Annotated in this window: 52 protein-coding genes and 1 pseudogene (2 of these 53 cut by a window edge); 20 read left to right on the top strand and 33 right to left on the bottom strand. The window is 53.4% G+C overall.

Annotation, left to right across the window (positions count from 1 at the left end):
- Both DG177_RS15515 and DG177_RS15510 read right to left on the bottom strand, forming a co-directional pair.
- Positions 1–22, bottom strand: partial view of a metalloregulator ArsR/SmtB family transcription factor gene (locus DG177_RS15515; RefSeq protein WP_108812317.1) — the 5' portion only. 377 nt of this gene lie to the left of the window's left edge; 22 of the gene's 399 nt are visible here — the first part of the coding sequence; it begins with the start codon at positions 20–22; its stop codon lies off the left edge, out of view.
- A complete protein-coding gene (locus DG177_RS15510; RefSeq protein ID WP_108812316.1) occupies positions 19–651 on the bottom strand; it encodes a peroxiredoxin in 633 nt (210 codons plus the stop codon). The genes DG177_RS15515 and DG177_RS15510 overlap by 4 nt, the downstream gene beginning before the upstream one ends.
- 101 nt (positions 652–752) lie before the next feature.
- Between DG177_RS15510 and DG177_RS15505 the strand changes: the two genes are divergently transcribed.
- From DG177_RS15505 to DG177_RS15485, 5 genes are read left to right on the top strand one after another with little or no spacing between them, the layout of a single operon-like run.
- Positions 753–1,670, top strand: coding sequence for an MBL fold metallo-hydrolase (locus DG177_RS15505; protein WP_108812315.1), 918 nt, complete (start codon positions 753–755; stop codon positions 1,668–1,670).
- Positions 1,670–2,110 carry a YeeE/YedE thiosulfate transporter family protein gene (locus tag DG177_RS15500; RefSeq protein WP_108812314.1) on the top strand — a complete coding sequence of 147 codons (441 nt, stop codon included), beginning with the start codon at positions 1,670–1,672 and terminating at the stop codon, positions 2,108–2,110. Before DG177_RS15505 ends, DG177_RS15500 begins: the two co-directional genes overlap by 1 nt.
- Positions 2,107–2,514 (top strand): DUF6691 family protein, encoded by a 408-nt coding sequence (locus DG177_RS15495; RefSeq protein WP_108812313.1) that lies wholly within the window; start codon positions 2,107–2,109, stop codon positions 2,512–2,514. The genes DG177_RS15500 and DG177_RS15495 overlap by 4 nt, the downstream gene beginning before the upstream one ends.
- Before the next feature lie 29 nt (positions 2,515–2,543).
- Positions 2,544–3,788, top strand: coding sequence for an FAD/NAD(P)-binding oxidoreductase (locus DG177_RS15490; RefSeq protein ID WP_108812312.1), 1,245 nt, complete (start codon positions 2,544–2,546; stop codon positions 3,786–3,788).
- 7 nt (positions 3,789–3,795) lie between these two features.
- A complete protein-coding gene (locus DG177_RS15485; RefSeq protein WP_108812311.1) occupies positions 3,796–5,565 on the top strand; it encodes a sulfate permease in 1,770 nt (589 codons plus the stop codon).
- A 32-nt stretch (positions 5,566–5,597) separates the two neighbouring features.
- On the opposite strand, the gene DG177_RS15480 is transcribed toward DG177_RS15485, so the two are convergent.
- From DG177_RS15480 to DG177_RS15470, 3 genes are read right to left on the bottom strand one after another with little or no spacing between them, the layout of a single operon-like run.
- Entirely contained in the window at positions 5,598–6,989 is a 1,392-nt protein-coding gene (locus DG177_RS15480) for an efflux transporter outer membrane subunit (RefSeq protein ID WP_108812310.1), read from the bottom strand.
- Entirely contained in the window at positions 6,986–8,140 is a 1,155-nt protein-coding gene (locus DG177_RS15475) for an efflux RND transporter periplasmic adaptor subunit (RefSeq protein ID WP_108812309.1), read from the bottom strand. The genes DG177_RS15480 and DG177_RS15475 overlap by 4 nt, the downstream gene beginning before the upstream one ends.
- On the bottom strand, positions 8,137–11,268 hold the full coding sequence (locus DG177_RS15470) for an efflux RND transporter permease subunit (RefSeq protein ID WP_108812308.1): 3,132 nt from the start codon (positions 11,266–11,268) through the stop codon (positions 8,137–8,139). Before DG177_RS15470 ends, DG177_RS15475 begins: the two co-directional genes overlap by 4 nt.
- Before the next feature lie 299 nt (positions 11,269–11,567).
- Between DG177_RS15470 and DG177_RS15465 the strand changes: the two genes are divergently transcribed.
- Entirely contained in the window at positions 11,568–12,305 is a 738-nt protein-coding gene (locus DG177_RS15465) for a methyltransferase domain-containing protein (protein ID WP_108812307.1), read from the top strand.
- 224 nt (positions 12,306–12,529) lie between these two features.
- Entirely contained in the window at positions 12,530–13,744 is a 1,215-nt protein-coding gene (locus tag DG177_RS15460; RefSeq protein ID WP_108812306.1) for a diguanylate cyclase, read from the top strand.
- Between the two features lie 73 nt (positions 13,745–13,817).
- Here the strand turns inward: DG177_RS15460 and DG177_RS15455 are convergent, their stop codons facing one another.
- The 3 genes from DG177_RS15455 to DG177_RS17890 all read right to left on the bottom strand — a co-directional run bounded on the left by DG177_RS15455 (position 13,818) and on the right by DG177_RS17890 (position 14,759).
- A complete protein-coding gene (locus DG177_RS15455; RefSeq protein ID WP_108812305.1) occupies positions 13,818–14,099 on the bottom strand; it encodes an antibiotic biosynthesis monooxygenase in 282 nt (93 codons plus the stop codon).
- Positions 14,100–14,128: 29 nt separating this feature from the next.
- Positions 14,129–14,485, bottom strand: a complete 357-nt coding sequence (locus DG177_RS15450; protein ID WP_108812304.1) for a GFA family protein — start codon at positions 14,483–14,485, stop codon at positions 14,129–14,131.
- A gap of 109 nt (positions 14,486–14,594) precedes the next feature.
- Entirely contained in the window at positions 14,595–14,759 is a 165-nt protein-coding gene (locus DG177_RS17890) for a hypothetical protein (protein ID WP_443216422.1), read from the bottom strand.
- Positions 14,760–15,116: 357 nt separating this feature from the next.
- Between DG177_RS17890 and DG177_RS15445 the strand changes: the two genes are divergently transcribed.
- Both DG177_RS15445 and DG177_RS15440 read left to right on the top strand, forming a co-directional pair.
- Positions 15,117–15,491 carry a DUF4345 family protein gene (locus DG177_RS15445; RefSeq protein ID WP_108812303.1) on the top strand — a complete coding sequence of 125 codons (375 nt, stop codon included), beginning with the start codon at positions 15,117–15,119 and terminating at the stop codon, positions 15,489–15,491.
- Between the two features lie 142 nt (positions 15,492–15,633).
- Positions 15,634–15,837, top strand: a complete 204-nt coding sequence (locus DG177_RS15440) for a dodecin domain-containing protein (RefSeq protein ID WP_108812302.1) — start codon at positions 15,634–15,636, stop codon at positions 15,835–15,837.
- A 28-nt stretch (positions 15,838–15,865) separates the two neighbouring features.
- Here the strand turns inward: DG177_RS15440 and DG177_RS15435 are convergent, their stop codons facing one another.
- The 3 genes from DG177_RS15435 to uvrA all read right to left on the bottom strand — a co-directional run bounded on the left by DG177_RS15435 (position 15,866) and on the right by uvrA (position 19,754).
- Positions 15,866–16,339, bottom strand: a complete 474-nt coding sequence (locus DG177_RS15435; RefSeq protein ID WP_108812301.1) for a D-Ala-D-Ala carboxypeptidase family metallohydrolase — start codon at positions 16,337–16,339, stop codon at positions 15,866–15,868.
- A gap of 81 nt (positions 16,340–16,420) precedes the next feature.
- A complete protein-coding gene (locus DG177_RS15430) occupies positions 16,421–16,780 on the bottom strand; it encodes a hypothetical protein (RefSeq protein WP_108812300.1) in 360 nt (119 codons plus the stop codon).
- Positions 16,781–16,859: 79 nt separating this feature from the next.
- A complete protein-coding gene (gene uvrA, locus DG177_RS15425; RefSeq protein WP_108812299.1) occupies positions 16,860–19,754 on the bottom strand; it encodes an excinuclease ABC subunit UvrA in 2,895 nt (964 codons plus the stop codon).
- A 200-nt stretch (positions 19,755–19,954) separates the two neighbouring features.
- Between uvrA and DG177_RS15420 the strand changes: the two genes are divergently transcribed.
- Complete coding sequence (locus DG177_RS15420; RefSeq protein WP_108812298.1) at positions 19,955–21,109, top strand: serine hydrolase; 1,155 nt, start codon at positions 19,955–19,957, stop codon at positions 21,107–21,109.
- A gap of 7 nt (positions 21,110–21,116) precedes the next feature.
- Here DG177_RS15420 and DG177_RS15415 read toward each other — a convergent pair whose 3' ends face one another.
- Together DG177_RS15415 and DG177_RS17790 are read right to left on the bottom strand one after the other, a co-directional pair.
- On the bottom strand, positions 21,117–22,697 hold the full coding sequence (locus DG177_RS15415; RefSeq protein ID WP_337658927.1) for a sulfatase-like hydrolase/transferase: 1,581 nt from the start codon (positions 22,695–22,697) through the stop codon (positions 21,117–21,119).
- An 84-nt stretch (positions 22,698–22,781) separates the two neighbouring features.
- Positions 22,782–22,955: a hypothetical protein gene (locus tag DG177_RS17790; RefSeq protein WP_337658926.1), complete on the bottom strand. Its 174-nt coding sequence runs from the start codon at positions 22,953–22,955 to the stop codon at positions 22,782–22,784.
- A gap of 179 nt (positions 22,956–23,134) precedes the next feature.
- Here DG177_RS17790 and DG177_RS15410 point away from each other — a divergent pair, with 179 nt between their 5' ends.
- Positions 23,135–23,677 (top strand): hypothetical protein, encoded by a 543-nt coding sequence (locus tag DG177_RS15410; protein ID WP_337658925.1) that lies wholly within the window; start codon positions 23,135–23,137, stop codon positions 23,675–23,677.
- A 7-nt stretch (positions 23,678–23,684) separates the two neighbouring features.
- On the opposite strand, the gene gmk is transcribed toward DG177_RS15410, so the two are convergent.
- On the bottom strand, positions 23,685–24,350 hold the full coding sequence (gmk, locus tag DG177_RS15405) for a guanylate kinase (protein ID WP_108812295.1): 666 nt from the start codon (positions 24,348–24,350) through the stop codon (positions 23,685–23,687).
- Positions 24,351–24,517: 167 nt separating this feature from the next.
- Here gmk and DG177_RS15400 point away from each other — a divergent pair, with 167 nt between their 5' ends.
- On the top strand, positions 24,518–25,636 hold the full coding sequence (locus DG177_RS15400) for an AI-2E family transporter (protein WP_108812294.1): 1,119 nt from the start codon (positions 24,518–24,520) through the stop codon (positions 25,634–25,636).
- Here the strand turns inward: DG177_RS15400 and DG177_RS15395 are convergent.
- From DG177_RS15395 to DG177_RS17780, 3 genes and pseudogenes are all read right to left on the bottom strand, one after another.
- On the bottom strand, positions 25,633–26,970 hold the full coding sequence (locus DG177_RS15395; protein WP_108812293.1) for an MFS transporter: 1,338 nt from the start codon (positions 26,968–26,970) through the stop codon (positions 25,633–25,635). The two genes, DG177_RS15400 and DG177_RS15395, sit on opposite strands and share 4 nt — an antisense overlap.
- 158 nt (positions 26,971–27,128) lie before the next feature.
- The gene (locus DG177_RS17785) at positions 27,129–30,380 is read right to left on the bottom strand and encodes a tandem-95 repeat protein (protein WP_443216442.1); all 3,252 of its coding nucleotides are present in this window, start codon (positions 30,378–30,380) and stop codon (positions 27,129–27,131) included.
- A pseudogene (locus DG177_RS17780) lies at positions 30,366–32,063 on the bottom strand (putative Ig domain-containing protein); the annotation flags it as partial. The pseudogene DG177_RS17780 and the gene DG177_RS17785, both read right to left, overlap by 15 nt.
- Positions 32,064–32,089: 26 nt before the next feature.
- Here DG177_RS17780 and DG177_RS15385 point away from each other — a divergent pair.
- Entirely contained in the window at positions 32,090–32,536 is a 447-nt protein-coding gene (locus DG177_RS15385) for a PcfJ domain-containing protein (protein ID WP_108812291.1), read from the top strand.
- A gap of 581 nt (positions 32,537–33,117) precedes the next feature.
- On the opposite strand, the gene DG177_RS15380 is transcribed toward DG177_RS15385, so the two are convergent.
- Together DG177_RS15380 and DG177_RS15375 are read right to left on the bottom strand one after the other, a co-directional pair.
- Entirely contained in the window at positions 33,118–33,390 is a 273-nt protein-coding gene (locus DG177_RS15380; protein ID WP_108812290.1) for a hypothetical protein, read from the bottom strand.
- Between the two features lie 200 nt (positions 33,391–33,590).
- Complete coding sequence (locus DG177_RS15375) at positions 33,591–35,369, bottom strand: helix-turn-helix domain-containing protein (RefSeq protein WP_337658924.1); 1,779 nt, start codon at positions 35,367–35,369, stop codon at positions 33,591–33,593.
- A gap of 519 nt (positions 35,370–35,888) precedes the next feature.
- Between DG177_RS15375 and DG177_RS15370 the strand changes: the two genes are divergently transcribed.
- A complete protein-coding gene (locus tag DG177_RS15370; protein ID WP_337658923.1) occupies positions 35,889–40,379 on the top strand; it encodes a beta strand repeat-containing protein in 4,491 nt (1,496 codons plus the stop codon).
- Between the two features lie 351 nt (positions 40,380–40,730).
- On the opposite strand, the gene DG177_RS15365 is transcribed toward DG177_RS15370, so the two are convergent.
- The 3 genes from DG177_RS15365 to DG177_RS15355 all read right to left on the bottom strand — a co-directional run bounded on the left by DG177_RS15365 (position 40,731) and on the right by DG177_RS15355 (position 42,440).
- A complete protein-coding gene (locus DG177_RS15365; protein ID WP_108812287.1) occupies positions 40,731–41,576 on the bottom strand; it encodes an SDR family NAD(P)-dependent oxidoreductase in 846 nt (281 codons plus the stop codon).
- A 197-nt stretch (positions 41,577–41,773) separates the two neighbouring features.
- Positions 41,774–42,166 (bottom strand): hypothetical protein, encoded by a 393-nt coding sequence (locus DG177_RS15360; protein WP_108812286.1) that lies wholly within the window; start codon positions 42,164–42,166, stop codon positions 41,774–41,776.
- Positions 42,135–42,440 (bottom strand): alpha/beta fold hydrolase, encoded by a 306-nt coding sequence (locus DG177_RS15355; protein WP_337658922.1) that lies wholly within the window; start codon positions 42,438–42,440, stop codon positions 42,135–42,137. The genes DG177_RS15360 and DG177_RS15355 overlap by 32 nt, the downstream gene beginning before the upstream one ends.
- 126 nt (positions 42,441–42,566) lie before the next feature.
- On the opposite strand from DG177_RS15355, the gene DG177_RS15350 reads away from it, so the two are divergent.
- Complete coding sequence (locus tag DG177_RS15350; RefSeq protein WP_337658921.1) at positions 42,567–43,415, top strand: DUF547 domain-containing protein; 849 nt, start codon at positions 42,567–42,569, stop codon at positions 43,413–43,415.
- On the opposite strand, the gene DG177_RS17775 is transcribed toward DG177_RS15350, so the two are convergent.
- The 5 genes from DG177_RS17775 to DG177_RS15325 form a co-directional block, all read right to left on the bottom strand.
- On the bottom strand, positions 43,412–45,433 hold the full coding sequence (locus tag DG177_RS17775; protein WP_337658920.1) for a glycosyltransferase: 2,022 nt from the start codon (positions 45,431–45,433) through the stop codon (positions 43,412–43,414). The two genes, DG177_RS15350 and DG177_RS17775, sit on opposite strands and share 4 nt — an antisense overlap.
- Positions 45,430–45,762, bottom strand: coding sequence for a hypothetical protein (locus DG177_RS15340; protein WP_108812283.1), 333 nt, complete (start codon positions 45,760–45,762; stop codon positions 45,430–45,432). The genes DG177_RS17775 and DG177_RS15340 overlap by 4 nt, the downstream gene beginning before the upstream one ends.
- A 301-nt stretch (positions 45,763–46,063) precedes the next feature.
- The gene (locus DG177_RS15335) at positions 46,064–46,627 is read right to left on the bottom strand and encodes a rhodanese-like domain-containing protein (RefSeq protein WP_108812282.1); all 564 of its coding nucleotides are present in this window, start codon (positions 46,625–46,627) and stop codon (positions 46,064–46,066) included.
- 9 nt (positions 46,628–46,636) lie between these two features.
- Entirely contained in the window at positions 46,637–47,578 is a 942-nt protein-coding gene (locus tag DG177_RS15330; RefSeq protein WP_108812281.1) for a sterol desaturase family protein, read from the bottom strand.
- Positions 47,579–47,814: 236 nt separating this feature from the next.
- Complete coding sequence (locus DG177_RS15325) at positions 47,815–48,663, bottom strand: DUF2306 domain-containing protein (protein ID WP_108812280.1); 849 nt, start codon at positions 48,661–48,663, stop codon at positions 47,815–47,817.
- On the opposite strand from DG177_RS15325, the gene DG177_RS15320 reads away from it, so the two are divergent.
- The 4 genes from DG177_RS15320 (at position 48,656) to DG177_RS15305 (ending at position 53,305) form a co-directional block, all read left to right on the top strand.
- Complete coding sequence (locus tag DG177_RS15320) at positions 48,656–49,888, top strand: helix-turn-helix transcriptional regulator (protein WP_337658919.1); 1,233 nt, start codon at positions 48,656–48,658, stop codon at positions 49,886–49,888. The two genes, DG177_RS15325 and DG177_RS15320, sit on opposite strands and share 8 nt — an antisense overlap.
- A gap of 630 nt (positions 49,889–50,518) precedes the next feature.
- Positions 50,519–51,745 (top strand): DNA methyltransferase, encoded by a 1,227-nt coding sequence (locus DG177_RS15315; RefSeq protein WP_108812279.1) that lies wholly within the window; start codon positions 50,519–50,521, stop codon positions 51,743–51,745.
- A 104-nt stretch (positions 51,746–51,849) separates the two neighbouring features.
- Complete coding sequence (locus DG177_RS15310) at positions 51,850–52,755, top strand: DUF5681 domain-containing protein (protein ID WP_108812278.1); 906 nt, start codon at positions 51,850–51,852, stop codon at positions 52,753–52,755.
- 307 nt (positions 52,756–53,062) lie between these two features.
- Positions 53,063–53,305, top strand: coding sequence for a DUF5818 domain-containing protein (locus DG177_RS15305; protein WP_108812277.1), 243 nt, complete (start codon positions 53,063–53,065; stop codon positions 53,303–53,305).
- A 102-nt stretch (positions 53,306–53,407) separates the two neighbouring features.
- Here the strand turns inward: DG177_RS15305 and DG177_RS15300 are convergent, their stop codons facing one another.
- The 3 genes from DG177_RS15300 to DG177_RS17770 all read right to left on the bottom strand — a co-directional run bounded on the left by DG177_RS15300 (position 53,408) and on the right by DG177_RS17770 (position 55,376).
- Entirely contained in the window at positions 53,408–54,253 is an 846-nt protein-coding gene (locus tag DG177_RS15300) for an SDR family NAD(P)-dependent oxidoreductase (protein WP_108812276.1), read from the bottom strand.
- A gap of 83 nt (positions 54,254–54,336) precedes the next feature.
- The gene (locus tag DG177_RS15295) at positions 54,337–54,855 is read right to left on the bottom strand and encodes a protein tyrosine phosphatase family protein (RefSeq protein ID WP_337658918.1); all 519 of its coding nucleotides are present in this window, start codon (positions 54,853–54,855) and stop codon (positions 54,337–54,339) included.
- A gap of 137 nt (positions 54,856–54,992) precedes the next feature.
- Complete coding sequence (locus DG177_RS17770) at positions 54,993–55,376, bottom strand: hypothetical protein (RefSeq protein WP_337658917.1); 384 nt, start codon at positions 55,374–55,376, stop codon at positions 54,993–54,995.
- 118 nt (positions 55,377–55,494) lie between these two features.
- Between DG177_RS17770 and DG177_RS15290 the strand changes: the two genes are divergently transcribed.
- Complete coding sequence (locus tag DG177_RS15290; RefSeq protein ID WP_108812275.1) at positions 55,495–56,310, top strand: hypothetical protein; 816 nt, start codon at positions 55,495–55,497, stop codon at positions 56,308–56,310.
- Between the two features lie 60 nt (positions 56,311–56,370).
- Here DG177_RS15290 and DG177_RS15285 read toward each other — a convergent pair whose 3' ends face one another.
- The 3 genes from DG177_RS15285 to DG177_RS15275 form a co-directional block, all read right to left on the bottom strand.
- Complete coding sequence (locus tag DG177_RS15285) at positions 56,371–56,622, bottom strand: DUF6959 family protein (protein ID WP_337658916.1); 252 nt, start codon at positions 56,620–56,622, stop codon at positions 56,371–56,373.
- A gap of 178 nt (positions 56,623–56,800) precedes the next feature.
- Positions 56,801–57,292, bottom strand: coding sequence for a hypothetical protein (locus DG177_RS15280; RefSeq protein ID WP_108812273.1), 492 nt, complete (start codon positions 57,290–57,292; stop codon positions 56,801–56,803).
- 152 nt (positions 57,293–57,444) lie between these two features.
- Positions 57,445–57,671: the 3' portion of an immunity protein Imm33 domain-containing protein gene (locus DG177_RS15275; protein ID WP_337658915.1), read on the bottom strand. Its footprint extends 139 nt past the window's final position; 227 of the gene's 366 nt are visible here — the last part of the coding sequence; its start codon lies off the right edge, out of view; the stop codon is at positions 57,445–57,447.

Raw genomic sequence — 57,671 nt, 5'->3', positions numbered from 1 at the left:
GGCTTTCGAAGAGCACGGTCATGAGGGTGTAACCTTCCGACAGAACCAGTCTTCTCCATCGTCAATATCGGCCATCGAAGCCGGCGGAACTGCAAGCAGATCACCACCAGGCTGCCACCCTTCGGGGGTAAGCGCTTCCCCGTCTGCAACGGTTTGCAAAGCGGTGAGCAGGCGGATCATTTCATCGACCGATCGCCCGACATTATAGGGATAGCAGGTTGTTGCCCGAATAATTCCTTGCGGATCAATGAAATAACTTGTCCGCATGGCTGTGGAATCGGTTGCGTTCTCGTCGATCATCCCAAAGGCTTTTCCGACGGCCATGCTGGGATCTTCAACGATCGGAAAGCTTATCTCCGCCCCGTATTGTTCCTGAATGACGCGTACCCACGCGAGATGCGAATAGAGACTGTCAACCGATAGGCCAACCAGCGCGCAATCCAGCTTTTCAAAGACATCAGCCTTGCGTGCGAGTGCGACAAATTCGGTTGTACAAACTGGTGTGAAATCAGCCGGATGGGAGAAGAAAATCAACCAACGACCACGATAGTCAGTCAGCTTGATCGGTCCGTGTGTCGTGCGGGCTTCAAAGTCCGGAATCACATCCCCAACGCGCAGCATTGCAGGGATATCGGGCTGTTCTTCTATCATCAAATCTTCCTCTGGCACCCGTCTGACATTGCAGGCCCATTGACGCAATACATATAGTGTATTACATGATTTATGTAAATATGAATATAAGAGGATATCCCATGACCGACTCAGTACTTATCCATGCGTCGAATCAAGTGTCTTCGGCGCAGCGGAACATCCCCATTATCAAGGCTTTTTTTGACAAACCGACCTTCACGGTCACCTATGTGGTCCACGATGAAGAAACGAAAAAAGCAGCGGTTGTCGACAGTGTCTTTGATTTTGATCCCGCGTCAGGGCGGACGTCGTTCGATTCCGCGAGCAAAGTGATCCAATATGTGAAGGATCAGGGTCTGACAGTTGAATGGCTCCTGGAGACCCATGCCCACGCCGATCATCTCTCAGCCGCGCCCTATCTGCAGGAAAAACTCGGCGGCAAAATTGCGATTGGCGAGCATATTGTCGAAGTCCAACAGGTGTTCGGCAAGCTGTTCAATGCAGGCACGGAATTTCAACGCGACGGGTCAGACTTCGACCATCTTTTTGCTGATGGCGACACATTCACCATTGGCAATATCGATGTCACCGTCATGCATGTGCCCGGTCACACGCCAGCTGACATAGCCTATGTGATCGGCGATGCGGTGTTTGTTGGCGACACTATGTTCATGCCGGATTATGGCTCTGCCCGGGCCGATTTTCCGGGCGGTGACGCGCGTCAACTATATCGTTCGCTCCGCCGGATATTGCAACTTCCCAGAACCACGCGCCTCTTCATGTGCCATGACTATCTGCCAGAAGGGCGCGACCAATATGTCTGGGAAACCACCGTGGCTGCGCAGCGGGAAGGCAATATTCATGCCCATGACGGGATAAGCGAGGATGACTTCGTCAAGATGAGAACCACGCGTGACAAGACACTCGATATGCCGCGCCTGATCTTGCCATCAGTTCAGGTCAACATGCGGGCGGGTCATCTCCCGCCAGTCGAGGATAACGGTGTCCGCTATCTCAAACTTCCGCTGAACGGCGTCTGATGCTCGCCGCTTTTCCTCATGCGATGCCGGTTGAAGGCCTTATTGGCGGCCTGATGATCGGCGTTGCAGCGGCATTGATGCTACTTGGCCTTGGGCGCATCGCTGGTGTTAGCGGGCTTGCGGCTCGGGCGACATCTATTTCGGATAGCGGCACACCACGAAGCATAGCGATCGCTTTCGTGATCGGCCTGCCTCTGGGAGCGCTTTTGGTGTCCCTTGCAACCGGCGGTGTTGTGACGCGCTTTCCGCCATCAGTGATCCCGATGATCTTGGGCGGCTTGCTCGTCGGGTTCGGTACACGGCTCGGTTCGGGATGCACCAGTGGGCACGGTGTCTGCGGCATGTCGAGGCTCTCACGGCGTTCGCTCATTGCAACCGCAATTTTTATGGCGAGTGGTTTTGCGACGGTAGCCCTGATGCGCTTGGGCGGTTTGCTATGATCCGCCTTGTCATTGCTCTGGTTGCTGGCAGCATATTCGGTGCTGGCCTTGCCTATTCCGGCATGTCCGATCCAGCGCGGGTTCAGGGGTTTCTTGATCTGTTTGGCAATTGGGATCCGACGCTCGCCTTTGTGATGGGCGGCGCGATCATTCCGACGGCAATCGCATGGCTCGTCCAGCGACGGATCGAAAAACCATTTGCAGACACTCAATTTTCCTTGCCGGGAACACAGATTATAGATCGCAAACTGGCGATCGGAGCGGTCTTGTTTGGTGCTGGCTGGGGCATTAGCGGCCTTTGCCCTGGACCGGGATTGGCTGATCTGGCGATCAATCCGCTGCCCGCTTTGGTGTTCGTCGCAGCCATGTTGGCCGGAATGCTCGTCCACCGCGTTACCAATTGATCCATGATAGTCATCGGGAAGGATGTTCAATGGCAAGTGAGCAAAGCAAATATGACATTGTCATTGTCGGCGGCGGCTCGGCCGGCATTGCGACCGCCGCAAGTATATTCAAGCGCGACCAGAATGTAACTCTCGCCATCATTGAACCGTCGGATGTTCACTATTATCAGCCGGGCTGGACAATGGTGGGCGGCGGTGTGTTCTCTCTCGACTTCACCCGGCGCGAGGAAAAACGCCTGATCCCCAGTCGCGCAAAATGGGTCAAGGCCGTAGCAGAGAAGTTCGATCCGGAGGGCAAGCTCGTTCTCACGGCAGACGGGCAAAAAATCGGATATGATGTGCTTATCGTCTGCCCCGGGATCAAGTTGAACTGGGACGCTATAGAAGGCTTGCCCGAGGCACTTGGAAAGAACGGTGTCACGTCCAACTACCGCTATGATCTCGCGCCTTATACAAATCGTCTGGTCCGGGATTTGGCGAAGGGCCGCGCGCTGTTCACGCAACCACCAATGCCGATCAAATGTGCCGGTGCACCGCAAAAGGCGATGTATCTATCCTGCAGCCGGTGGGAGAAGGCGGGCATTTTGCACAATATTGATGTGCAATTTCACAATGCCGGCGCGGTGCTGTTTGGCGTGAAGGACTATGTCCCGGCCCTGATGGAATATGTAGAACGCTATAATGCACATCTGAACTTTGAATCCACGCTTGTTGCCGTTGATGGCGAGGCCAAAATCGCGACTTTCGAACAAAAAGACGGCGACGAGACAAAGCGTGTGCAGGAAGCATTTGACATGATCCATGTCGTTCCGCCCCAGGGGGCTCCCGATTTCATTCAATCAAGTCCGCTCGCCGCAGAAAACGGGTTTGTCGATGTTGACCAGACCACATTGCGACATATGACATATCCGAATATTTTCTCGCTCGGTGATGCCTGCAGCGCACCCAATGCCAAAACCATGGCCGCCGCTCGCAAGCAAGCACCGGTGGTAGCGGTCAATGCGCTGGCTGCGTTGGAAGGCAAGCCGCCAGTCGCCGACTATGACGGCTATGGCAGCTGTCCGTTAACAGTGGAAAGCGGCAAGATCATCCTCGCCGAGTTCGGCTATGGCGGTAAGCTGCTACCCAGCTTTCCCAACTGGTTGATCGATGGCACGCGCCCCTCCCGGCTGGCATGGCTGTTGAAAGACACGATTTTGCCACCAGTCTATTGGCACGGCATGCTGAAGGGGCGCGAATGGATGGTCAGGCCACATCATATCGGCGCGGACTGACGCGCGGATGAAATTCTCAAGATATTTCCCGATCCTCGAATGGGGACAAGCCTATAACAGGACCACCCTGACCAACGACGGGGTTGCTGCCATAATTGTTACGATCATGCTGATTCCCCAAAGTCTGGCTTATGCCATGCTCGCAGGGCTGCCCGCTCAGATCGGGCTTTATGCATCGATCATGCCGCTGATTGCCTACGCCATATTTGGCACCAGCCGAACATTGGCGGTAGGTCCGGTGGCAGTTGTATCGCTCATGACATTGACCGCCGCGAGTACCATCGCGCCGCCAGGAAGCGCCCAATTTATCGCAGCCGCTCTGGTGCTGGCGTTACTGTCGGGCCTATTCCTGTTGCTGATGGGAATATTCAAGCTTGGTTTTCTCGCCAATCTGCTATCGCATCCGGTGGTATCAGGGTTCATAACCGCAAGCGGTATCATCATCGCAACCAGCCAGTTAAAGTCCATTCTTGGCATCAAAGCCAGCGGCGCTGCCATGCCAGAGTTGGTAACAAGCCTTTACTCGGCGATTGGCACAGTAAATTTTCCGACACTTGTCATTGGCGTTCTAGCCACCGCGTTTCTGTTCTGGGTGCGAAAAGGATTGAAGCCGCTTCTCATGCGTCTCGGTTTAAAAGCACGGGCAGCCGAACTGACGGCCAAAACCGGCCCGATCGCCGCCGTGGCGGTGTCGACAATTGCTACTATTGCTCTGGGCCTGGAGGCCAAAGGCGTACAAGTGGTTGGTGATATTCCACAGAGCCTGCCGCCCTTCTCCGTGCCGCTGGTCGATTTCGAGCTATGGCAGAAACTCGCCCTTCCGGCGTTGCTGCTCAGCATAATCGGCTTTGTTGAATCGGTTTCGGTCGGGCAAACACTTGCTGCAAAACGGCGCCAGCGTATCGACCCGGATCAGGAGCTGGTCGGTTTAGGCGCAGCCAATTTGTCCGCAGCATTTTCCGGTGGCTATCCTGTCACCGGTGGGTTTGCGCGATCCGTGGTCAATTTTGATGCCGGCGCTGAAACGCCAGCCGCCGGTGCTTTTACTGCTATCGGTATCGCTGTCGCCGCGCTGTTTCTCACACCATTTCTGGCTTCGCTGCCGATCGCAACCCTCGCCGCAACCATCATTGTCGCGGTGCTCAGCCTGGTTGATCTGAAAACCCCGCGCACCATCTGGCTCTATTCCAAGACCGATTTTGCCGCGATGGCCGCGACCATTGGCATTACTCTTCTCGCTGGCGTTGAACCGGGCGTTATTGCGGGCGTTGCACTTAGCCTTGCGCTATTTTTGTGGCGCAGTTCGCGGCCCCACGCGGCGATTGTCGGGCGCGTACCGGAAACGGAACATTTCCGAAATATTGACCGCCATCAGGTCTTTACCGATCCGCGCATTTTGACGATCCGGATCGATGAAAGCCTGACCTATCTCAACGCCCGATGGCTGGAGGAATTTATCCTGGAACAGGTCGCAGACCATAAAGATGTCCGCCACGTGATCCTGATGTGTTCGGCTGTGAACGCGATTGATGCCTCTGCGCTGGAGAGTATCGAAGCGGTCAATCACAGGCTTGATGATGCCGATATCCGCTTGCATTTTTCTGAGGTGAAGGGACCGGTTATGGACCGTCTGAAAAGATCCCATTTTCTTGACGAGCTATCCGGAAAAGTCTTCCTGTCGCAAAACACGGCGTACACTAAACTGATCGAGGCCAGCAATCACCACGAAGAGGCCGAAAACAACAAAGATTTATGGAAAGAACGGGGTTTGATATGACTGACGATACCCCCAATTATCCGACCTGGATATTATCGCTCTAACGGTTCATCGCCCAGCGCCAGATGAAGATTGATCCGGTTTTCAATTTGCGCACGGCGGGTCTCTATCGCCCGGGTTTCCGAAGCAATGGCGGTCGTTTGCGCGTCAATCAGATCAAAGATAGTCGAGCGGCCATTGATATAGCGGCTGCGGGTCAGACCAACGGCAGCACGCGCCTCTTCAGCAGCCGTGTTGGTCGAAGAAACCTGCCTTTCCAAGGTCGCTTCCGCGTCGAGACGATCCTCCACTTCCTGAAAGGCCGTCAAGGTGGATTGCGCATAGTCAAACAGTGCCGATCTTGCGAGCTCACCCTGGCGATCGGCTTCGGCAAGCAGTGCGCCGCCTCTGAACAATGGCTGCAACAGGCCCGCCGAAATCGCGTTGATATAGGTCCCGGGATCAAACAGATCCCCAAAACTGCCGCTCCGGGTAGTGGCATCAAAGCGCAGGGTGAGTTGCGGGAACATGGCATGCCGGGCATCGACAGCGCGCAGACCGGCGGCATCGACCCGCGCTTCGGCAGCGATCAAATCCGGCCGGCCAGCCAGAACAGACACCGGTGCGGTGATACCGGGCAGAGGCTTAGGCATAACAAGATCATTGGCACCTGCCGCCTCGCCGGATGGATAGCGTCCGGTCAGAACCTCCAGCGCCCGTGCCGCATTGGTTGAGGTCCGTAACGCGGTTTCCAAACGGTCTTCGCTATTGGAAACGGCAACCTGCGCCAATCGGACATCAAGCCGAGAACCCAAGCCAGCACGGAAGCGGGCGTTGGTAATCCGCAATGTGTCCTTGCGCCGCTCGAGGTCGCTGGTTGCCAGATCAAAAGAGATGCGAGCAGCACTGCGGTCATACCAGGCCTGGGCAACGGCGGCGGCTAGCGCCTGGCGGGCAGCGGCAAAATCTGCGGCCGCGGCTCTCGCATCTGCATTGCCCGCGCGAGCGAGGGCAAGATTGCGGCCCCAGATATCCACTTCCCAGCTCGCCTCCAGAGAACCATCATAGACCGTAGCGGCATTTTCGGCATCCGTCGCCGTTCCGGATAGATCGACCCTTGGAAGCAGATCTGCACGGGCCACCCGCCTCGCGGCTCGGGAGGCGCGCAGCTGCGCCAGCACAGACTGCAAATTGCGATTATTGGCAAATGCTTCATTCACTGCATCGCGCAGATCTTCGTCACCAAATTCATTAAGCCAACCGTTTGTGATAGCACTGGGCTGCTCGGCAACAGCATTGGTCAGCGGCAGATCGGGGCGTGATGCCCAACCATCAGGCGCCGTGGGCACAGTGGCAAGGTCAAGGTCCGGGCCGCCACGGATCGCGCAGGCCGATAAGGCGATCAGACAGAATAACGGAAATACACGCAAGTTCACCACGCTCATCCTGCGGACTGCTGTGGCTCGGCATCAGGTTTCTTGCCATCGTCCCAAGTTACATTTTGACCATCGCGCAGCCGCTCTCCACCGCGAACCACGATCATGTCACCGGCCGCTATTTTTCCGGAAATGGCGACGCGGTCGCCAGCGGGCTCACCAACCTGCACATCGACACGTTTTGCCGTTTTGTCCTTGGTACTGACTACATAGACGAAAATCCCGCTGTCCCTCAGTACCAACGCATCGCGCGGCGCGGTAAGGACATCGCGCTCAATTCCGGTGGGCACAGTGATCGAAATCGCGCTGCCCATTTTCAGGTTATGGCTTCCCATCGGCGCACGGACTTCAACGGTGCGACTGACCTCGTCACCCGTCTCGATTACCGTGCGCACACGAGAGGAGCGTTCCTCACCATTGGCCAAGATTGTGACCTCTTGCCCTGTCGACAGCGAACCGGCCACCGCAATCGGCACGCGAACGCGGGCTTCAGAGCCTTCACGTCCCACGATCCGGCCAATTTCCCGTCCGGGTGTCGCATATTCACCAACCTCAATCCGGCGTTCGACCATTTGCCCAGCAAAGGGTGCCCGGATGCGGGTCCGGGCCAGATCAACCTGTGCAGTTTCCAACGCCACCTTTGCTGCGGCAAGACGCGCACGGGTCTGGTCACGTGCAGAGATAGCTTCGTCGAGAGAGGCTTCTGACTCGGCTTCTTCTTTCAGCAATTGCTGCAATCTGCCCACCAGCCGGTTTTGATAGGTCAAGTCCGATTGCAGGCGCGCCACTTCTGCGCGGGCCTGATCTCTGGCCAGACGGATGGTTCGATCATCGATTACAGCGATAACCGTGCCGCGGCTGACCCGTGCTCCGATATTCAATGTCGATTGGATGCGCCCTGCCACTTCGGCGGCGACAACAGAGTCCCGATTGGCGACAATATCGCCGGGAGCGGTGAAATTCGGAGTGAGCGCCAGCTTCTCGATCTTGGCGAGCGTGACAATCGCAGGCGGCGGCCCGCCTTGGCCCGGCCCACCCTGTCCTTCCGCCGCATTGGAGGCGAAAAACAGATAATAGACGAGCGCAATGACAAGCACTGTTCCGCCAATCGCGATCCAGCGAATATTGGTTCGGATCATATCAGGCAATGCAAAACTCATTCAGCAGGCTCCGGCAATAGTCCACCGCCAAAACCGGGTTCGGGGTCGGGGGATTTTTCAGGTTTGTCTGGGCTATCAGGCTTGGTCGGCTTGTCTTTTCTGGCCGATCCCAATTGGATGAGAGCGGGCAATAAGACCAAGGTGAAGATCGTCGATACCAACACCCCGCCAACGATAATAACAGCCAGACCGCGATAGATTGCGCTGCCCGGTCCGGGCACCAGCGCCAGTGGAAGCATGCCCATGACCGACGTACCAGTCGTCATCAAAATAGGTCTCAGCCGCAGACGCAGCGCGGTGCGGGCCGCCTCTTCCCGGTTCATGCCCTCTCTCTCGCTCTCGCGTGCCTGCGCCATAAGAAGAATGGCGTTGTTCACGACGATACCAAGCAGGATCACAAACCCGATCATTCCGAGCAAATCGAGCGGCGTCGGTTTGAACAGGTTCACTATCTGGATGGCGATAACCCCGCCCACAGTGGCCAGCGGCAGGGCGATGATAACCAGCGCGGCATCGCGGGCAGACCGGAATACCGAGGCCATGATGACGAACAACAATGCTGCTGCCAGAATGAAGTTGGTGCTGAGCGATGTGATTGCTTTGACAAGCGCATCGGCGTCGCCGCCATAACGCAGGGTTCCGCTAGTCTGGAGCGCATCGCGGATGGCCGGTTCTGCAGTCGTCCGGATAACCTCCAATGCTTCGCCAAGCGCCATGCCTGGCGGCGGGTTGATGTTTAACGTCACCGTTTTACGCCCGTCCACATGGCTAATCTGTGTCGGGCCGACACCGCGCAGCAAGGTTGCCACCTCGCCCATCGGTACCGTGCCGGCATTGGGTGTGACCAGCGGTGCGCTTTCAATCGCTTCCGGGTCTGACGCTTCCGAACCGCGCATGATAACTCGCATCCGTTCTCCGTCGGAGACATACTCACCCAGATACAGGCCATCGCCCAGAGCCCGGACAGCACGCCCAACCTGATCCCGGGTCATGCCCAATTCCGCAATGCGGCGATCATTGGGTGTCAGACGAAGTTCCGGCACAACTACATTCGGATCGGGATTGGGCCGGACCATACCGCCAGGCAAGGCGGCCTGAATTGCATCTGTTGCGACCAGCGCAGCCTCCCGCAAGTCCTCGTCATTTTCGGACTGCAGATAGAGTTCAATCGAGCCACCGCCGCCAAAATTGCCGAACAGGCTGCCTTGCTGTGCAAAAGCTTGTACATCCGGGAAGCCAGCCAAGATCTCGCCATTCACAATACCCGTCATCTCATCGATACGGGACTGGTCCTTGATCCGGATACCGGTGTTGATGCCCCATGGATTGACGAACAGATAATAGTTAAGCAGCTCGGGCTGCTTTTCGCCCGTCAGATAGGGATCAAGCCGCTCGACCACCTCTTCAGCAATTTCGGTTCGCGCCGATTCCAATGTTGCGCCGGATGGAAGGCCGACCCAAGCATCGACAGCATCACGCTTCACGTCCGGCAGATAGTCCGTTTGCGGCCAGAGAAAATAGGAGATCACCAAAGGCGCAAGGATGAGAGACGGTATCCAGATTTTCCGTTTCTTGTTGCTGTCGATCAAAGCGAATATACGATCAGCATAACCATCCCAGCGGCTTTCATTGTCCTCCATATCCAGCTCGCCATAATGCCGTGCTGCTGCAGGCAGAAGCGTGACCGCGACAATCAAGCTGGCGACGACGGAAATCGCGATGGTCAAGGCAAGGTCAGCGAATAGCTGGCCCTCGACATCCTCGATAAACATGATCGGGATGAAAATCGCGACAGTGGTCGCGGTCGACGCAAATAGAGCGGGCCAGACTTGAGACACGGCTTCCAAAGCGGCTTCGCCCGGCGACCGCCCGTGATTGCGCAGCCGCACGAAATTTTCCATCACAACGATAGCCGCATCGAGAACCATACCGGTAGCAAAGGCCAGCCCGGCGAGCGAGATCACGTTGATCGTCCGACCGGTCATGCCGATCACCGCGAGCGTTGCCAGCAAGCAAACCGGCACAGTGGCCGCAATAATGAACGTCGCACGCCAGCGCCGAACGAAAAGCCATAACAGACCAACGGCCAGCAAAGTTCCCAGCAGCAGATTGCCGCTCAGAAACGACAAAGCGCGTTTGATAAAGACCGACGGATCGAAGCTTTTCTCGATCCTGGCACCCATGCGTTGCAGTTCATTCTCGTTGAACGTGTCGATAGTCGATAGCACGCCATCAATAGCATCAAGCGTGTTGCTGCCCGGCTGACGGACGACGCGCATGCCGATGGCTGGATTGCCATTCTGATAGGTGACGCCAAAAGCCTTGTCGGGACCGACATTGATGTCGGCGACATCACGCATCCGGATCACGGTCGACCCACGTTGAGCAACGGTCAGATCGCCAATCTGCTCAGCTGAAAAATTGCCTTCGAAACGCAGTGCGTAACCGCGTCGGCCGACATCTACTGTACCGCCTCCGACATCCTGAAAACGCCCTACAGCAGCTGAAAGCTGTTCTATGGTGAGGTTCAGCTGGGCCAGTCGCCATGGATCGAACCGGATGCGTAATATCCGCTCTCCGGTTGGCGCCTCGACGCTGACACCCTGCACCCCTTCGATCGACTCCAGTTCTGGCGCAATAGTATCGCGGGCAAAGGTAGCGAGCGCTTCAGAATCGAGATTGCTGTCCGGCAAAGCCTGAAGAAACAGATAGATTAGTGATTCACCTTGATCACCATTGGCACCCCCGACCGAAGGCCGGTCAGCATCAAGCGGCCAGTTGCGGACACGCTGGACACGGCTGGACACCTGAGCAAAGGCCTTGTCCATATTCGTACCGAGTGCAAATTCGAGATTGAGCCAGACGTTGCCATTATTGGACCAGGACTGGACGCGAGTGAGCCCCGGTAGGCCGCGCAGTTCATCCTCGATCGGAATGGTGATCTCGGACTCGATTTCCTTGGGGCTGGCGGCACGCCAACCCGCCTGGACAGTCAGACTGGGGCGTTCAATATTGGGGAATAGCTGGATCGGTGTGCTGAACGCCGACACGATTCCGATCAGGGTGATCAACGCCAGGGCCGCAGCAATAGCCGCCGGATATTTCAGTGCAATATTGGTGAGGTTCATGACCAATCACCAATGCAAAAATCTGATTTTTTGTTCGGCTTCCGCATGCAAGCACCCTCCCGTCGTCAATATCCCTCCGACGACTTCTGCTTTCGGATTATCGTAACAAACGAAACTTGCTCAGGCGATTTCGACCAAAACTATGGTGATTTCGATTAACGGCATTGGATTTCAACATTATATTGCACGCTCGAAAACCGCCCTCCAATCCAGTCCCGCGGTACCGTGAGCAGGGTAGTTCGGCGATCGGGAGCGCAGGATAACTGGCGCAATCGCAATTCCCAGTCTAAACTATTCCCATGAAACCGCTCTATGACAAAATTGGCGTTGGCTATGCGCAGCGCCGCCAGCCAGACCCGCGAATTGCCCGTGCAATCCATGAAGCGCTGGGTGATGCGCATTCGGTCTTGAATATCGGGGCGGGCACCGGGTCATACGAACCGACAGATCGCAATGTCACAGCGCTGGAGCCCTCTGCCGAAATGATTCAGCAGCGCCCTCCAGGATCAGCAACAGCACATCAGGGGGCTGCCGAAAACCTGCCCTTTGCGGATCGACAGTTTGACGCAGCCATGGCCGTCCTCACGGTTCACCATTGGAGCGATCTGAATGCCGGACTGCGCGAGATGCGGCGCGTCGCCAGAGACCGGGTAGCCATTCTGACCTTCGACCCGGCGGCCGACTATTTCTGGTTAGCCGACTATATCCCGGAGATCATCGCACTCGACCAGCCGATCATGCCAAAAATGAATGCATTCCAGGCGATCCTCGGAGAAACAAATGTAGCGGCGGTCCCAGTCCCTCATGATTGCACTGACGGCTTCCTCGGCGCCTACTGGCGACGACCAGACGCTTATCTCAACCCGGACGTGCGATCAGCGATATCGACATTTGCCAAGCTGGATGACATCTCTGGCGCATTGAAACAACTGGAAGACGATCTGGCCTCGGGTGCCTGGGAAGCACGCTACGGGGATCTGATGCGGGAGAAGAGTCTGGATATCGGCTATCGCTTGGTTGTTGCGGATTGGTCGTAACGAGCCGGATTGGGGCAACCGCATAACCTTTCAAAGATTGTGAAGCCAAATCCCTGTGGCAGCAATCACCGAAATTTCTGGTACTGGTCCTTACGTCCGCTTCATCCCGAAAGCGGACTATAGCAGGCAGTTTCTGATGTGACTGGTACAGGGTGGAATGCGATTCCTTAAGACGCTCTTAATCATATTGGCCTAACCAGCTGAATCAGGAACGCTGGGGTTAGATGCAAACACAAATTCTTGGACTGGTGACACCGCTCATGGCGCTGTTTTTTGCGGTGACATTTGTGGTGTTGTGGCGGGTGGGGCGCATGAAGCGTCACGTGTTCGGCTTTGGTATTGCCTATGCCCTGTCCGCAGTGGGATTTCTTATCACCCACTTCCTGCCGGCCAATGCGTTCTACCTCTTTCATGCGACGCAGGTTTTCTACACTCTTGGTTCTATCATGCTGTTGGCATCGGTCTGCGAGCGCGCTGGGCAACGACTTCATCTGGGAAGCTTCGCGGTTGTTTACCTCATCAGCGCATTGGCACTGGGACTGACAGTTAGCTTTTCCAATGATGTCGGCCCGAGACTGGTCGTCGTCAATATGGGCTATGGGGTCATGTTCGCCATGGGGGTGACTACGCTCCTCACCGCACGGCGGCGCTCAGTGATCGATGTCGCGATCATCGCGATCATTGCATTTCAGGCCGCCGATTTCCTCGTCAGGCCAACATTGACCCTGCTGTTCGAGAAGTCGATCCCAGCGGAGATCTATCGGGAGTCGATCTACTACTCTTTGATCGGGCTCGTACTCGGGGTGAAAGGTGTAACAACAGCGATGGTTTTGATCGGCGCGACGATCGCCGAATGGACTAATGCCCTGCGCGAAAGCAGTGAGCGTGATGCATTGACGGGGCTGCTCAATCGAGGCGCGTTTGAGCAATCAATGCGAAACCTTCTCCCACGTGCGCAAACGGAGGGTCGTCCCCTGAGCCTGGTGGTCGCCGATATCGACCACTTCAAACAGGTAAATGATATTTGGGGACACCAGGCGGGCGACCAAGCGATCTCAAGCTTCGGCGAACTTATCGATCAGATGGTCCGCGGTTCCGACGCGGCAGGCCGGATCGGCGGAGAGGAATTCTGTATCGCGGTCTGGAATTGCCCAAATGACCCGGCTAAACGGTTAGCCGAGCGGATCAGGCAAGGCTTCGCACGTCTCGAACATGCCAGTCTGAACGATGATATCCGCCTGACTGCGAGTTTTGGCGTGGCCACAGCGCGCGATGGGGAGACCTATGAGCAGTTGTTTGCCCGCGCTGATGCCGCACTTTACCAAGCCAAGTCGAGCGGCCGAGATCGTGTCGAAAATGCCGAGGAACGGCGTCAGGAAGAGGCGATGCCCAAACCAAATCCAAAGCCGATCGAATTGAAGCGCGCTTCGGCTGGTTGAGAGCCTGCAGGTGGGTTGGATGGAGACAAGAGGCTTGTCTCAGCGATATCCGCTTTTACGCCCTAAGCAGAGATCAGAGAATTCCACTTTCTCGCTCGTCTAGGTAAATAAACTCGGGTTCGTTTACACCTAACTCCTCTCTGATTTCTTTTACCTTGGCGGACTCAAAAAATGCTCGAGCTTTTTCGGTCGTCTGCCATTTCGAGAAATGAACGACTTTGTTCGGATCATCGTCATAGCTGAGAATCTGAAATTCAATTTCGCCAGCAGTTTTCCGCAAGTTGCTAACTTGATCAAATCCAGATTTCCAATCGGCGTAGTTATCCACCTCATGTATGATTAAAACATAGGTCATAAATTGTGATGCCTCATTCTAGGTTTAATCTAGTCGTGGTTTGATCCATCAGCCAGACCGATGTCTCTTTCCGAAGGCATTTCCACCCGATCCAAACAGGCAAAGTTTATGCATATCTGATGCGGATCGCGCCGACGTTTATGATGAGTGTAAACTCCACAATTCTTACAGAAAAAATGTTCGGCAATCCTCTTGTTCCATTTGTAAGAAAGTAACTCATCTGCACCGGCGGTCAGTTTGAAATGACTTTTGTGCTCCGCCTTCATCACAATCGCCTTCTTTTGGCAAAGCGAGCAATCACAGCGATAAGTCCCTTCTGATATATTGATCGAACTAATTTCAAATTTCACAGCTTTGCAATGACAAGAGCCGGTGTGGGTTTCCATTTTTCAGACACTTTCTCGAATTTGACCGTGTCGCGCTATCAGTCAGCTACAACATTTTATAGACAAAATGCCTCAACGTCCGCTTTTGCGCCCTTAGCGGACATGCTCATCACCACCATCCGGTAATCTCCATGCCTAGAACCACAAAGACATAGCCCAGCACGCCGTATATCAGCGCGCGAAAGACCGGGTACGGGATGCGCGCTTTTTGGGGATTGCCTTCAGGGTAGATGATTTCGATCATCTCACCGATAACCGGCTTGGGAAAGGGCATGTAGACAGAGTCGCGAACCTCGACAAACGCCCCATGTTCGTCAGCGAAACGGAAGACCGGCTGGTAGACGGGTGCGCCGTCTTCGTAGCGGCGGTCGTGGCGGACGATCCTGGCGGAGGTGCGGCGGACCGGATTGCGCAGAAACGGCAGATCGCTGCGCAGAGCCAGCGCTAATCCTGTGCTCGCCAGAGCCAGACCAATCCAGAGAATGAAGGTTTCGATAGCGCGGGGCTAGCATTGTTTTTTTGGCTTGTTAAGATGATCGTTGCGCAGCTTTCTACCCCTTGCCATCTTGCCTCATTCTGCTAAACGAGTTTCATATTGCAACGGAGATTGCATCTTTAAAGGGGCGCCATCATGACATTATTCCGCATCGCCATATATATATTCGGCCTGATCCCGCTCTATTTCGGGGTTACCGGCATTGTGCTGGGCGCGGCGCAACTCATGGGCGGGGAGCCCTTTACCAATGCGATGGACAACCAGTTTCGTTATCTCTCCGGCGTGTATATTGGCATAGCGGCGATGCTATTCTATTCCGCGGGTGATATCGTCGGGCGGGCGCTGGTCTTTCGATTAGCGGTGCTGGCGGTATTTATCGGCGGCCTGGGACGCGTGGTTTCTTACGTCAATGTGGGTGCACCGCCTGCGGAGATGGTTGCCGGCATGGTGCTGGAACTGATCGCGCCGATCTTCATTCTCTGGCAGGCCAAGGTGATCAAGGGCGCATGATCGGTCGGCCCGGCAGCGTTTACGCAAACCCCCTTATTTGACGGCGGCGGCCGAAAAGCGCATCTTCATACCTGCCGCTGCAACAGGGAATGAAGGCAGTGCGGCATTTTCCAAAAGGGGGCGTAACCCAAAGGAGAGTGTAATGGCTGTAGCAAGAGTGACCGAGATTATTTCGTCATCGACCAGTTCGATCGAAGATACGGTGAAAGATGGCGTCTCCCGCGCATCACAAACGCTGACCAATGTCCAGTCCGCATGGGTCAAGGATATCAAGACCGTGGTAACCGACGGCCAGGTGACCGAATGGCGCACGACGCTGGCTGTGACCTTTTTACTGGAAGAATAAGGCTATTTAGGCGCCGGCTTGCGGATTCCTATCCGACAATTCCGTTCTGGTAGACGGTCGTGCGCCGGCCATTGCGGACGACGCGCTTGGCGGTCAGTTCCTGATTGCGATAGGGTTCACGGTAGGACACGTGAACCCAGCCGCTTGCCGGCACGCCGCGCTCGTAAAATTCGAGGATCAGCTGGTCATAGTTGAGTCGCCGTTCCATCCATTGGCAGATGCGCAGATTGTCGACGCCGGCAATCTCGAAATCCGCCGCTTCACCTTTGGCATGCTGTGACGTGCGCGAGCCACGGATCGCGCGATTGACCGCTGGCGAGCGATAGCCGGAGGAGATCAGCACCGGGCGACCATAGTTTTCGCGTACCGGTTCCAGCACTTTTTCGCAGAGCAATTTCAGCGCCGCGACCTCCGCCCGACCAGGTGTATTGTCGAGCATCAGGCGTGTGGCTGTCTGCGACTGGGTAAACTCGCTGAGATGAAAATTAGGGCTGAGCTTCATGGATCGATCCTCTGGGTGCCGCGCTCGCCTCCTTATGCTGCCAATGCGGGATATTCTTTATCCCGCGCCTTGGAACAGCAGTCAATTGCTTCGGGGATTAACTGTGCTGGAATAGCCGCTGACATGCCAATAGACTCTGGCACGCTGGTCGTTTGACTTGTTGCGCAGGACCATGACCTGATTCTTCGGGACAGATTGGTTGAAGCTCTCGCCGGGTGCGATCGAACGGACAAGTGTTCGCGACGTACGGTTTTGGAGCAGGATTTCGACTGCTACGTCGCCACGATTCTGGCCATCAAAACTAATCGTTTTGGGCTGTGTGCCGCCGAGCAATAATGTGTCGCCTTTGGCGATATAATTATTCTGACTGATACCCGCGTGTGCAGCGCTCGCTATCATGCTGCCTGTAATGGCTATCGTAAGAGCAAATCTATTCAACATGGCTTTCTCCTAATGTTGCGGTTTTTCCGCTGACAGGAGGTACGCAGATTTGCCCGCATCGGATGCAGTCAGTGTCAATTTACTTCGAAAGCATGTCCTTCAAATAGCCGCCGGTGAAGCTGCCCTTGACCTTGGCCACTTCCTCCGGCGTGCCCTCCGCGACAATTTCACCGCCGCGTACGCCGCCTTCGGGGCCGAGGTCGAGTATATGGTCGGCGGTTTTGATGACGTCGAGATTATGTTCGATCACCACTACGCTATTGCCTTGCTCAACCAGTTGGTGAAGCACTTGCAGCAGCTTGCGAACATCTTCGAAATGCAGGCCGGTGGTCGGCTCGTCCAATATGTAAAGCGTCTGCCCGGTCGAGCGTTTGGACAGCTCCTTGGCCAGTTTCACACGCTGCGCCTCGCCGCCGGACAAGGTGGTCGCCTGCTGACCGACCTTGATATAGCCGAGCCCCACCTCATAAAGCATAGCCATCTTGTCGCGGATTGGCGGTACCGCCTTGAAGAAGCTCACCGCGTCCTCAACCGTCATGTCGAGTATATCGGCGATCGACTTGCCTTTGAACTTCACTTCCAGCGTCTCGCGATTATAGCGTTTGCCGCCACATTCCTCGCAAGTGACATAAACGTCGGGCAGAAAGTGCATCTCGATCTTGATAAGCCCGTCACCGCGGCACACTTCACAGCGTCCGCCTTTGACGTTGAAGGAAAAGCGGCCTGGCTTGTAGCCACGCGCTTGCGCCTCGGGCAGACCGGCAAACCAGTCGCGGATATTGGTAAAGGCACCGGTATAGGTGGCCGGATTGGATCGTGGTGTCCGGCCGATGGGAGACTGGTCAATGTCGATGACCTTGTCGCAATATTGCAGCCCGGTGATCTTGTCATGCTTGCCCGCAATTACCCGCGCGCCATTGAGCGCCCGGGCGGCCGATGCATAAAGCGTATCGATGGTCAGCGATGATTTGCCGGAACCCGACAGGCCAGTAATGCACGTAAATGTACCGAGCGGAATGGAGGCGGTGACATTTTGCAGGTTATTTGCAGTCGCGCCATGCACGGTCAGCTGCTTGCCATTGCCCTTGCGGCGCTTGGTTGGAACTTCTATCTCTCGCGAACCATTTAGGTACGCTGCGGTGAGTGACTTTTTCGATTTCAAGATCTGTTTGAGCGTTCCAGCGGCAACAACATCACCGCCATGGACGCCCGCACCGGGTCCCATATCGACGACATGATCCGCTGTACGTATTGCATCTTCGTCATGTTCGACGACAATCACGGTATTGCCGAGATCGCGAAGACGCTTGAGCGTGGTCAGCAAGCGGTCATTGTCGCGCTGATGCAGACCGATGCTCGGTTCGTCCAATACGTAGAGAACCCCGCTTAATCCTGAACCTATTTGGCTAGCGAGACGGATGCGCTGGCTCTCACCGCCGGACAATGTACCGCTGGTCCGGTCCAGATTGAGATAATCGAGACCAACATTGTTCAAAAAGCCAAGCCGTTCGATAATTTCTTTCAGGATCGGTTCCGCAATCTGCCGCTGGGTCTTATCGAGCTGATCCGCAAGACCGTTGAAAAAGTCGAGCGCGTCGCCGACACTGCGACGGGTCGAGATACTGATATCCTCGCCCGCAATTTTAACCGCCAATGCCTCCGGCTTGAGCCGGGCGCCGTGACAGACTTCACATGGGGCGGCTGCCTGAAACTTGGCGAGTTCTTCGCGCATCCAGTTGCTTTCGGTTTGCAGCATCCGGCGAGTCAGATTACCGACCACACCCTCAAACGGCTTCTTCACCTCATAGCTTTTGCGCCCGTCCTGAAAACGCAGCGTCACTGGCAGGCCCTGTGTGCCGTTCAGGACGATATCGCGGTGATGCTCCGACAGATCCTGCCACGGCGTATCCAGTGAAAATTCAAAATGTTTCGCCAGACTGCCCAGCACCTGCATATAATAGGGGCTCGGCGGATTGGACTTGGCCCAGGGAACGACCGCTCCTTTTTTGATCGACAGTTCCGGATTGGGTACGACCAGCTGCGTGTCGAAATGCAGTTTTTCACCAAGACCATCACAGGCGGGGCAGGCTCCCTGGGGAGCATTGAACGAAAAGAGTCGCGGTGCGATTTCCTCAATCGTGAAGCCGCTGACCGGACAGGCAAAGCGTTCGGAAAACACAATGCGATTGTCGGGCAGGCCAGTGCCCTTCATCTTGGTTCCGGTTTCTGCCTCTTCGCGGCCCGGGACAATGCCCTCGGCCAGATCGACAAAAGCCAAACCATCGGCAAGACGCAATGCGGTCTCGAAACTGTCTGCCAGCCGCGTTTCCATACCGTCGCGGACAACCAGCCGATCGATCACTACTTCGATGTCATGTTTCAGCTTCTTATCGAGCTTTGGCGTTTCCTCGATATCATAAAATTCGCCATCGACACGCACCCGGGTAAAGCCGGCCTTCTGCCATTCGGCAAGTTCCTTGCGATATTCGCCCTTACGCCCGCGTACGACCGGTGCGAGCAGATAGAAGCGAGTCTTTTCCGGCAATGTCATGACCCGGTCAACCATCTGGCTGACCGTCTGCGCCGTGATTGGTTCACCCGTCGCAGGAGAATAGGGCACACCTGCGCGGGCCCATAGCAATCGCATATAATCGTATATCTCGGTAACCGTCGCAACGGTTGAACGGGGATTTCGCGAGGTTGTCTTCTGTTCGATCGAGATGGCAGGCGACAACCCTTCAATATGCTCGACGTCAGGCTTTTGCATCATCTCCAGAAACTGGCGCGCATAAGCAGAGAGGGATTCGACATAGCGCCGCTGTCCCTCAGCATAGATGGTGTCAAACGCAAGGCTCGACTTACCACTGCCGGAAAGGCCGGTAATGACGATCAGCTTGTCGCGCGGAAGGTCGATATCTACGCCCTTGAGATTATGCTCCCGGGCGCCTTTGACTTTGATGTGGGTAAGACTCATGCGCGTGCTTTGCCGAAGATGTTGAAGAGAGTCCAGCGGGTCATAAGGCCGTACTATGTTCTATATATGTTCTTTTGGCAAGTAGGATTGTTTACGGTTGTGTAATGGACGGGCTCGCGGCCTGCGCCAATGTCATATAATCCATTGCTTCTTAGTTGTAGTACTGTATTAATATAGCAATACAATATAGGAGTCTGCCCGTGAAAAAGTTTCTGTCTATTGGTTCGACGTTATTCGTGGTCGCGACAATGTCTGGACCGGCCATGGCTGGTACGGCCCCGGAAAGCCCAGCTTCTGAGGTGAAGTCACTCACCATGAAGCAAAATGAGGGTGCTGCTGTTCTCAAAAGCAAAATCTCAGAGAAGCTCCCAGAATGGCTTGCGGAATATGATGTCCCGAGCGCGGCTATTGCTTATATTGCCGATGGCAAGGTTGCATGGACCCATGTTGATGGTGATGCTCAGCCGGGTAAGGCGGCGTCTGCGAAGACGCTTTACAATATCGCTTCAATGACCAAACCACTGGTTGCGGAAACCGTGATGCGGCTTGCCAAGAGCGGTGCCTTGACGCTCGACGAGCCGATGGCGGGGAGTTGGGTTGATCCTGATATTAAATCCGATCCCCGGCACAAGCTTCTGACTCCGCGGATGGCGCTGGTCCATCGCACGGGTTTTCCCAATTGGCGTTACCAGACCAAGGATGTGCTGACGTTTAAAAATGATCCGGACAGCAAGTTCGGATATTCCGGCGAGGGGTTTCAATATATGGCCCGCTTTGCCGAGAAGAAAATGAACCTGCCGCTGGAAACGCTTGTCGCCCAGCAGATATTCGAACCAGCGGGCATGACCGAAAGCAGCTTTACAGAAAAACCCTGGTTTGCCGGACGGATCGCCATGTCGCGCAATCGCAAGGGTGAGCATGCCCATGCCACCGTACGCAAGGACTGGAATGCGGCGGATGACGTCTGGTCTACCATCGGTGACTATGCCCGCTTCCTGACCTGGGTGATGGCCAATCCGGTGGATGCCAGATCCGACGAAGCCTATTGGACGGCCAAGGAAAATCTTGGCGGTCAGATTTGCGGCGAGGGGCGCTTGGCGGCGGAGGTCTGCCCGAAAAGCCTTGGCTTTGTCGGTGGTTGGAATGTCTATCATACGGCGGATAATGTGATTGTCATGCACGGCGGTGGTGATATCGGGGAGCGGACTTTGGGCTTTTTTGACCCTGTCAACAAAACCGGCGCCGTGATCTTTACCAATGGTGCCAATGGTCAGAAGGTGATCCGCGAGACGGTGAAGATATTATATCCTGATCCCAGTTTCGTGGCCTTTATGAACCTGCAGGCTGGAGGCTAAAGGTAAATCATCGGCCGGGGAAATCTTGCCCTGTCTGCACATCAATTGCGCCGCCGTTCTTTACGGGCACGACACCACGACCGAACCAGACATAACGTACGGTCGGTGTGCTTAGGATATTATCATAATTTTCCGTTGCATAGTCCGTATCATAGCCCATCAGCGCGAGCGTGGTTGGGAATAGCTGGCTGAGACTGCGTCCGCCCTCCTCCGTTTTGTAGCTCTCTGCGATTTCCGACGGCAGAAAGGCGACAAGCGGGACTGAAAATTCGGCCTTTACCGGGCTCCCGCTGCAATGGGGTGTGACGCCATCGGCGATATTTTGACCATGGTCGGACGTGTAGAATATTGCGACCTCAGAGCGATCCACGCCGTCAAGTAAAGTGGCGAAAAAATCCTTCTTCGAATAGGCAATCGCCTTTTCATATTGTGCCTGCGTACTGCTGCCCTGAGGCAAAGCGCCTTTGGGATAATGATCCTGATACTGGAAATGCACGCCGCGCAGGATCGCATAGGTAAACTGCTTTCCGTCGCTCTTGAGGCTGGCGTTGATCGAGCGGGCGATGGTCAGATCGGTTTTCAGGCCGCTGGCGGCATTCTGGTAACTGTCTATCAACGCGCGTTCCGGTGACTGTAACAGGTTTTGCGGCGGGCCGGTTACCTGTCCGTCGATCATGCTTGTCGCAAAACCTGCTTTGGTCGCATAGGCCCAGATGGAGGGAGTTCGGCGCAGATCTGTACGATTATCGACGGTGCGGACATTGACCCCAGATCGCATTGCGACGTTGGACGGCGTGCTGCAATGCCCCATCGATGCGGCCTCGCCAAAATCGATAAGCGCTGTCGTCGCCAGATCGGGTCGGATGATCTGCTGAAACGCCGGATAGGAAATACTCTCATCGATCAGCCAGATGATCTTGCGGATGCCGCCATTCTTATCCGGCACTGGCGAGACTTGTGCACGCGGCGGTGGTGGATCGGCGGTCCAGATGGTCGCCGCAAAATTATAGAGATTGCGCTCTGCCGCCAGCGGATAGAGATTCAGGGAAGGCCATAACAGAGATGGCACAGCGAGCAGAATAAGGATCGCGACGCGTGACCCTTTGCCGGACGATAATGCCCGTACCAATTTCGGCACTGAAGGACGCATGATCCTCCGCGCGCCAATCAGCAAAAGCATCGCCAGGATGAGCTTACCTAGCGCAATGCCCAGAGGCATCAGAAATTCCCCGGCAGCGTCGCCCGCTTGCCGTGCTTCGGCCATCAGCCAGCCGGTTTTTTGCATATCGAGCATATTGCCGACAATCTGCCCGTAGACCATATTCACGCCAGCGGAGATCGCCATTGCGATGACCAGCACGGTAAACCAGCGGCGCGGCAACACTATTGTAGCGATCAGCAAGATTATAGCCTGCAGCGCAAAGGATAGCGCCGCCCAAATGGCACTGGCATAGTCATGGGCCGCCGCGCGATACAGGATCGTCTGGGTGAGCGGTAGCTGATTGATCAATGCATAGGTGGCACTAAACAGCAGAAAACCGGCAATAAGCCGGCTGACAAGCCATTTACTGTCCGTGCTGTTGATCACGCGTCGTTTCTCACATCTAAAAGCCGGGAAAAAGCTGGTAATTCGGAAATTTACCATGCCGTAAAGCCCTTAAGAAACGGTGACTCATGCCGGTTCTCGGATGTTTTTGTGGCCGCCTCGGCCCTTTTTCCGCTTTTTTGGCAATAGTGCCAAACGGTTGTCGAAGCGCATCATCTTTTCGTCGAAAGCGACTGCCTTCATAATCTCCTCTGGCATAATTTGCTGGGGAGCCACATTGCGGTTTTGATTGTTACCCATTCGGATCGCCACGCGGCTTTAAAAAAGGGGGATGGTGCCATATGACAAACGTGGTTCGTAAATTGGTATTTCGGGAATTTTTGCCTACCGCATGGGCATGCTCCTTTTCCCGGCCCGGCAGCCCCGGTTCTGATACCCGAAGCGCCCTACCCCTAATCTGCGCTTTGTTTGCGGCGTTATTGGCATCATCCCCTGTTTTTTCCACGTCTGGCTTTGCGCAATCAGCGGCAGCCAATCCACCCACAGCGCAAAAGCCACCCCCGCCTTGTGCGAGTGCCGATCACCGTGCTTTTGATTTCTGGATCGGGGTCTGGGATGTCACGTCTGCAGGCAAAGAGACACCTACCGGAATCAATAGCATCAGTGCGCAGCATGGCGGCTGTGTCATTCGCGAAGACTATAAGACGCAAGGCGGTTATACCGGAATGAGCATGAGCTTTTATGATGCTGTCCGCAAAAGCTGGCACCAGACCTGGATGGGTGCCGACGGCACCGCGCTATTCATCGCCGGCGGCCTCAATGCGCGCGGGGAAATGGTGCTAAGCAACGCCAACTGGCCTGGCTATGTTAACGGATCTCCGATTAATCGGATCACCTGGACACCAAAGCGCAATGGCACGGTTGTCGAAAATGTGCGCCAGCATTGGCAAAGCTCGACAGATGGCGGAAAAACCTGGGCAACTATATTTGACGGGACATATGTCAAGCGAACTGAAAAGTGATTAAGGCTTAGCTCCGCTCTTGCGCAACCAAATCCCGGACAAACCCGATTAGTCCTGTTTGCCGCGACCGACGCATTCGTTCGGTGGCCAGTATTTGTTTAACCTTCGCAAAACAGGCATCGAGATCGTCGTTGATCAGGACATAGTCATAGCCGTCCCAATGGCTGATTTCGCTGGCTGCACGCTGCATGCGGCTGTCGATGATTTCGTTGCTGTCGGTAGCCCGGGCCTCCAGCCGCTCTCGCAACTCGGCGAGTGAGGGCGGCAGGATGAAGATGCGGACGACATCTTCGCCGGCGCGTTGATAGAGCTGCTGGGTACCCTGCCAGTCAATATCGAACAGAACGTCCTGTCCATCTTCCAGATTCTTTTGAACCGGCGCGGCTGGCGTTGCATAGCGATTGCCGAAGACGGTGGCATATTCAAGGAAGGAATGATCCGCGACCATCTCTTCAAACTCCTCGCCACTGACAAAATAATAGTCCTCGCCATGTTCTTCACCGGGGCGCTGTGGACGGGTGGTCACCGATACCGACATCGCGATCTGATCATCGGCTTCTAGCAGCATTCGTGCGAGCGTCGATTTGCCAGCACCAGAGGGAGAAGAGAGGACGAACAGCAGGCCGCGGCGGCTCAGTTCGTCATGCGGAAGGGAAGAAATATCGTCGGCCATATCGGCTATTGGCCGAGAAGGGTGCGCGCCGTCAAGATACTAGTCGCGATTGCTTGCAGATGTTACAGGACTGGCTGCTGCACTGTTCGGATGACAGGGTGGATTTTTATGTATATCAACCGGTTGTAAGAGCTTTTGTCAGCACAAAAATATGGTGATCTAGAATAATGTTACAGGGCCGCGTCAGCACGATATTTTTCTCGGTCGGGATCACCATCATGATTGGCTGGCTATTCTATGTCGGCAAGGATATTATCCTGCCGATCGTGACAGCGATCATCCTGCTTCAGATATTATATTCTGCCAGCGCGGCCGTAGCGCGTATCCCTGGTCTGGGGCGCTCACCCATGTGGGTGCGCTCGTCATTGGCCTTGGTCGGGGTAATCCTGTTGTTGTTCGCGATGACACGGATGCTGGTTGCCAGCTTGCAGACTCTGGTGCCCTCGCTGCCGACCTATCAGAGCAATCTGGAAAACTTGTTTGCCACCTGGTTTCCGGCACCCACCGAGACAGCGGCGGTCCAGACCGATGTCGCCGATATGATGGCATCGCCCGGCCGGATGATCGATCGCGGCAGCGACGCGGTCGTCAAAGCGGTCAGCGAATTTGCCACCAAGCTGCTGACCGAAGTTGATATCGCGGCGATCGCACAATCGGTCTTGTCATCGCTGACCAGTTTTGGTGGTTTTGTGTTTATTACCATCCTCTACGCGTCTTTCATGCTCAGCGAGATTACCGGCTTTCCGGCAAAAGTGCAGCGGGCCTTTGGTAATGCAAGTGATTCCAAAGACACGATGAACATGATCGCGCGAATCAACCACGATATTGGCAGCTATCTGGCGACCAAGACACTGATCAACATCATGCTGGGCGTAATCTGCTGGGTCATCATGGTGACACTCGGTATCGAATATGCTGCGCTGTGGGCGATCATAATCGGTCTGCTCAATTACATTCCCTATATCGGTTCGATTGTCGGTGTTGCCTTTCCGGCGCTGTTCGCAGTCGCGCAATTTGGCACGCTGACCGTACCGTTAATCGCCACCGGCCTGATGACGGCAGCGCAGGTGATCATCGGCAATGTTGTGGAACCGCGCATGCTCAGCAAATCGGTCAACCTCAGTCCGATGGTGGTGCTGGTGGCGCTTTCCGTATGGAGCACGCTGTGGGGTATTCCCGGTGCGATACTGGCGGTGCCGTTTACGACGATATTGATGATCATATTGGCTGGCCGCAAAGGCACCAAACCAATTGCAGCTCTATTGTCGAGCGACGGGAAAGTCTAAGCGCCCTCGGACGCGGCCTTATGTTGTGGTGGCGTCAGACAAATGGCGGAGATCAGAGACAGGCCCAACAGAATCGAACCTATCAAGAACGCCAGGTCATAGCTGCCATATATATCGAAAATATAGCCTGCGCCTGCCGGTGCCGTCGCGACGAAGGGCAAAAGCAGCGGCGCAAATACCGAGTTGATTTTCGCAAAGCTTTCCTGCCCGAAAAAATTGCTGGTGAGGGCGGGAGACAGCGCAAAAAATCCGCCATAACACAGCCCGAGCAGGAAGGCGGCAAAGCCAAGGCCGACCAGGCTGGTAAGAGTCCATAACATAATGAAAGACGCCAGCATCGCGGCCATCATCGCCGCCATCAACCAGCGCAGTTCGAAACGGTCGCCGAGCCATCCCGCCGGTATGCGGCCCAGCCCGCTACCAATGATGAAGACACTGACGATAGAGGCGGTCTGAATTTTCGAAATGCCGATATCCGATAGGTAGAGCGAGCCATGGGTGAGCAGGAAGGTCCCGATGCCCAGATAAGTAACGCTGATGGTCATGATGAAATAAACTGCGCGGGTTCGAAAGACTTCGCGAACGGTCCAGTTCCGATCACTGCGATAGGTGCGCGGTTTGGGCGCAGGCTTGTGTGTGTCTGCGCGGGTCGCAAGCGGATCAAAATTATCGGGGTGCTGTCCAATATCCCCGGGTCGATTCACAATGAACTGAGTCAATAGCAGCGCACCGACAACGGCTGCAGCGCTCACCAGCCATCCTGATTGCCAGCTGCCAAATAGCTCCATCACCCGAATCAGTATTGGCTGCGCAAAAAAACCTCCGAGCGCATTGCCGGTGAGGATGATTCCAAGCACCGTTGCCCGTTTGGCGCTGAACCAGTTGATGACCACGGTTTGTCCGCACAGGGGTCCGGCCAGTGCATTGGCCATTCCCATGAACAATCCCCAAATCAGGGTCCAGTGCCAGATTTTGGTCACGAAAAAGACAGTCATCAAAAGACTGGCCAGCATTAGCACCAGACCGGTTGTCAAAGTGAATCTTACGCCCCGTTTTCCGATCATCCAGGCGGTCACTGGATAGCTCAACCCCAAGATCAGAAAGCTGAGACTATGCGCGATGGACGCATCACCGCGGTTCCAGTTCATATCCTCGACCATCGCCGGGAAAATTGCGGCATAGGCAAAATAGACAAAGCCGGAGGCAGCAAACTGGATGAAGAACAAAAGCGCCGCGTTGTTCCAGCCATAGAATTTGCTGACGGGATTTCCGTCAGATAGCCGGCGCTCTTCTTCGTTGGCTGGTGTCGCTGCCAAAGCTTTCTCCTGCGCCATCTGTTCTCCTGACACTGGTGTTAGCAGCACAGGTGGTCGGTAGGAAAGCGGTTTGTGCAGCGGACGCTAATGGATCGGAAGCAGCAGGGCCGATGGCTACGCCGGGCCGCTATCTCCTGCAGCTTGTCAAAAAATGAATCGCCTCAGAACCATTGTCGCTAGGCCGCGAAAAGATCAGGTATTGACGCGGATCTCTGACGCTCCGAGTTGCTCTCTGCAGCTGATTTTGTACCAAATGCGTTCATATCCTGTGTCATCAATGCTAACTTTGACAAGTCTGCATCAATATTTCTTATTGGTTCTTTAGAAACTACATCGGCGGTTGAGCTGATCGACTCTTTGGCTACCATTGCAGCAGTGACAACGCTCTCGCCTAGTGCCGCAACTTCTGACGAGGATGTCTGACCAGTCTGCCGCGTATTCGTTGAAGATGTTTGCTCAAAATAATCAAACACATTCACATCCTGCGGAACGTTAAATCGCAAACTCTGTTCAGTTGTCGCGGTGGAACTGTTCAGGCCTGCCCTGAGCGCGGTCAATTGCGCGTCATCAGGCTCAATCTCAGCTGCGGCCTGCAAATAACCTTCCCGTTTCCAGTTTTGAAGAGAGAAAGGTCCATTCGAATATTGGACTTGAGATTCCGGTCTTCCAGCTGGCTTAAAGGCCAGTACAGCATCTCCAACTGCACCGGTCGACCCATCTGTCCGCGTAAAGCTAGAAGTCGCTAGTATAATATTTTTACCGATTTTGACGCGGTCATTGGTCGCCTGACCATTCAGGCTGATAGACGCGATACGATGATCATTCAAATTGGCGAGTTCACCAGCATCGGTTACGCCATTATCATTGCGATCGACCCAGACTTTCAATTCACGGAAGCGCAAGTCGAGACTGGAGATGACGCCATCACCATTACTATCAAGCGCCGACAACGCTTGTAAATCACTCTTGGCACCCGGCGCTTCGGTTAGGAAGCTTAGTTCAGCGCCATTGTCGATCAAGCCATTGTTGTTTCTATCAATGACAAGGAAGCCGTCACCTTTTCCTGTCCAGCCGGTATTGTCGCGCGAACCATCTCCATCAATGTCAAAACGGGCCTTACTCTTCTTGTAGCTCCTCAGCTCAACTCCATCGCCATCCAAATCTAATACAATGGGCGCTAGCAATCCGATATCCCGGTTCTTGAAGTTCAAAACGGTTGCGCTGTCCAATGATCCCATGACGGTTTTCTTGGAGCCGATCATCAATTCGCCGTTTTGGGCGTAGAGACGATATTTCTTCGACTTGCGCCCAAAGGACTCAGAGCTAAACCCAACCAGTGGTAATTCGGGAACACCTTTTTGGAAGAAGGTAATAGCAGCATCGGCAAAGCCACCAGTAGATCCATCTGCTTTGGTGAATGTTCCCTGATTAGCGACCGCAACGTCACCTAAAGTAAAGTCAGATTCTGTTGCTGTTGCATTGAGGTTAATCGACACAATCCCGGCATCTTCCAGTTTGAACGTCTCACCAGCATCCACTGCGCCATTGGTGTTAATATCCTGCCAGACACCGAATTCAGAGAACCGGGCATCATCTGCTGAAAGGATAGTATCACTATTGCTATCAAAAGCTCTTAAGCCATCAAGGTCAGATTTGGCCTCTTTCGCGTCATCAATGAAACTGATTTCATTGACACCGCTTACAAAGCCATCTCCGTCGCGGTCGAGGAATAGAAACGCATCCCCACTACCAATCCAGCTAGTGTCATCTAGAACGCCATCTCCATCGAGATCGAACAAAGCATTGCTCTGTGAGGCTGATACAAATTCAGAACCATCGCCATCCAGATCAAGGATGATCGGTGAGGCGACCGAAATAGTCTCATCGGCAAATGCAAGGCGTTCGACACTGTATAACTGATCACGGCCGTCATCGCCGTTTACGCCAGGTTCTTCATCACGGATACGAACATAAAAACCACCATTTTGAGTTTGCAGTTCATATTCTGCACTATTGCCGCTGAAATAAGCTGTATCGGTTCCGAAACCTCCATAGAGCTTGTCGTCGCCGCCATTACCCCAGAGGTGATCATTGCCGAAAAGGCCAAATACGCGGTCATTGCCATCGCCGCCAGCTAGGTAATCAGCGCGGAAACCACCAAAGATATAATCTCTACCGTCGCGTCCAAAAATTTCGTTGGCGCGGAAGAAATTGCCAAACAGGAAGTCATTGCCTTCTGTACCCTGACGCCAGCCAGAAAATGGGTCATCGACGCGCAGCTGGGCAGTGGCGGTCGAAGTAAGCTCACCATCGCTGATTGTATATGTGAAGCTGTCGTCACCCTGGAAACCAGCATTTGGTGTGTAGACGATGTTGCCGTCAGCATCGAAACCCACGGTGCCATTAGCTCCGTCGGTGACTGATACTACGCCCAGCGTATCACCATCGGGATCACTATCGTTGTCGAGCAGGCTCGATTGCAAGATCGTCAGCTCATCGCCGCCTTCGGAAAGGAAGATGTCGTCATCAACAGCAATTGGTGCTTGGTTGTCAGGATCAATGGTAAATATGAAGCTGCCAGCGGCATTCAAAGCGCCATCGCTTGCGGTCACCTCGATTTCCAAGACACCGCTTGAGTCTTCAGGAGCTGTGCCAGTGAAGCGGGTCCCATCAAAATTGATCCATGTCGGCAGAGGATCCCCGCCGAGCAGTGTCGCCGTATATGTTAACGCATCGCCATCAACATCGGCAAAGGAGCTTGCGGCCAGCGGAATATCAAACGCCTGATTTTCGTCAGAGGACAAATCAGCCAGAGACACTAATGTGGGTGCATCATTAACGGGATCAATGCTGAGGCGGAATGCGTGATTGACAGTCAGTTGGCCATCGGTCGCAGCAATATCAATATCTACCGTACCATTGAAATCTTGAGGCGGCGTTCCCGTAAAGCTTGATCCATCAAAGCTAAGCCAGTTAGGCAATTCCGTCCCATCGGCCAAGGTAGCACTTAGTGTCAACACATCGCCGTCGACATCAGCGAAACTGTCTGCGGGTAACACGACATCTATCGCAAAGTCTTCGAGACCGACGTAGTTGCTGGGTGCCATATCAACGACAGGAGCATCATTAATCGCGTTGATTGTGAGAGTAAAATTATCGCTGACTTCTAATTCGCCATCACTGGCGATGACTGCGATCTCAACTTCACCATTGAAATCCTGAGGAGGTGTTCCCGAGAATATGCTCCCATCAAATGCCAACCATGAAGGCAACGGGTTTCCATCAGCAAGGCGTGCTGAAAGCGTCAGATCATCCCCGTCTACATTCCCAAATAATCCATCCGGCAATGCGATCTCGAGACTACTGTCTTCATCGGAATTCTGATCAGCAATTGGCGTGATAAGAACAGGAGCATCATTGTCTGCCACGACCACCAGAGTAAAACTCTGACTGGCTTCCAGAATTCCATCACTTGCGGTCACATTGATCTCAAGACTACCATTGAAATCCTGAGGCGGCGTGCCGGTAAAGGATGTCCCGTTGAAGGTTAGCCAAATAGGAAGTTGAGATCCGTCCAGCAAAGAAGCCGATAATGTGAGTGCGTCTCCGTCAACATCAACGAAAGCATTTTCAGGTAGTGTGACTTCAAAGGCTTGATCTTCGATGACGCCAGTGTTGGCCAGTTCCAAACCGACCAAAGGCGCATCATTAGTCGCTTCAATAGTTAAACGCAGATCATCACTAACGGTTAGATTTCCGTCAGATGCAGTCACTCGCAAATCAATCGTTCCGTTGAAATCCTGCGGCGGCGTTCCCATGAACCGGGCACCATCAAAACTCAACCAAGCGGGAAGCACCGTGCCGTCGCCAAGGGTTGCCGTTACCGATAACAAATCACCATCAATATCGGCGAACATATCGTCGGGCAGTGCGATCAATATCGCCGTATCTTCAGTTCCAATTTGATCAGCGATCGGTGTCAGAAGGACCGGCGCATCATTTACTGGATCAATAGTCAAAGCAAAGACGCTGGTCGCATTCAAACTGCCGTCAGATCCAGTAACTTCGATATCCAAAGTACCATTGAAATCCTGAGGCGGAGTTCCGGTAAAGCGGAAGCCGTCAAAATTCAACCAAGCTGGCAGCGCGGCGCCATCAGCAAGCCTTGCAGAGACAATAAGATCATCACCATCAACGTCGGAGAAAACGTTCTCTGGCAGCACGATATCTATTGCTTGATCTTCAGCAGTATTTTGATCGGCCAATGCAAGCGACACAACCGGAGCGTCGTTAACGGCTTCAATCGCTAGTTCGAATGTGCTGCTGGTTTCCAACAAGCCATCGCTAGCGGATGCTGTGATACGCAATACCCCATTGAAGTCCTGAGGCGGAACACCTGTAAAACGAACACCATCAAAACTGAGCCAAACCGGCAGATCGGATCCATCCTGGAGATTTGCGGTCAATGCAAGACTATCGCCATCGACATCACCAAAGATATTTGTTGGTAATGCTATATTTACCATCATATCTTCCGGAGAAGCCTTGTCTGAAATTGGTGTCAGAACAATTGGCGCATCATTCACCGGATCAATCGTCAGATTGAAAATATCAGTGATTTCGAGCGAACCATCGCTGGCCGTTATCGCGATACTGATATCACCGTTGAAATCCTGAGGAGGTATACCGGTCAGTCGACTGCCGTCAAAGCTCAACCAGGCGGGAAGCTCGGAGCCATCAGCCAGCGATGCTGTCAAAGTGAGAAAATCGCCGTCGACATCGAAGAAAGTGTTCTCGGGAATCAAGATATCCACGAAGCTATCTTCAGCCGCCGAAACGTCAGACAAAGGTGTCAAAACGACGGGGGGGTCATTTTCAGGAGTGATCGAGAGCGCGAAATTGTCGCTCACCTCAAGGATACCGTCACTTGCAGTCAACGTGATCTGAATGACCCCATTGAAGTCGAGTGGAGGTTGTCCGGTGAAGCGCGAACCATCGAAATTGAGCCAGAGAGGCAAGTCGTTCCCATCTGCCAAACTTGCGGTAATGGTCAGCGTGTCACCATCCACATCATCAAAAACATTGTCCGGGATCGCAAAATCAACCGGCTGATCCTCCCGCGCAACCTAGTTTGTCGATGAATGGTCGAACGGTAGATACACTGCTCAAGCAGGTCGATGCATGGCATCAAAGCCTTGGAAAGCTGCGAAACTTACCTTCCGGTCAATATGAAAGAGCTCCTTTCGACGGCATTGTCATTGAAAAACGCCGCGGCGATAAAACCGAACGATGGGTGTTAAGGCAGCTCCTGTCTGCAAAAGATCTGCAAGTTGAAAGCGATGACCTGCGCCACTGTGTAGCTAGCTATCACTGGTCCTGTGCTCGGGGTTATTGCACTATTTGGAGCTTGGCGGTGGGAGTCGATGATCAAAAGCTTGAACGCCGTCAGACCGTAGAAGTCGATAGCAATGGAATGATTGTTCAATGCCGTGGTTTGGCAAACCGAGACCCCACTGCCCACGAGTGGTCGGTGGTGAACAGCTGGGCTCGAGAAGCCAATTTGCAGGTGTCAGGGTATCTTTGAAAACGGGCTGATTGCGAGTTTTTTTTAAGAATACGTGAATTTAACATACCGGACATTATCAACCTTTTCGGTAGCGGAAAATGTTCGGGCTCGCCTGATTTTTCAAACCTGAATCACCATCTGCATCTGACAGCCACGAATTGGCCCTCTGAGACGATCGGCCATATTGGCGCAGTTCCGCGACCGACAAATGGCCTCTGATAGTCAACTTTGAGTCAGGGTGTGGCCTATGCCACTAAGAAATAGCGCGAATTTGTGCTTTCACAGGCACAATACGGAGAGTACCGAAAATCGTGAACTGCGTGGTGGCTTAGAGGACTCGTTTTTGGCAATTAAGCATTTGATACTATTGTACATAATGAATCCTGCCTAAAGAGTGGCCCCCAATATGGCCCCTATTAATTTGCGTTAAGAATTTGGGCCTTTAGTCAATTGATTCTGTTAAACTCTAAGCAGATCTCAAAGAACTGCCATTCAAAAAGTCGAATTCGGGACGATGCAGTCGCAATGCTAATGTCCGCTATATCCCGAAAGCGGACATTGAATGGATCACGCGTCGAACGAACGATAGTAATTCAAGCTTACATTCGCTTTGTAACAAAGGGACAGTCGAGCGATTCAGATTCGGGGTCATCCAAATTGATTTCCTCTGTACGAAACGTTTTCCCAGTGAAATACGTACACTCCATGTAAGTCCATTCGTCATCAATGCTGGTCGCTCTTACTACGGCGCTATCCACAAGCACCACACGACCAGAGAGTATCAGCAACATGTTTAAAGCAATCATGCCAGCCAAAACAACCAAGGTTCCTTTAACGAGCGGGTGCAATAGTGACTGTTTTTCGCTGATCATATTTTGGTTTTATAGTATGAAAGAATGCTTCTCCAAGCGATGTTTATTTTGTCCGTAATATCCCGAAAGCGGACGTTATGCTATGCTCCGATTATTTGATGAAATGACCCAGGAGTATCTTCAACCAATGCATCGGAATCCCTTAGATATCCGGCTCATGAAAACTAGGTGTTCTGCTTCAGACATTATCGCGGCAGGAATTATACCATAGCTTTTAGTGATTTGAACGCCTCGCCGGGTGTTTCCTTGAATTCCTGTCGGTACAATTTGGCGAAATGGCTAACGCTTGAGAACCCCGAAGCGTCGGCAATTTCGGCAACTGTTTCGAACTGACGTAGCAGGATAAGATCGCGGGCGTAGCTTAAGCGGATCGATCGGATGAATGCGGCCGGAGCAAGGCCCTGTGATTTTTTGAGTCGGCGGCCAAGAGTTTTTTCGGTGATGCCCAATTCCGATGCTAATGTTTGTGCGCCGAAACCCTTTTGTTTCACATTATCAATCACTGATTGGGTAGCCCGGTCCAAAAAGCCCTGCCCTGCTGGTTGGAGTAGTTTCTTGTCGAGGCCGCTTGCGAGAAGGGCATTGAGCGTATCGCCCGCGTCGTCCGCGTTGGGCTGTGCGGGTTCATCCTGCTGTTGAGAGACGTCTATCTCATCTCGCAGCTTGATCGCTTCCGTCACGGCGGCGTTTCTTTGCCGCTGCATGGCAGTGATCATGATGGAGATGGCAACCATCATGAATATCGCTTCCACGATCGTCGAGCTGGTATAACTCAACGTAATCGGCCGCATCATGATTAGGTCAAAGGCTGAGCTGGTTTCCGTGATCCGGACTGGAAATTTGAAAAAATAGAGCGACGCGAAAAGGCCGATGCTGAGCGCGAACAAGGACGCAAAAACCGGGACAGCCTGTTTCACTCCATCAAGCATCTTTCGCCCTGACACATAGAGAAGAACAAACGGGTTGATGATGAGCAAGATCGAAACCGGGGTTCCCCAGTCCAACGGGTCGATCATGGCCCAGATAGTGCCAATCACGCCAAGGCCGGTGAGCCAATGAAATACGGCCTGCTTTCTTTGCTGCGGATCGGTGTCGATGGTCAGAAGTATCCGGCAATATTGAATATTGGCGATCATCACCAGACCGGATGCCAATTCGATAAACGGCTTCCATTGCTGTGTAGAAACAGTTGAACCGAACAGGACATGCGGCCACCCGTCAAATAGAAAGGTCATGAAAAACATCCCGATCAGATAGGCGGTATAAAACTGATAAAAACGCGGATGAATGTGCCGGAACAATATTAGGCTGAATAGCGTCATGATGATGCAAAAGCCCAGCATCACCGCCGATATGGCGGTAAACCCGCTTGACCAGTTCGACAGCAGATTGACCGATCCGATGACTGGCGTGACGGATGGCGCATAGGTGCCCGAAACACGGACATAGTAAGTTTCTTCCTGACCCGGCTCGATGCGGAAGGAGACAGATGTTTGCAGCCTGTCATTGTCGCTTTGCGCTGCTGGGATGGTCCGGCCGTCTCTTGCTATCTGGACCAGCGTGTCGCCTTGCGCCTGAAACAAGGTCACATCATCCATCACGGTTTCCATGAGGGATATGCCCCACATTTTTTCATCCGCATGGGGGTTGCGGGCTGTGAATTTCAGCCACAAGGCCCCTGGGGCTCGCGCAATGTCAAATTGCTCTTGGCAAGGCGTAAAGGTAAAGTCCTCGCTTGTTATGCTGTCCGCGCCGATGTTTCCCGCTGGATCGAGAAAATAGCTGGCCGCAAGGGGCTTTAACTGTCCGTCCGGTAAATCTGCCAGACTGTTGGCAGCGGGCCGATCATTCTCACTAAGGTCAATTCCACCACGGATGCAGTCTGCATGACCAGCCTGCGCGCGGCTCTCGGAAGACCAGATCAAGCTGATCGCCATCGCCAGCAAAATAAACCCACTCTTATGTGCAAATCCGGTCACCGTGATTCGCTCAAAAGCCTGCATATGAAGCGTGTCTTGATTGGTCCCTGAGGCCGGCAACACCATATTTCGGACAAAATTGGATGCATTTCGGACAATCTGACCCCGCCCCCTTTTTTCTTCCCTTTACCGCTGTTTACATCATCTCAGAAACGGATCGGCAGTGCAATGGCTGGAAACGGCATATTGCAAACGGACGGACTCGGCCCAGCGCCGGTCATCGTCGCTGCCTCCATTTCTACGCCGGTTATCGACCAGAGACCGGCGGTTTGAAAGCACCGGGGAGGACCATATGAGTCACTATTTTACGCGCTGTCGCACGACCGAGATTCGAGCCATCGAGGCTCGATGTCGAGGGGGCATGAGTAGGCACCCGCGGGAATGGGCGGGGTGCTCCCCGGTGTCCCGTCCATTTCGCCCGTGCCCACCAAGCGCTCCAGATATCCCACAAATATTATCGGGCCGATCCGCCCGCCAAGCCGCCGTAATGGCGCTCACCCCAATCAAGGAATTTGCATCATGACCTCTTCAATCAGAACCATCCGCTGCAGTCTTTTACTCGCAACCAGCATCGCGGCGCTGACCGCCGCCAACCCTGCTTCGGCGGAAACCTGCCTGCTCGATCGCAATAATAATGGCGAGGTGGATGGGGGTACCGATAATGACGGCGGTGCCACGACATCTGGAGCTGATGATCGCCTAGCTTGCGGCGTTGGAGCATCAGCTGCCGGTAGGGATAGCACTGCGATTGGCGCAAACAGTACGGCAAGCGGCAATCAAGGCGTTGCGATTGGCTCTGGCAGCGCGGCGACTGAATTTGGAGCTACGGCTGTTGGAGAGGGCAGCACTGCTAGTGAATCAAACGCAATCGCAGTCGGCGTTTCAAGCACGGCATCCGGCTTTCGCAGCACCGCCATCGGGGGCGAGAGCGAGGCTAGCGGTGCGGGCAGCACGGCCACTGGCGCTCTCAGCGAAGCGAGCGGTGCCAACAGCACCGCGTCCGGCAACTTCAGTGAGGCCAGTGGTTCCCAAAGCACTGCTACCGGTGCCTCTAGCGACGCCACCGGTGCGAACAGCACTGCCACTGGTAGTACTAGTGCAGCTAGAGGAGAAAGTAGCACTGCGACCGGAACTTTCAGTCGGGCCCTTGGCGACCGAAGCACCGCTACGGGCGTTTCTAGCCGGGCAACTGGCATCAACAGCACCGCCATTGGCTACTCCAGCTTGGCTAGCAACACTGGCAGCACCGCAAATGGTTCTAACGCCGAGGCCAGCGGTCTCAATAGTACCGCAAATGGTGCTAACAGCGACGCCAGTGGTCTCAATAGTACCGCTACAGGTGCGGCCAGTGAAGCTAGCGCCGATACAAGCACTGCCACCGGGGTCAGAAGCACAGCCAGCGGAGCAAACAGTACCGCGAGTGGGGCTTTTAGTGAGGCAACGGGCGGCGATAGCACTGCCACTGGAACTGTTAGTGTGGCTAGCGGTTTTCTAAGCACCGCCAACGGTGTTGATAGCAATGCAACCGCAATCCGAAGTACTGCAATAGGTTCTGAAAGCCGAGCTACCGCTTTTGGTTCTACGTCGCTAGGCAATGCCAGTGCGGCGACCGGTGTTTACAGTACCGCTAATGGGTTCGCCAGTACCGCTAATGGAGACCGCAGCACCGCCATCGGTTCAAGAAGTGTTGCCAGCGGTGACCAGTCTATTGCTATTGGTGCAGATGGCGACGATCCCAACAATATTGGCGCTCTTGCCGCTACCGCATCCGCCAGGGGCGCGATTGCGATCGGTAATGAAACACAGGCAACGGCGATTAATTCGGTGGCGCTGGGCGCTGGATCCATTGCTAATCGCGCCAACACTTTATCGGTCGGCTTTGTCGGCGGTGAGCGGCAGATAACCAACGTTGCGGCAGGCACCGAGAATACCGATGCCGTTAACCTTGGCCAGCTCAATGCCTCCATCGCAGTGGCCGGCGCAAGTGGCTGTCGCAACAATCCCGGTCCTGACGGTATCCCGGGCACTGCCGACGATCCCGCCGGTACGCTGGAATGCGGCGATGGGTCAGCGGCCTCAGCGGCTCTCAGCACCGCAATTGGCGACAATAGCGCGGCAAGCGGTCTAAACAGCACGGCCATCGGGAATAACAGTGAGGCCACAGGTGCAAGATCAATCGCGATAGGCTCGGATGGAGGGGATACTGATACTCTCGGTGCCGTTGCTTCAGCGAGGGACAGCACGGTTGTTGGCAATGATGCCGTCGCAAGCGCAAACGAAGCGAGCGCCTTTGGGGCCAGCAGTGAGGCCAGTGGTGAAGACAGCACCGCAATCGGTACAAGGAGTGAGGCCAGCGGTGAAGGCAGCACCGCAATCGGTACAAGGAGTGAGGCGAGCGGTGAAAGCAGCATTGCAATTGGCAATTTCAATGAGGCCAGCGGTATAGAGGGCATCGCCATTGGCGATTTCAGTAAGGCCAGGGGTCGTCAGTCGATCGCCATTGGCTCATTCAGTAATGCCAGCAGTGAAGAGGGCATTGCAATTGGCGATTTCAGTGAGGCCAGCGGTGTAGAAGGCATCGCCATCGGCTCATTTAGTGACGCCACCGGTGACAACAGTGCGGCCATCGGATCAAGCAGTGATGCCGCCGGTGATCGCAGCACCGCCATCGGGTCTTTCAGTGATGCCGCCGGTGACCGTAGCACCGCACTTGGAAATAGTAGCAGCGCAGCCGGTCTAAACAGCACGGCCATCGGCGTAAACAGCGATGCCACCGGTGACCAGTCTATAGCGATCGGCAGCGATGGTGGGGACGATGATACTCTTGGTGCAGTTGCTTCCGGCGGGGATGCGGTAGCCCTCGGCAATGATGCGCAGGCGACGGCGTTTAACTCCATCGCATTGGGCGCTGGCTCCTTCGCTGATCGTAAGGAAACCCTGTCGGTCGGCGCAGTGGGTGCAGAGCGGCAGATCGTGAATGTTGCAGCGGGCACGCAAGCCACTGATGCTGTCAATCTCGCACAGCTCAACGCCTCCATAGCAGTGGCGGGCGCAAGTGGCTGTCGCAACAATCCCGGTCCTGACGGTATCCCGGGCACCGCTGATGATCCTGCTGACACACTTGAATGCGGCGACGGGGCAGTGGCCTCGGCGGGCAGCACCACAGCCATTGGTGACAATAGCCAAGCAAGCGGTGAACAGGCGACTGCGGTTGGCAACGGCGCACTGGCTTCGGGTGAAAGCGCCAGCGCCTTTGGCTCGGGCGCAGTGGCCATCGGGGAAGACAGTACCGCTATGGGTTTCCAAAGTACGGCCAGTGGTTTCCGGGCGACAGCCAATGGCTTTCGCAGCACTGCCTCTGGCGAGCGGAGTACAGCTATCGGTACCCGGAGCCAGGCATCGGGCGACTTCAGCACGACTACAGGAAGCGATAGTGAGGCCAGCGGAGATGGCAGTACCGCGACCGGTTTTGATAGTGAAGCCAGTGGGCTTTTTAGCACTGCAATGGGTTTTGAAAGCACCGCGTCAGGCAGACAGACTATTGCTGTCGGTACCTCCAGTAACGCTGAAGCCAATGGCTCGATAGCGATTGGCGGCGACGGGGGCGACCCGGATTCTGATGGCGCTCTGGCGTCGGGTGAAAACGCCATTGCGTTAGGCAGTGATGCACAGGCAACAGCAGCGAATTCGGTAGCGCTGGGCGCAGCTTCTGTGGCCGACCGTGACAACACGGTTTCGGTTGGGAGTACCGGCGCTGAACGGCAAATCACTAACGTTGCGGCGGGAACCGAAAATACCGACGCGGCCAATGTCGGACAGGTTAATGCTGTGGCAAATGCGGCGACCAATGCGCAGGCCACGGCCGATCAGGCGCGCACGGAAGCCGCGGCAGCGCAGACCCGTGCGGATGAGGCTTTTGCCAACGCGGCAACCGCCCAGACGACTGCCGACACCGCGCGTGCAGATGCCCGCGCTGCGCAGCTGGCCGCCGATCAGGCCGGGGCGGGTGTGGTTGATGCGCAGGCCAAGGCGGATGAGGCTTTTGAAAATGCGGTCAAGGCACAGGCCAGCGCAGATACCGCGCGCACGGAGGCTATGCAGGCGCAAACCGATGCCAACCGGGCGCTGGCTCAGGCCGATGCCAATAGCGCTGAACTGGCTTATTTCGATAGCAACAGCAGCGGATCAGGCGCCAGCGCCACCGGTCAGGATGCCTTGGCCATCGGCACAGGCAGCGAAGCGAGCGGCGAAGAGTCGGTCGCCATTGGTGCGAACGCGCAGGCAATAAATGGCAAGGCTGTCTCTATCGGCTCCAGCAATGTCGCTTCCGGCAATGGCGCTGTGGCGATTGGTGATCCGAATTTCGCAACCGGCACCGGCGCTGTGGCGCTGGGGGCCGACAACAACGCAATCGGAACAGGTGCGGTGGCCATTGGCAATCTCAACGTGGCCAATGGCAATGGGGCCATCGCCCTAGGCAACGGCGCTTCGGCCATAGGCAATGGCGCTGTTGCCATCGGCCCCGGTGCTGTTGCCGATCGCGATAACCTGATCGCATTGGGCGGCGAGAATGGAACGGTCCGTATCTCCGGGATTACTTCAGCAGCCAGTCAGGCCGCACAAGAAGGTGCACTCAGTCTCGTGACCACTGATGCCGCTGGCAATCTCGGCGCCACTTCTCTCGATGTCGGCGGCCTCGTTAATCTCGGGGGCAGAGTTACTGGGCTGGAGGGTCAAGTCACCGAGCTTTTTGATCTGGCATCGATGGAACGACGCAAAACCAATCGGGGCATCGCAGCTGCCGTTGCACTGACGACAGCACCTTTGCCTTCAACACCCGGCAAGACCAGTTATACCGCGAACGGATCTGTTTACCGCGGCGAGGTAGCAATCGGTTTTTCGGTCGCTCATCGCCTAGATACGGATAATCCGTTTGCCCTGACTGGCGGCGTATCTTTTGCGGGTGGCAAAAATACTGCCGCACGGTTTGGCATAGCGGGAGAATTCTAACCTTGCCCGAAAAACATTTTTATGCCTTCTCCGGGTAATTGGATAGCGTTCGTTTTTAGGGAAGCGACGCTATCCAATTTGCGAGGGAGTGTAGCGGTTCAATCCAACAGCCCACGTTAGTTGAGATCAATGCATGATGATTAGAGCTGTCCTCAGGCGATCTTCCGTCAGATAATTCCTTTCTAGGTTATTGACGCGCTGACAGGTAGCTAATTGTAGGACAACAATAGGCGTAACGTACAAGTATCCTGAGTCCGCTTTTGCGCCCAAAGCAGACATTAGCGTTATGTCCGCAATATCCCAAAAGCGGACATTAGCAGCCGTCACTATTCCCTCGAAAAAGCCGACAATTCAATTATCCATATAAGCCGTAAACTGCTCTTCATATTCAGGATGCCATCGTGATAGCGCAGGACGATTGTTAATAATATCATCGGCATTCCATCTTATGCGCTTTTCATCTACCTCGCGCGTTGCTTCATTGTCAGGACAAATGACATAGAAGTCGTCATTGTTGAGCCGCTCCAGCATAAAATCAACCGTCTGTTCCGCCGTCCACGCAAAGGGTGGTTTCTTAGGAATATGCGCGGAGATCATTGGTGTGTAGACAAAACCAGGAACCAAAAGGTGTGCAGTCAATCGGCAACCTTCTGTTGTAACAAAGGCATGGGCAACGCTTTCGGTGTAAGCAAGAATGCCGGCCTTTGAGAGGTTATAGGCGTAATTTCCCGGTGGCCGGGTAATGCCTTGTTTCGAGCCGGTGTTGATAACAGCTCCTGGTTCGCCATGTTCCAGCATTGCTGGAATGAAGGCATGGCAGCCGTTGATCACGCCGCCAAGGTTGATCGACATGGTTGTCTTAAGAGCCTCCATATCTTCCCAAGGCGCACCAACAGGCATCCCTATGCCTGCATTGTTCATCAGGCAATGGATTGCGCCAAAGCGGTCCATCGTCACATCCCGGAGGGCCTCAACTTGGGCCAAATCCGATACGTCGCAGGTATGGGATGCGATCCGGTCGCTTGAACCAGCAATCTCGGCCAGTTCATTAAATGCTGTTTCAAGTGTCTCCTTGTTGCGGTCGGCAATAACTACATTCATTCCGGCGGCTGCATACCGTCTGGAAGCTTCCAATCCAATACCGCTCGCACCACCAGTGACAACAGCGGTATTCCCCGCCTTTATCCAAGCCGTCATAACTTCTCTCCCATACGCCCAGAGGTTCATCCTGCTCCTGCCAGAAAGTTTTCGATTTCTCACGTAGTTTTCATGCGAGTGATTATCTTTGAGGCCTCGATTCTCGATTCTGGATGAGAAATTTATAAATCTCGAGCCTTTGGGGTGATTGTTGCCAATATTGCAGAAATCGTCATCTTTGGTTGTTCTTCCATCAATCAGTGGCCGGCACCCTCAATAATCTCGCTCGTTGCATTTTTACTCAGTTTGTCAGCATGTTCACCAATCGCTCCGGCCAAGCTATGACTGCCGCCAATGCCGATAATTGGTAACTCCAGTTTGCGCTTTGCGAGTTCACAATTGTCTTCAGCATCTTGCTCAAATGTCGAAAAATGAGACAAAGCTCCATGCAAAGCACCGGGTTTCATATAGTATTCGGAATAACGCTTCCGTTTATCTTCCGTCATGGCCGCTCGGTTAGCGGAGAACTCGTTCCAAAATTGGTCCAAGTACTCTCTTTCCCGCCCTTCCAACATGCGCTCGGCATGCTTGCCATAAAAACCAAAATGCCAAGACAGTTTAATATTTTGAAGAATTTGCGCCCAGATCATGGGCAACTATTGATATTGGTCGCCGCAGAACATCAAGTGATTTCAGAACTGCAAAAATATCTTCAGCCAGATCGGCTTTCCAGTAGCCGCTATCAGATTTTGATGATCTTGCTATGCCGCGCAAATCCGGTGCGATGACGAAGGCGTCCTCGTTTGCAAGACTATGACATAGTGGTGCCCACATATCGCCGCTTTGCGTGTGGCCATTTCGCCGCGCACTGTAACGCTTGCCGGTTTTGGAGCGAATGTTGGTCATACGCTTAAAACTGATCACATAATCAATCTGACAAGGTCTGACATGAAAAATCGCTTGATTACGCTAACATCCCTTCTCCTTGCGGTACCCGCAAACGCGGCAGATTTTGACCATTCAAGCTGGAATGGTCTTTTGGATAGTAATGTGGCGATAGCGCCCGATTACAGTTCCTCAACCGTAGACTATACGCAATTTCAAGAGGATCGTGACGCGCTGAAATCCTATCTCGATGCGATGTCAGAAGTCAGTCGTACAGAGTTTGAAGGCTGGTCAAATGCGGATCAGCTCGCGTTCTTGATCAATGCTTATAACGCTTGGACGGTCGAACTCATTCTCACGCGCTATCCGGATCTGACATCCATCAAGGAACTGGGGTCTTTGACCCAATCGCCTTGGCAGAAGGCTTTTATCCCCTTGCTCGGTGAAACATTGTCCCTGGACAATATCGAGCATGATATCATTCGTGGCAGCGGGCGGTATAATGACCCGCGCATCCATTTTGGCGTGAATTGCGCAAGCATTGGTTGCCCGGCCTTGCTGAATGAAGCCCTTGTTGGCAGCAAGCTAGACCAACAACTGGATAGAATGACCAAAGGCTTTCTCAGGGACCGCAGCCGCAACCGGCTGGAAAATGGCAATTTGGCGGTGTCGAGCATCTTCAACTGGTATGGCGATGATTTCGAACAAGGCTGGCGCGATGCCGAAACGCTGGACGAATTTTTTGCTCTTTACGCCGACAGCCTGGGTTTGTCGGCTGATGATATTGAAGCGCTCAGCGACGGTGATATGGACATCACCTTTCTGGAATATGACTGGCGGCTCAATGATAGCAAAGGGCCAGGTGCAGCCGAGAATTCCAACTTCATCTCGCCGATATGGTTGATAAGATCAAATCCGGCATTGGTGTTGGCGGCTGGTGGCATATTTCTGGTCGTGATCGGCGGTATCATATGGGTTATCCGCCGCCGTCGCCGGAAAGCATCGCAAGCTTAACGGAAGAACGCCTCCCGCCCGATCACATATAATATCTTGTGGCCGGCCAGCAGCACGCCGCGCACCGTACCGGATATTTTTGATATACCGATGCGGCGGCGGTAATTGGCGGGACGTTCGGCGATACGCATATCCTGCTGCACTGCTTTTACCTGCATCTCAATTGTCCATCCAAAATCGCGATCCGACATATTCAAACGGTCCAACGCGTCGGCACGAATGGCGCGATACGGACCAAGGTCGGTCATTCTCTTGTCCCAGATCAGCCAGACCAGTCGGGTGGCAAGCCAGTTCCCGAATTGCTGGGGGAAGCTCATCGCGCCCGTTTGTTTCTGCCCCAGTGCACGGGATCCAATGACCAGCTCTGCCCTGTCGCTGATCAGCGGTTCGATGAGGCCCGGCCCTTCCTCCGGTACATCGGCACCATCGCCATCCATGAACAGCACGATGTTGGTAGCGGGCGGAATGGCCGCTATGCCTGCCAAACAGGCGGCGCCATAGCCGCGGCTTGGTTCGTGGACAATTTTTGCACCAGCGGCCCGTGCCTGATTGACGGTATCATCCGTGGACCCATTGTCGGCGACTATGACGCAGGGCGGTGCCGGCCAACTTTGTGCCTTTATCTCGCGAACCACGTCGCCGATCGAGGCTTCTTCATTCAAGGCGGGAATAATGACAGCTATTTCGGGACGTTCTATTGGCGTAAAGGGAGTGGGTTTTGGTTTACCAGCGTGTTTGGCTTTGCGATGGCGCAGATAGTCCCAACATAGGGCTGCCAACAATATGACGACCTGCGTGATCCAAGCCAATCCATGCACCTCAAAATCTCTTAGATCAGGATTTTCAAGGTTGAGACCCGTCAGATAGCTAAGCGGCAATGCTACCGTCGCAGCGAAAGGCCAGATCATGGGGCTCTTCACGGCAAACGGCAATATCCACAACAGATACCAACTGTTAACAGCCGGTGCGAACAGCAATATCGCACCGAATATGGTCGCTATGGGTGCAACCTCTAAGCTGCGCGTACGGGCATGTAGGATCATGATGATGCTGATACCGATCAACGCTGCACTCGCCCGGGCGATTGGAGATGGCAGCACCGCATCAAGCAGAAAAAAGCCCAGCGGATTGTAATACCAATCGCTTGCAAAAACGCCGGTTGAATCAAATCCGGCGCCCTGCCCCTGGATGATGAACACCCCATAGATCAGTGTCAGCGCCGCGATAGCAGATGCCACCGCCCGCCAGCCCATCCGCAAGAGCAGCGGCCAAAGGGCAAGTGCGACTATCTTAGCACCCGCAGCAAGCCCGAAGAACAGGCCAGCAGCCATTGGATAACGCCTTGCGACCAATATGCCCCCGAGCAGCAACATTGCCATTACCCCGTCGGGGTGAATGTGGATGATTGTTTCGGCCAATACTAACGGGCACCAAGCATATAGCGCTGCTTTTTCAGGACTGGTCCATCGCAATAGCAACGCAACCAGTATTAGGTTGATGACCGCAAAAAATATGCGCAGCCCCACAGGATCGGTGCCGGCGGAGAGATAGGCAGCCGAAAATATGAATTGCAGCGTCGGGCCGTATATTGTTGGCAAATGTGGATTATTTATCCCGTCCAAGGTCAATGCAAGACCGCTATCGGGAAGCGATTGTCCAAAAAATTCAGCCGGTGCGACACCATATGGAGTGCCCGATATTACAAGCCACCAGCCATCCCAAATGAACCGGAAATAATCATCTTCAAAGGCCGCGAAGCCAAAGATCGCCAGGAAATGAAGGATCAAGGCGACGCCAAAAACCATTCTGGCGGACAGTGCCGTTGACCGCCAAATGCCGATAAAAACGGCCAAGCTACCAAGGCTCAGCAACGCAACATAAGGCAGGACCGCGCTGTCATCGCTTTGCGATAACCATACAAGTCCGGCGGTCACGGCAATTGCCGCACCAACCGTCAACAATTTGGGAAAGCGCATCCCCATGCCGTAGGGACGAGCGATAACTGGCTGTTGTCTCAAGGAACGATGCTATACCGTTCGGAGATGTAAAACAGCACGGCCTGTCGCTGCCGAGTTTTCAGTTTGTATTCACCCGCTTTTACCTTAGCGGCAACCTCACGCGCCGTTTTGCTGTCATTGACGCCACCACTATATTCGCATTTTTTGCAGGTGATGCGCTTTTTGAACGCTCTTTTTCCTTTGCTGAACGCCACTTCACGCGGATTACGTGGTTGAGGTGTGCTAAATCCGCCGCCGCTGAATCCGCCGCCACCGCCGCCGCCCGATGCCCATGCAGGCGCAGAAACAACAACCGCCGCCGCAGCTAAAAATAAACTTAGGTTTTTCATAGCACGCTCCTAAAAATCAAATCTGCAGGTTTTAATCCCTCAGGCGGTTTTCGGATCGAAATGGCATTTCGTTACAAATCAGTTTGAAAATAAGGAAAATAATCTAACGCTATGCTGATCTCAATCGAACCCTGTGCTGATCAGACACCGCGATAAGGAACACAAATACATGTCCAATATGGTTCAGCTCGATCCATGAGCGATCTTCGATTGATGCTCTTCACCCGTCATCCGGAACCCGGATCAGCAAAAAACCGCCTAATCTCGGTTGTGTTAATGCGGCGAATCAAATGATGTCCATTTACTGGTATTTGGTGTGTTCCTGATCTTTGATCATGCGACCCCAAATCGGATTATAGGGATGCACATAGGGAGTTGGCTGCTCGCTATTGTCAAAAAGCGGGCGCCGTTCATTGTGCCATTTGAATATACCACCCTCCAGATTATAGGCCGCTTTGGCCCCTGAAGATAATAAAGCGTTTTGCACGCGATCAGCAAAGCTGGACGATCGTTGCCCGACAGAGCAATAGAATATCACGATCTTCTCATTGGAGATTTTGGAAAATTGCTCGATAAAAGCTTGCGTCGGCATCTCCGGATCGACCTGAACTGCGTCTTTCAGGTGGCTGACACCAAATTCCGGCACCTCCCGTACATCAACCAGAAGAATGCCCTCTTGTTGCAGGTTTGACAGGTCATGGCCATCGATATGATTGACCCCTGCAAATTGCTCCTCGATCATCTCATGCACTCCCGCGAGGCCAGGATTATTGCCGGACCTATTGTTGGTGAGCAGCACAAAGCCCGCTGCGGTGATCGTCCCGCAAAGCAGCAACAGGATTGAAAATTTGGCCGGCCAACTCATCCAGCACTCCTATGCTTTCGGTCCAAAAGGGCGTATCATATAATCACGCAACGACGTGATAGGCGGATATCCGTCGATCCCCGTTTTTGGAAACTCTCCATTTTCGGGCATATATTGCGTACCAAATATCCGGTCAAAAAACGAAAAGAAGGATGCGTAGTTTTTGCCAATATGGCGCACGTCACAGGTGTGGTGTTGGTGGTGGTACACATTGTCAGCAATGATATGACGAAACGGGGCTGGAAAGGAAAGCGACGGTACATCGGAATGCATGTAATAATTGGAAATGATGTAGAAGGTCGTCACCAGCATGATATGCTGCTGCGGCCCTTCGATCAAAAGAACCAGCGGCGTTGTGATCAGAAACATATACAAGATATCCTGCCCGAAATGCGAATAGCTGCGGGCGGCGTTCAAATTTTCTATTTGATGATGGATGGCATGGAAGCGCCACAGGATATCATAATGATGGAGCGCACGGTGCAACCAATATTCCATCAAGCCGACCAACAGGAGATAAAAAACGGGGAAAACCGTGAGCACCGGACCCAGGTCATCAGATGCAAATAATGGCTCCACGCCCGATGATCGCAGCAGACTAAACTCTGCTGCCTGAACCAAGATGGAAATACCAAGCGCCGTCAAACTGTAGACCAGACCATCACGATATCGGGTGCGAAAATCAGAAAAACGCAATTGCCGCCATTCGATAATCACAAAAAGCCCAACTACCGCCAAAAAGGTGAAAATACCATTCACCAGAGCCACCACAACGGTGGCCACCATCGGCGCAGTTTCGATATCTTGTAGGACAAACCAAAGTCGCTGCTGCATCCATCCGACAGCATAGAGCAGCAGTTCCGCGGCACTTAGCAGTACTGCGAAAATTACAAGGAAGCGCCAATAACCATGACGCTCCACCTGCTCGCCGGCAATATCGGGACCATTCACTATCACTTCGCCAAAGCTCTGCTCTCAAAAATTCAAGCTATACCCAATGCTGTTCGGCGGAAATGTCATGGACGTTACAAAGAGAAAGGTTTTAATTTCCGCTTTATCCCGAAAGCGAACGTTCTTCTTTGCAGCGGCTGTTGTTTTTGGAGCTGCCATTCCACTTCCCACCCATCCGCGGCCACTAAAGTGTGATGGGCCGTAGAATGCGGAGTTTGTCTGACAGCGCCAATACGTCAAAGATAGAATGGCGCCCACATGAAGAACTGAGCGCCGAAAACACCAATGGCCATGAACAGCGTGGAGCCAACGATGACGCCAGCAACCATTCGCATTTTCAGGGCTGATGAACTGTCCAGAGCGGAAAAATACAGTTCCAGTATAGCCAATGGTGCAAGATAACAGGCGAATTGCATCACAATAAAAGCCGGCGCGCTCAATCCCCCATCCAACCCCCATCCGCCGGTGGTAATCGACCAGGCCATCACCATTAGCCGTAAAAACCAAACGCCGTTAGCGACCATGAACGTTCGCATGGCCCAGCGGCTGTGCTTATCGATCTGGCGCGATGCCGCAAGTCGCCAGGCAACGATTGCGAATACGAGAATCAACAGGCCATCGATTGTTATCGCCACCGCGCCTACAAAGCTAGCAACGTCGCCTCTTAGCCAGGTCATCATGATTCCGCCCGTCGCCATCAAGAGGGCCATCACCATGAAGCTTCGGCCAATCCACCTATGAAGCGCTGGCATATGGTGCCGAATGAAAGGAAGCAGCTGGAGCATTCCACCAAGGGAAATTATCGTGGCACCAAACACATGGGTTATAAACATGAAGTTACCCATGTTATCGCCTTCAACATGGCCAACAACGATAGGTTTGTCGTTCCACGCTGCGAAATCGCCGCTGAAGGTGCGCGTGCCGTAATACATGACTATGAATGCAACAAAGGCGATCTGGCCGACCAAGGCGATGAGATACCAAAACTGGCCTGATCGCTTGAGCCATTTTACGGCAGCCGCAGTTTGGGTCTCCAACGGGGGCGATTGGGTAAGATCAGTCAGGGCTGTATTGGCGGTGGACATTGGTGGTACGCTCCATCAGTTTCGTTCTCTAGAGAAAAAGGCTGCTGGACAAATTGCGCAGTTTCGTGAGACAGTCTCGCCGATTTGGAAATCGACCATCGATTTGCATGAGAATTCGAAAATCAGTGCATGTTTTTTGCGCGGGGAGTCTGAACCATTGAAGTCTGACGCTTTATCGCCTCTTGGGACGCCTCGGTTATTAGGCGCTGCCATTGAGGAATGGGTCACCACTCTCACCAAGAAACACCCGTTTGGGCAACGCCATAACGTGTATTTTATGCTGTTCGCTCTATCAGCCATGCTGTCTTCATACGCACGAACTGTCGGCGTCGATGCCAGTTTTCTTTCTGGTCTTGCCGCGTTGTTCGGTAGCGTAACCTGCGGTTGGGCTTGGCTATTCGTACGCTCTCTTTTCACACCATCGCACGAAGACTCCGCCGCGCCGTTGATGGTGGTACTCTTCATTTTCACCCTTCAGTTTGCAGGCGCCGCTGGAGTAGCGCTGCACGGCGGTGAAGTGAATTTGCTCCGGATGACAGACAAAATCGTTGGCATGGTTGGCTCAACTTTTATAATCGTCACCCTCGCAGAAATCGCGCGCCACATTCCTGGCACACAGAAAGGTCCCGAACGCCGGTTTAGACAGCTCTTTACAGTCGGATATTTCGCGCTGATTGTCGTGGCAGTTTTCATGGTCGAAGGGGCTAATGAGGGATCGTATTTTAGCACTCACACAAAGACAATCCAGAGCATTGCCGCTTTAACGGCTTTGGCGGGTGCCTTGGTGGCACTGAGGTTCAGGCATCGGCATCCCCTGACGCATAGACCGGTCGCGGATCGAACGGCGCGACCTTCAGCATCACCGACGGCCAGAGACAAACGATTGGCGAGGCGCGTCGAAGAACTTGTGAATAAGCCCGAGGTCTATACCCAGCCTTCCCTTAAGGTCGCTGACGTCGCGGCCCAATTGGGTGAACACGACTATCTCGTTTCGAAAGCGATCACCCAGGTGTTGGGACAGTCAAATTTCAATCGCTACATAAATCGCTTCCGTGTCGAGCAGGCTCAAAGGATGTTAAGTGACCCTGGACTGAGCGGGAGCTCCATCCTCGTGATTGCCCTCGACTGTGGGTTTGCGTCCATTGGGCCGTTCAACCGGGCGTTTCGAGAGGAGACTGGAATGTCTCCAAGCGCCTACCGGCTCCAGAGTGCTCGCAGCAGGTAAGCGGACCGCGATCTTCCGGTTTGCCGCCTGAACACAAACTAGCGGATAAGGCTACTTCCCCCAATCATCTATGTTTGGACGTGACAAATGGTCTCTGATAGTCAACCCTGAGTCAGGGTGTGGCCTATACCGCTAAGAAATAGCGTGAATTTGTGCTTTCACAGGCACAATATGGAGAGTGCCGAAAATCGGGAAATGGGTGGTGCGCGACGCAGTCTTTCGAGAACGGGTCTCGCGCAGTTTTTCCCTGTTTCAGGGAATTCTACAGGGAAAATCGCCCTAATCTTCCGCTTTTTTGATCACCAACACCCCTCCAAACACCAAAATTCTGCCGATTGTGCTCTCGATACAGCTGCTCCACACCCAAAAAACAACAGGGAACTGGCTCGACGATAACAGGGAAATGATTACCAAATAACAGGGAATTTAAGCTGTACCGGGCCGGATATTCCGGGACTGCAGAGCACTATTCCAGAAACTTCTTACCATTAACGGTTGTGGATTACTTCTTCTTGACAAAAAATCGATGATCCATATTCTAGAAATGTAACACAATGTAAATTGGATAGAGGAGCAATCTCATGAACGACCCGATCGTCTTTAAAACCTTAAAATGATTGGAGAACGTTTATGTTTGAGAGCCCTACCCGCGCCGTTGCCGATACCCGTATAGATAGGCTTACCCCCTATGCGCGCAATGCGCGCACCCACTCCAAAAAACAAATCCGGCAAATTGCAGACAGCATAGAACGCTTTGGTTTCACAAATCCGGTTCTCGTCAGCGATAACAAAGAGATTATCGCAGGTCACGGCAGAGTAGAGGCTGCAAAGCTGCTGGGTATCAAAACTGTCCCGACCCTAGTGCTATCGGATATGAGCGAAGCGGATCGCAGGGCCTATATTTTGGCAGACAATAAGCTGGCACTCAATGCCGGCTGGGACAAGGATTTGCTGGCCAGCGAACTGCAGGGTCTGATTGATCTGGAGTTTGATGTTGAGTTGACCGGCTTTGACTTGGCTGAGATCGATCTAGTGCTCGATGAAGTCGATCAGGCGGATCCCGCCAAAGCTGACAGTGCGGAGGATGTGATACCACCCCTGCCCTCAAGTGCCGTGACAAGCGGCGGTGATATCTGGCAGCTGGGACGCCACCGTCTTATCTGCGGTGATGCACAGGATAACGATGTGTTCTCTCGCCTACTTGGAACAGAGCGCGCTGATCTGCTGTTCACGGATCCACCTTACAATGTCAAAATTGATGGACATGTCTGCGGCCTCGGCAATGTCAGGCACAGGGACTTTGCCTTTGCCAGCGGCGAGATGACACGGGCAGATTTCACGACGTTTCTGTCCGCAACCCTGGGCCATGCCTCCAGTCATATGCGCGATGGCTCCATCGCCTATGTCTGTATGGACTGGCGACACATGAGCGAACTGCTGGCAGCGGGCAATGCTGCCTTTGCCGAGCTTAAGAACCTTGTGGTGTGGAACAAGACCAATGGCGGCATGGGTACTTTTTACCGCTCCAAGCATGAGCTGATATTTGTGTTCAAGAAAGGTTCGTCTCCTCATACGAACAGCTTTGGTCTTGGCGAGAGCGGACGTTATCGCACCAATGTCTGGGACTATGCCGGTATCAGCAGCATGAGTGCTAGCCGGGATGAGGAACGGGCCATGCATCCTACTGTCAAGCCGGTAGCTCTCGTTGCCGATGCCATTCGTGATTGTTCCCGGCGGGGCGAGCTCATTCTCGATTGTTTTGGTGGATCGGGGTCCACGCTAATTGCGGCGCATAAGACCGGGAGGACTGCTCGGCTGATTGAATATGATCCACTCTATTGCGACACCATTATCTAGCGCTGGCAGCAATATACCGGCAAGCCTGCCGTTCGCGTTGCAGATGGGCGGCCCTTTGAAGAGCTGGAATGGGCGCAGCAAGCCTCTCACGCAGGAGAATCGTTATGAGCAAGGACGATTATGATATCGGCTTTGGTCGACCACCGCATTACACGCAGTTCCGCAAAGGCCAATCGGGCAATCCGGCTGGCAGGCCCAAGAAGGCGCAACCTCCAGCAGAACCGATAGCGGGAGAAGAGATCGATAAAATCCTGCGCGCACAGCTTGACCGCGAAATTGCGCTCAAAGGTCCAGGTGGCGCCAAGAACATGAAGGTCCTGGAAGCCGTCCTGCTGGCGCAGCAGAAAAGCGCGCTGGCGGGTAACTCGGCTGCGCAGCGAGAGGTTTTAAAGCACGCAAGACTGCTGGAACAGCGGGAACTATTGCGCGAGCTGCACGAACGCGAAAGGCAAGAAGAAGATTTCAAGGCTGCGCTACGATGGAAAGAGGAGCAAGAGCGGATTTGGGCCAAAGCCAAAGACGGCTGTGAGCCCGACGATCCATGGCCGCATCCTGATGATTTCATTCTTGATCATCACCGCCGCACATGGACGATCAGGGGGCCGGTCGATCCATCGGACGTAGCGAGGTACCGGCGCATAAGATACCAGCGCGACTATCGTCTGTACGCTCTAGTCGAAGAAATACGTCGCGGCGATGATCCATTGGTTCTGGCAGCGCATCTGACTTGGGTCATCTTCAACAATATGCTGCCCCGACGGTGGCAGATAGAGAAAGATGATATGGATCGGGTGTTTGTGGAACTGCTAGCCGTTCCGGTCCACAGGTTGCGTGTCCGCGCAGAAACAGCCATGCGGCAGGCAGAGCTTCTGCCAGAGCCACATCTGGACAAGAAAGCACGGCGTAAGACATACCAGATCGTCAATAAGGCCATGCAGCCTCTATTGAAGATGAAAGGGTTCCGGTCCGTGGCTGAGCTCGAGCATCATGTGAGCCAAAATGGTGAATGAACAAGACTGAATAGTCAGCTTTTCTATTGTCTGTTGCGCACGACTATCCCATACACTTCATTGGTGCCCGCACGCAGGGCGTTGGGGCGTAGTAAACCCCTGATTTAACCGGTTGATGCTGACCGAAACCAGTATCGCACTCCTTGTCCTTATGGTCGGGGAGCCTGTGGCGTATGTCCAAGGCTCTCGGGCCCAAAGGCTACAGGGGCTGAGTTAAATCAGTTTTACTAACTCCCCGATCACCAAGGATCAGGTGTGAAGTCGAAAGCGGGGGCGTACCGCAGACGACTTCCAGGGAGATAAGGAAGTGCCAAAAGGAACGATTCACAGAGAAACCGGGAAATTGCGCCGGGCGCCATTGGGCTATGCGCTGGAAGTGGACGGCGGTGCGCGTTGGATGCTCGATATAAATGGAAGCGTAAGACAGCTGATTGGAAAACGCGTTACAGTCGAAGGCAAGCGGATGGGATTTGATCTGATCTATGTGGATCGGATTTGGCATGAAGGAAAACCATGGCGAAGAAGTTGGTTGAGCCGCTTCGGATTTTGACCCCCCGTGCGAGAAAAATTGCTATATCAGTGGGCTGATGTCCGCTTTATCCCGAAAGCGAACATCAGCTCCGACCATTGATCGCCTTATGATACCGCCCGTTCAATCATCCATGTAGGTGGTAAATCGATCTGCATAATCCGGATGCCATCGTGATAGCGCCGGGCGGTTTTTGATGATATCGTCTGCGTTCCATTGGATGCGTTTTTCATCTACATTTCTCGTTGCTTCTCCATCAGGGCAGAGAATGTAAAAATCATTATCGTCGAGCCGTTCAAGCATGAAATCGACTGTCTGTTCTGCAGTCCAAGCGAACGCTGGTTTCTCGGGAATATGGGCAGAAATCATAGGCGTATAGACAAAGCCTGGAATCAAAAGATGCGCAGCAAGTTGGCACCCTTCAATTTCAACGAATGCGTTAGCGACGCTTTCGGTGTACGCGAGAATTCCTGCCTTCGATAGATTATAGGCATAGTTTCCCGGTGGCCGGGTTATGCCTTGCTTGGAACCCGTGTTGATCACCGCACCCGCTTTACCGTGTTCCAGCATTGCTGGAATAAATGCATGACAGCCGTTGATCACACCACCAAGATTTATCGACATCGTAGTTTTCAGCGCATCCATATCTTCCCATGGTGCGCCCACAGGCAGTCCCATGCCAGCATTGTTCATCAAGAGGTGGACCGAACCAAATCGTTTCATCGCCACATCGTGCAGGATCTCAACCTGATTCAAATCCGATACATCGCAGGAATGAGCGAGAATGCTGTCGCCGGAACCGGCAATCTTGGCCAATGCACTTGAAGCAGACCGCAATGTTTCTTCATTTCGGTCAGCTATCACAACATTCATTCCGGCAGTGGCATAACGTGCTGCAGCTTCCAATCCGATACCGCTTGCACCGCCTGTAATCACAGCGGTGTTTCCGGCTTTCATCCATGCTGACATATCTTCGTTCCTTCTTCCAACGGGCTCTTACATGGTTTCCGCATCTCTGTTTAGCCCGATAGCAGGCATCAACTTTCAACCTGTTACTGGTGTCTCTTTGTAAAGTCTTTCCAAATCCCAAAAGGTTCCCAAATTACGCTCATATCTTTTCGAGCATCAGCTTCATCATCCCTCAATACGTCTCGGCGATATTTATAGACAAAGGCTGACACTCGCATATTGGCGGCGCAATGTACCCAGATGGGTTCGTCTCCAGCTGCTTCCATTGCATCGCTGAATTGTTCGAAATCCTTCAGGGTTGGATTTTGAAAGTCTACCGGAATATGCGTGTAATCCATTTCCAGTTCAGACAACGTAGCTGCCTCATCGGGCAAAGCATTTTCAACTCCCGTCGGCGCCAAATTGATCACACGTAAGAATCCCGCTGACTTGATTGCAACAAATTGCTTTGCGGTCGGTTGCCCAGATGTGTGCAGCCGTTCCGTAATCTGGAGATGGTTATAGATTGACGTCGTGGCATCCCCGCGCAAACCAAAGCCGGTATATTTGCGAGCCATAGTTCCAAGAAAGCCCAGCGTGGTTTTGATGGTGTTCCAATTCATAAAACGTCATAAAATTTAAAAGAAAGTTTTGTCAATTGAGAGAAGCTTCAATAGCCTTGAACTAATGTCCGCTTTTGCGCCCAAAGCAGACATTAGCGTTGTGGCTGCTTTATCCCGAAAGCGGACATTAGAACGCACTAAGAATCTGGCAAAAGTTTTTCTAACTTGGCAACCATTCTTTGTCTTGTTTTCCAAGGCATCCAAGACTTGTGCAATCGTGACAACCAGTGTTGATTGGAGTATCCGCTTCCCTCGGTCAGTGTCTTGTTATGCGGCAAAATCTTTTGCCCTAACAAATCGACGACCTGTTTGATTTCAAAATGACTTGAAAAATAGAGCTCTCGCCCTTGGTGTTCCAATGTCCAAACAGGAAAACCTTTTCCCGGTACTTTTGATGGCATTGGCGGGTCGAGTTCTTCAGGGCTTGTGCTGTCCAGAAAAGCTCCATCTGGTGCACGGTGGCAATACCAGGAAATTGGAGAGAGCACCCGTTCTTCACAATATTTCAGCCCTGTTTTCATTGCCCCATTCTATTCGTCGCCAAATCCAATGCAAGTATTTAGCCGCTGCGGCTGCAACATCCCGAAAGCGGACGCTAGAAAAACGCTTGTGGAAGGCTCTTTCTTGCAAAACAAGTGAATGAAAGCCACATATGCACAGATGAACTTTGCTTCCCTTCGGACTGTGAATATCTGCCTAACTGGGATTGGCACAGCAGTTTTTGCAGAGATATTCCTGTATATCAATCTTGCTCCTAATGATTTTGACAAGCGAACGCGGGAGTTTGCGATAGAAAAAGTAAGCGACAAGGTCAGTGAATCATTCACCGAACCTAAACTGACATCTGCGGCTGGTACTGTGGCTTCGGTAGCGGAAAAAATTTCACCTAACTTAAAATCAAAGTTGGATGATATGCGCCAACAACTTGATGGCGGCATAGACGCGTTTGTTGCAGATGTACTGGCAGCAAAGTGCAAACTGGACTGCGAACGGAGAGAAAAGGCCCGTATTGCAGTACGTGAATATTACGAAGCATCGATTGCGCGATATGGCGACGCACTGGAGCGAGTTGAACAACTAGTGGTTGGCAAGTATGACAAGGTCATGGATGAGCTTCGTGCTGATCTGAAAATATTTGCAGGTAGCAATGCGATCATGCTTGCTTTTGCGTTCTTACTCTCAGTGTTCAAAGGGAAAGCAGCGGCACATCTCGCTCCTATTTCGTTCATGTTGACCGCTAGTACAGTCTTGATGGCATTATGGTACGTGTTTGGTCAGAACTGGGCGATGACAATTATTTTCAGCGATTACTGGGGGTGGGGCTATTCTATTTTCCTCGCGGCTATCGGTGCCTTCCTGTTAGATATTGCGCTGAATGCAGCGCGTATCACAAGCCTAGTGTTCAATACCCTATCGAGTGCAGTCGGAAGCGCTTTCCAATTCGTTCCATGCTAGCTTCCGCTATATCCCGAAAGCGGACATTAGGATTACCGGTTTTCTGGGTTTTGTAGTCTATTAGTACGGGAGCTTAATACCAGCCTCTTCCAATGTCGCTTCGTAGTGCCCCTGAACTGCTAGAAGCCTGTCCATAACATTTTCCAAGCTTTCTGATTTTTCGGCAGGGTCCTTCTCAGCTGCAATTATGGCCAATTCGCAGATCAATATGTTCAAGCTATCCCCCTGAAAAACGACACCCGGAAACTGTCGGCCCGGTAACTGCACAACAGCATAGTTGGTTGGTCTCGAAAGCAATTTCACATCACTCATATTGATTTCTTTCTTGTTTTCGCATCGCAACCTTTTTTGGCGATTTTGCCAGCGGTGTTCTATTCCTTAACTCTCGACGATTTTTGGATAAATATCGGATATGCGCTGACGTAGCAATGTCAGTGTCCGCTATATCCCGAAAGCGGACATTCAGAAACTGTCAGCAAAAGTTTGCCTGCTATCTATATTCTTTCGGAGGAAACCGTGAATCGTCGTAGGCTTCGATGATGATCGCATGTTTCAATCTGAAATCTGAGGCGATTTTGCATGGAGTTCCATTTGGAGGAGCCCAACCAATCAAAGTGATGATATTCTCGCGGTCCAGAGAATAAAACCTTGTTTGCGCAACCTTGTTATCATTGAAAAAAAGCGTCGCGGTACGCGTTCTGATGCTATTGTATAGCACCTTCGCTTCGTTTCTCTCGGATATGATGGTCTTCCATCCCGGAGTGACTGGAGCTCCCTTATTCTCGACTTCATTGCGGCGAAGTTCATAAAGCTCGGCGTTATATATTTTGACCAAATTCTCTTTCTTGCAATAGTCTTCAAGCTTAGGTCCAAAATAATTGCTGATTGTTGGTAGCGCAAATTCGACTGAAATGGGCATCACAAAAAGTACAAAAAAAACCCAGGCACATCCGTGCGCTAACATTTTATGACTTTCGACCATATTCACCAAAGAGCTATTAGAAGTAGATTCCGAGATCAACAACCTCTCAGTGTTTAGCGCCCGCTTTTGCGCCCATAGCGGACATTAGAATTGGCGGATGGATACAACTATTGGAACATATTGAAACGGCGGTTGAGGAACTAATTGCGCTGTCACTCCAAGTTTAACAACGATGGATCAAACCAAACGTCTGAATAATCAGGTGCAATCAAAAATCGCCAACCCTCTGCAAGTCCTAAATATTCCAAAATTGTAGGATAGATTTTTTGCAAATGCCTTATATGTACAGGCTCAAAAAATTCATCCTTCTGACTCAACGTTTCTCCTGCCCATATGTACCATCCCGACGTAGATTCCAAAGGTTCGTGACGCAGACCAT

The organism is Sphingorhabdus sp. Alg231-15, from assembly GCF_900149705.1.
Lineage (GTDB): Bacteria > Pseudomonadota > Alphaproteobacteria > Sphingomonadales > Sphingomonadaceae > Parasphingorhabdus.
Note: the sequence above shows the minus strand (reverse complement) of the source record. Positions and strands in the feature narration are given on the sequence as shown.

What these genes read in the sequence shown, in the direction of transcription:
- DG177_RS15365 (WP_108812287.1), bottom strand. Translation starts at nt 41,576, where the DNA reads ATGACGGCTTGGATAAAGGCGGGGAATACCGCTGTTGTCACTGGTGGT.
- DG177_RS15385 (WP_108812291.1), top strand. Translation starts at nt 32,090, where the DNA reads ATGAATGGTCGAACGGTAGATACACTGCTCAAGCAGGTCGATGCATGG.
- DG177_RS15290 (WP_108812275.1), top strand. Translation starts at nt 55,495, where the DNA reads ATGAAAGCCACATATGCACAGATGAACTTTGCTTCCCTTCGGACTGTG.
- DG177_RS15380 (WP_108812290.1), bottom strand. Translation starts at nt 33,390, where the DNA reads ATGATCAGCGAAAAACAGTCACTATTGCACCCGCTCGTTAAAGGAACC.
- DG177_RS15435 (WP_108812301.1), bottom strand. Translation starts at nt 16,339, where the DNA reads ATGAAGCTCAGCCCTAATTTTCATCTCAGCGAGTTTACCCAGTCGCAG.
- DG177_RS15370 (WP_337658923.1), top strand. Translation starts at nt 35,889, where the DNA reads ATGACCTCTTCAATCAGAACCATCCGCTGCAGTCTTTTACTCGCAACC.
- DG177_RS15325 (WP_108812280.1), bottom strand. Translation starts at nt 48,663, where the DNA reads ATGTCCACCGCCAATACAGCCCTGACTGATCTTACCCAATCGCCCCCG.
- DG177_RS15450 (WP_108812304.1), bottom strand. Translation starts at nt 14,485, where the DNA reads ATGGAAACCCACACCGGCTCTTGTCATTGCAAAGCTGTGAAATTTGAA.
- DG177_RS15310 (WP_108812278.1), top strand. Translation starts at nt 51,850, where the DNA reads ATGAGCAAGGACGATTATGATATCGGCTTTGGTCGACCACCGCATTAC.
- DG177_RS15495 (WP_108812313.1), top strand. Translation starts at nt 2,107, where the DNA reads ATGATCCGCCTTGTCATTGCTCTGGTTGCTGGCAGCATATTCGGTGCT.
- DG177_RS15460 (WP_108812306.1), top strand. Translation starts at nt 12,530, where the DNA reads ATGCAAACACAAATTCTTGGACTGGTGACACCGCTCATGGCGCTGTTT.
- DG177_RS15475 (WP_108812309.1), bottom strand. Translation starts at nt 8,140, where the DNA reads ATGAGTTTTGCATTGCCTGATATGATCCGAACCAATATTCGCTGGATC.
- DG177_RS15315 (WP_108812279.1), top strand. Translation starts at nt 50,519, where the DNA reads ATGTTTGAGAGCCCTACCCGCGCCGTTGCCGATACCCGTATAGATAGG.
- gmk (WP_108812295.1), bottom strand. Translation starts at nt 24,350, where the DNA reads ATGGCCGACGATATTTCTTCCCTTCCGCATGACGAACTGAGCCGCCGC.
- DG177_RS15395 (WP_108812293.1), bottom strand. Translation starts at nt 26,970, where the DNA reads ATGGCGCAGGAGAAAGCTTTGGCAGCGACACCAGCCAACGAAGAAGAG.
- DG177_RS15335 (WP_108812282.1), bottom strand. Translation starts at nt 46,627, where the DNA reads ATGAGTTGGCCGGCCAAATTTTCAATCCTGTTGCTGCTTTGCGGGACG.
- DG177_RS15400 (WP_108812294.1), top strand. Translation starts at nt 24,518, where the DNA reads ATGTTACAGGGCCGCGTCAGCACGATATTTTTCTCGGTCGGGATCACC.
- DG177_RS15360 (WP_108812286.1), bottom strand. Translation starts at nt 42,166, where the DNA reads ATGATCTGGGCGCAAATTCTTCAAAATATTAAACTGTCTTGGCATTTT.
- DG177_RS15485 (WP_108812311.1), top strand. Translation starts at nt 3,796, where the DNA reads ATGAAATTCTCAAGATATTTCCCGATCCTCGAATGGGGACAAGCCTAT.
- DG177_RS15465 (WP_108812307.1), top strand. Translation starts at nt 11,568, where the DNA reads ATGAAACCGCTCTATGACAAAATTGGCGTTGGCTATGCGCAGCGCCGC.
- DG177_RS15490 (WP_108812312.1), top strand. Translation starts at nt 2,544, where the DNA reads ATGGCAAGTGAGCAAAGCAAATATGACATTGTCATTGTCGGCGGCGGC.
- DG177_RS15300 (WP_108812276.1), bottom strand. Translation starts at nt 54,253, where the DNA reads ATGTCAGCATGGATGAAAGCCGGAAACACCGCTGTGATTACAGGCGGT.
- DG177_RS15480 (WP_108812310.1), bottom strand. Translation starts at nt 6,989, where the DNA reads ATGAGCGTGGTGAACTTGCGTGTATTTCCGTTATTCTGTCTGATCGCC.
- DG177_RS15445 (WP_108812303.1), top strand. Translation starts at nt 15,117, where the DNA reads ATGACATTATTCCGCATCGCCATATATATATTCGGCCTGATCCCGCTC.
- DG177_RS15285 (WP_337658916.1), bottom strand. Translation starts at nt 56,622, where the DNA reads ATGAGTGATGTGAAATTGCTTTCGAGACCAACCAACTATGCTGTTGTG.
- DG177_RS15510 (WP_108812316.1), bottom strand. Translation starts at nt 651, where the DNA reads ATGATAGAAGAACAGCCCGATATCCCTGCAATGCTGCGCGTTGGGGAT.
- DG177_RS15505 (WP_108812315.1), top strand. Translation starts at nt 753, where the DNA reads ATGACCGACTCAGTACTTATCCATGCGTCGAATCAAGTGTCTTCGGCG.
- DG177_RS15295 (WP_337658918.1), bottom strand. Translation starts at nt 54,855, where the DNA reads ATGAATTGGAACACCATCAAAACCACGCTGGGCTTTCTTGGAACTATG.
- DG177_RS15455 (WP_108812305.1), bottom strand. Translation starts at nt 14,099, where the DNA reads ATGACCTATGTTTTAATCATACATGAGGTGGATAACTACGCCGATTGG.
- DG177_RS15430 (WP_108812300.1), bottom strand. Translation starts at nt 16,780, where the DNA reads ATGTTGAATAGATTTGCTCTTACGATAGCCATTACAGGCAGCATGATA.
- uvrA (WP_108812299.1), bottom strand. Translation starts at nt 19,754, where the DNA reads ATGAGTCTTACCCACATCAAAGTCAAAGGCGCCCGGGAGCATAATCTC.
- DG177_RS15440 (WP_108812302.1), top strand. Translation starts at nt 15,634, where the DNA reads ATGGCTGTAGCAAGAGTGACCGAGATTATTTCGTCATCGACCAGTTCG.
- DG177_RS17890 (WP_443216422.1), bottom strand. Translation starts at nt 14,759, where the DNA reads ATGCCCTTTCCCAAGCCGGTTATCGGTGAGATGATCGAAATCATCTAC.
- DG177_RS17790 (WP_337658926.1), bottom strand. Translation starts at nt 22,955, where the DNA reads ATGGGTAACAATCAAAACCGCAATGTGGCTCCCCAGCAAATTATGCCA.
- DG177_RS15500 (WP_108812314.1), top strand. Translation starts at nt 1,670, where the DNA reads ATGCTCGCCGCTTTTCCTCATGCGATGCCGGTTGAAGGCCTTATTGGC.
- DG177_RS15470 (WP_108812308.1), bottom strand. Translation starts at nt 11,268, where the DNA reads ATGAACCTCACCAATATTGCACTGAAATATCCGGCGGCTATTGCTGCG.
- DG177_RS15280 (WP_108812273.1), bottom strand. Translation starts at nt 57,292, where the DNA reads ATGGTCGAAAGTCATAAAATGTTAGCGCACGGATGTGCCTGGGTTTTT.
- DG177_RS15340 (WP_108812283.1), bottom strand. Translation starts at nt 45,762, where the DNA reads ATGAAAAACCTAAGTTTATTTTTAGCTGCGGCGGCGGTTGTTGTTTCT.
- DG177_RS17770 (WP_337658917.1), bottom strand. Translation starts at nt 55,376, where the DNA reads ATGAAAACAGGGCTGAAATATTGTGAAGAACGGGTGCTCTCTCCAATT.